This window comes from Burkholderia sp. 9120, assembly GCF_000745015.1.
GTDB lineage: Bacteria > Pseudomonadota > Gammaproteobacteria > Burkholderiales > Burkholderiaceae > Paraburkholderia.
Map to the genome: position 1 here is coordinate 2,987,036 of NZ_JQNA01000002.1, position 55,063 is coordinate 3,042,098.

Annotated in this window: 60 protein-coding genes, 1 tRNA gene and 1 pseudogene (2 of these 62 cut by a window edge); 38 read left to right on the forward strand and 24 right to left on the reverse strand. The window is 62.6% G+C overall.

Annotated features, from left to right (window positions below):
- The 10 genes from FA94_RS21540 to hisA all read left to right on the forward strand — a co-directional run.
- Positions 1-80 carry the final stretch of an ABC transporter permease gene (locus tag FA94_RS21540; protein ID WP_035554858.1) on the forward strand. 676 nt of this gene lie to the left of the window's left edge, so 80 of the gene's 756 nt are visible here — the last part of the coding sequence; the start codon falls outside the window, past its left edge; the stop codon is at positions 78-80.
- 14 nt (positions 81-94) lie between these two features.
- Positions 95-334, forward strand: coding sequence for a BolA family protein (locus FA94_RS21545; RefSeq protein WP_035554861.1), 240 nt, complete (start codon positions 95-97; stop codon positions 332-334).
- A 111-nt stretch (positions 335-445) separates the two neighbouring features.
- Positions 446-1,708, forward strand: a complete 1,263-nt coding sequence (murA, locus tag FA94_RS21550; protein ID WP_035554863.1) for a UDP-N-acetylglucosamine 1-carboxyvinyltransferase — start codon at positions 446-448, stop codon at positions 1,706-1,708.
- A complete protein-coding gene (gene hisG / locus FA94_RS21555) occupies positions 1,705-2,391 on the forward strand; it encodes an ATP phosphoribosyltransferase (RefSeq protein WP_035554867.1) in 687 nt (228 codons plus the stop codon). Before murA ends, hisG begins: the two co-directional genes overlap by 4 nt.
- A 73-nt stretch (positions 2,392-2,464) precedes the next feature.
- Positions 2,465-3,796, forward strand: coding sequence for a histidinol dehydrogenase (gene hisD, locus FA94_RS21560; RefSeq protein WP_035554870.1), 1,332 nt, complete (start codon positions 2,465-2,467; stop codon positions 3,794-3,796).
- A 208-nt stretch (positions 3,797-4,004) separates the two neighbouring features.
- Positions 4,005-5,075, forward strand: coding sequence for a histidinol-phosphate transaminase (gene hisC / locus FA94_RS21565; protein WP_035554874.1), 1,071 nt, complete (start codon positions 4,005-4,007; stop codon positions 5,073-5,075).
- A 70-nt stretch (positions 5,076-5,145) separates the two neighbouring features.
- Entirely contained in the window at positions 5,146-5,733 is a 588-nt protein-coding gene (hisB, locus tag FA94_RS21570; RefSeq protein WP_035554877.1) for an imidazoleglycerol-phosphate dehydratase HisB, read from the forward strand.
- A gap of 57 nt (positions 5,734-5,790) precedes the next feature.
- Positions 5,791-6,411, forward strand: a complete 621-nt coding sequence (locus tag FA94_RS21575) for a MarC family protein (RefSeq protein ID WP_035554879.1) — start codon at positions 5,791-5,793, stop codon at positions 6,409-6,411.
- Entirely contained in the window at positions 6,408-7,049 is a 642-nt protein-coding gene (hisH, locus tag FA94_RS21580; protein ID WP_035554882.1) for an imidazole glycerol phosphate synthase subunit HisH, read from the forward strand. Before FA94_RS21575 ends, hisH begins: the two co-directional genes overlap by 4 nt.
- A 214-nt stretch (positions 7,050-7,263) precedes the next feature.
- The gene (gene hisA, locus FA94_RS21585) at positions 7,264-8,016 is read left to right on the forward strand and encodes a 1-(5-phosphoribosyl)-5-[(5-phosphoribosylamino)methylideneamino]imidazole-4-carboxamide isomerase (RefSeq protein WP_035554885.1); all 753 of its coding nucleotides are present in this window, start codon (positions 7,264-7,266) and stop codon (positions 8,014-8,016) included.
- Positions 8,017-8,059: 43 nt separating this feature from the next.
- On the opposite strand, the gene FA94_RS21590 is transcribed toward hisA, so the two are convergent.
- Positions 8,060-8,260 (reverse strand): hypothetical protein, encoded by a 201-nt coding sequence (locus FA94_RS21590; RefSeq protein WP_035554887.1) that lies wholly within the window; start codon positions 8,258-8,260, stop codon positions 8,060-8,062.
- Positions 8,261-8,287: 27 nt separating this feature from the next.
- Here FA94_RS21590 and hisF point away from each other — a divergent pair, with 27 nt between their 5' ends.
- From hisF to tatC, 8 genes and pseudogenes are all read left to right on the forward strand, one after another.
- Positions 8,288-9,061 (forward strand): imidazole glycerol phosphate synthase subunit HisF, encoded by a 774-nt coding sequence (hisF, locus tag FA94_RS21595; protein ID WP_035554890.1) that lies wholly within the window; start codon positions 8,288-8,290, stop codon positions 9,059-9,061.
- A gap of 1 nt (position 9,062) precedes the next feature.
- Positions 9,063-9,473 carry a phosphoribosyl-AMP cyclohydrolase gene (gene hisI, locus FA94_RS21600; RefSeq protein WP_197070231.1) on the forward strand — a complete coding sequence of 137 codons (411 nt, stop codon included), beginning with the start codon at positions 9,063-9,065 and terminating at the stop codon, positions 9,471-9,473.
- Positions 9,470-9,861, forward strand: a pseudogene (locus tag FA94_RS21605) (phosphoribosyl-ATP diphosphatase). The gene hisI and the pseudogene FA94_RS21605 overlap by 4 nt, the downstream one beginning before the upstream one ends.
- A gap of 91 nt (positions 9,862-9,952) precedes the next feature.
- Positions 9,953-10,348: a DUF4870 family protein gene (locus tag FA94_RS21610; protein WP_035554891.1), complete on the forward strand. Its 396-nt coding sequence runs from the start codon at positions 9,953-9,955 to the stop codon at positions 10,346-10,348.
- Positions 10,349-10,433: 85 nt separating this feature from the next.
- Positions 10,434-10,799 (forward strand): histidine triad nucleotide-binding protein, encoded by a 366-nt coding sequence (locus FA94_RS21615; RefSeq protein ID WP_035554894.1) that lies wholly within the window; start codon positions 10,434-10,436, stop codon positions 10,797-10,799.
- 218 nt (positions 10,800-11,017) lie between these two features.
- Positions 11,018-11,257, forward strand: a complete 240-nt coding sequence (gene tatA, locus FA94_RS21620; RefSeq protein ID WP_035554898.1) for a Sec-independent protein translocase subunit TatA — start codon at positions 11,018-11,020, stop codon at positions 11,255-11,257.
- Between the two features lie 39 nt (positions 11,258-11,296).
- Complete coding sequence (gene tatB / locus FA94_RS21625; protein ID WP_035554901.1) at positions 11,297-11,815, forward strand: Sec-independent protein translocase protein TatB; 519 nt, start codon at positions 11,297-11,299, stop codon at positions 11,813-11,815.
- 34 nt (positions 11,816-11,849) lie between these two features.
- Complete coding sequence (tatC, locus tag FA94_RS21630; RefSeq protein ID WP_035554903.1) at positions 11,850-12,629, forward strand: twin-arginine translocase subunit TatC; 780 nt, start codon at positions 11,850-11,852, stop codon at positions 12,627-12,629.
- 144 nt (positions 12,630-12,773) lie between these two features.
- On the opposite strand, the gene FA94_RS21635 is transcribed toward tatC, so the two are convergent.
- Complete coding sequence (locus FA94_RS21635; protein WP_035554907.1) at positions 12,774-14,003, reverse strand: Do family serine endopeptidase; 1,230 nt, start codon at positions 14,001-14,003, stop codon at positions 12,774-12,776.
- A 19-nt stretch (positions 14,004-14,022) separates the two neighbouring features.
- On the opposite strand from FA94_RS21635, the gene FA94_RS21640 reads away from it, so the two are divergent.
- From FA94_RS21640 to FA94_RS21680, 9 genes are all read left to right on the forward strand, one after another.
- Positions 14,023-14,769 carry a Nif3-like dinuclear metal center hexameric protein gene (locus FA94_RS21640; protein ID WP_035554910.1) on the forward strand — a complete coding sequence of 249 codons (747 nt, stop codon included), beginning with the start codon at positions 14,023-14,025 and terminating at the stop codon, positions 14,767-14,769.
- Positions 14,770-15,038: 269 nt separating this feature from the next.
- Positions 15,039-15,659, forward strand: coding sequence for a ubiquinol-cytochrome c reductase iron-sulfur subunit (gene petA / locus FA94_RS21645; RefSeq protein ID WP_035554914.1), 621 nt, complete (start codon positions 15,039-15,041; stop codon positions 15,657-15,659).
- The gene (locus FA94_RS21650; protein ID WP_035554917.1) at positions 15,659-17,038 is read left to right on the forward strand and encodes a cytochrome b; all 1,380 of its coding nucleotides are present in this window, start codon (positions 15,659-15,661) and stop codon (positions 17,036-17,038) included. Before petA ends, FA94_RS21650 begins: the two co-directional genes overlap by 1 nt.
- A gap of 22 nt (positions 17,039-17,060) precedes the next feature.
- Positions 17,061-17,816, forward strand: a complete 756-nt coding sequence (locus tag FA94_RS21655; RefSeq protein ID WP_035554920.1) for a cytochrome c1 — start codon at positions 17,061-17,063, stop codon at positions 17,814-17,816.
- 95 nt (positions 17,817-17,911) lie between these two features.
- The gene (locus FA94_RS21660) at positions 17,912-18,523 is read left to right on the forward strand and encodes a glutathione S-transferase N-terminal domain-containing protein (RefSeq protein WP_035554923.1); all 612 of its coding nucleotides are present in this window, start codon (positions 17,912-17,914) and stop codon (positions 18,521-18,523) included.
- A gap of 70 nt (positions 18,524-18,593) precedes the next feature.
- Positions 18,594-19,100 (forward strand): ClpXP protease specificity-enhancing factor, encoded by a 507-nt coding sequence (locus FA94_RS21665; RefSeq protein ID WP_035554926.1) that lies wholly within the window; start codon positions 18,594-18,596, stop codon positions 19,098-19,100.
- A gap of 19 nt (positions 19,101-19,119) precedes the next feature.
- Positions 19,120-19,195: transfer RNA gene (locus tag FA94_RS21670), tRNA-Thr, on the forward strand.
- A gap of 379 nt (positions 19,196-19,574) precedes the next feature.
- A complete protein-coding gene (locus FA94_RS21675; protein ID WP_035554929.1) occupies positions 19,575-20,144 on the forward strand; it encodes a TetR/AcrR family transcriptional regulator in 570 nt (189 codons plus the stop codon).
- A gap of 289 nt (positions 20,145-20,433) precedes the next feature.
- Complete coding sequence (locus FA94_RS21680) at positions 20,434-21,558, forward strand: methyltransferase (protein WP_035554932.1); 1,125 nt, start codon at positions 20,434-20,436, stop codon at positions 21,556-21,558.
- A 71-nt stretch (positions 21,559-21,629) separates the two neighbouring features.
- On the opposite strand, the gene FA94_RS21685 is transcribed toward FA94_RS21680, so the two are convergent.
- Together FA94_RS21685 and FA94_RS21690 are read right to left on the reverse strand one after the other, a co-directional pair.
- Positions 21,630-22,961 carry a TIGR03862 family flavoprotein gene (locus FA94_RS21685; protein WP_035554936.1) on the reverse strand — a complete coding sequence of 444 codons (1,332 nt, stop codon included), beginning with the start codon at positions 22,959-22,961 and terminating at the stop codon, positions 21,630-21,632.
- A gap of 309 nt (positions 22,962-23,270) precedes the next feature.
- Positions 23,271-23,591 carry a hypothetical protein gene (locus tag FA94_RS21690; protein ID WP_035554939.1) on the reverse strand — a complete coding sequence of 107 codons (321 nt, stop codon included), beginning with the start codon at positions 23,589-23,591 and terminating at the stop codon, positions 23,271-23,273.
- Positions 23,592-23,991: 400 nt separating this feature from the next.
- Here FA94_RS21690 and FA94_RS21695 point away from each other — a divergent pair, with 400 nt between their 5' ends.
- Positions 23,992-24,834 carry a class I SAM-dependent methyltransferase gene (locus FA94_RS21695; protein ID WP_035554942.1) on the forward strand — a complete coding sequence of 281 codons (843 nt, stop codon included), beginning with the start codon at positions 23,992-23,994 and terminating at the stop codon, positions 24,832-24,834.
- 35 nt (positions 24,835-24,869) lie between these two features.
- Here the strand turns inward: FA94_RS21695 and FA94_RS21700 are convergent, their stop codons facing one another.
- Both FA94_RS21700 and FA94_RS21705 read right to left on the reverse strand, forming a co-directional pair.
- On the reverse strand, positions 24,870-25,424 hold the full coding sequence (locus FA94_RS21700) for a DUF1415 domain-containing protein (protein ID WP_035554945.1): 555 nt from the start codon (positions 25,422-25,424) through the stop codon (positions 24,870-24,872).
- Positions 25,425-25,489: 65 nt separating this feature from the next.
- Positions 25,490-26,131 carry a TetR/AcrR family transcriptional regulator gene (locus FA94_RS21705; protein WP_035554948.1) on the reverse strand — a complete coding sequence of 214 codons (642 nt, stop codon included), beginning with the start codon at positions 26,129-26,131 and terminating at the stop codon, positions 25,490-25,492.
- Positions 26,132-26,285: 154 nt separating this feature from the next.
- Between FA94_RS21705 and FA94_RS21710 the strand changes: the two genes are divergently transcribed.
- Together FA94_RS21710 and FA94_RS21715 are read left to right on the forward strand one after the other, a co-directional pair.
- Entirely contained in the window at positions 26,286-27,569 is a 1,284-nt protein-coding gene (locus FA94_RS21710) for an MFS transporter (protein WP_035554951.1), read from the forward strand.
- 162 nt (positions 27,570-27,731) lie between these two features.
- The gene (locus FA94_RS21715) at positions 27,732-28,325 is read left to right on the forward strand and encodes a nitroreductase family protein (protein ID WP_176061152.1); all 594 of its coding nucleotides are present in this window, start codon (positions 27,732-27,734) and stop codon (positions 28,323-28,325) included.
- Between the two features lie 110 nt (positions 28,326-28,435).
- Here FA94_RS21715 and FA94_RS21720 read toward each other — a convergent pair whose 3' ends face one another.
- Positions 28,436-29,905: an MFS transporter gene (locus tag FA94_RS21720; protein WP_035554957.1), complete on the reverse strand. Its 1,470-nt coding sequence runs from the start codon at positions 29,903-29,905 to the stop codon at positions 28,436-28,438.
- A 189-nt stretch (positions 29,906-30,094) separates the two neighbouring features.
- On the opposite strand from FA94_RS21720, the gene FA94_RS21725 reads away from it, so the two are divergent.
- A complete protein-coding gene (locus FA94_RS21725; protein WP_035554960.1) occupies positions 30,095-31,345 on the forward strand; it encodes an Hsp70 family protein in 1,251 nt (416 codons plus the stop codon).
- 110 nt (positions 31,346-31,455) lie between these two features.
- On the opposite strand, the gene FA94_RS21730 is transcribed toward FA94_RS21725, so the two are convergent.
- Entirely contained in the window at positions 31,456-31,659 is a 204-nt protein-coding gene (locus FA94_RS21730) for a cold-shock protein (RefSeq protein WP_035554962.1), read from the reverse strand.
- Positions 31,660-32,141: 482 nt separating this feature from the next.
- Between FA94_RS21730 and FA94_RS21735 the strand changes: the two genes are divergently transcribed.
- Positions 32,142-33,737 carry an APC family permease gene (locus FA94_RS21735; RefSeq protein ID WP_035554964.1) on the forward strand — a complete coding sequence of 532 codons (1,596 nt, stop codon included), beginning with the start codon at positions 32,142-32,144 and terminating at the stop codon, positions 33,735-33,737.
- A 145-nt stretch (positions 33,738-33,882) separates the two neighbouring features.
- On the opposite strand, the gene FA94_RS21740 is transcribed toward FA94_RS21735, so the two are convergent.
- The 7 genes from FA94_RS21740 to FA94_RS21770 form a co-directional block, all read right to left on the reverse strand.
- Positions 33,883-34,668, reverse strand: coding sequence for a DODA-type extradiol aromatic ring-opening family dioxygenase (locus FA94_RS21740; RefSeq protein ID WP_035554965.1), 786 nt, complete (start codon positions 34,666-34,668; stop codon positions 33,883-33,885).
- A 133-nt stretch (positions 34,669-34,801) separates the two neighbouring features.
- Positions 34,802-35,401 (reverse strand): UbiX family flavin prenyltransferase, encoded by a 600-nt coding sequence (locus FA94_RS21745; protein ID WP_035554967.1) that lies wholly within the window; start codon positions 35,399-35,401, stop codon positions 34,802-34,804.
- A 61-nt stretch (positions 35,402-35,462) separates the two neighbouring features.
- Positions 35,463-35,774 (reverse strand): Grx4 family monothiol glutaredoxin, encoded by a 312-nt coding sequence (gene grxD / locus FA94_RS21750; protein ID WP_035554969.1) that lies wholly within the window; start codon positions 35,772-35,774, stop codon positions 35,463-35,465.
- A gap of 138 nt (positions 35,775-35,912) precedes the next feature.
- Positions 35,913-36,761 (reverse strand): peptide chain release factor N(5)-glutamine methyltransferase, encoded by an 849-nt coding sequence (prmC, locus tag FA94_RS21755; protein WP_035554971.1) that lies wholly within the window; start codon positions 36,759-36,761, stop codon positions 35,913-35,915.
- 10 nt (positions 36,762-36,771) lie between these two features.
- Positions 36,772-37,854: a peptide chain release factor 1 gene (gene prfA, locus FA94_RS21760; protein WP_035554974.1), complete on the reverse strand. Its 1,083-nt coding sequence runs from the start codon at positions 37,852-37,854 to the stop codon at positions 36,772-36,774.
- A 122-nt stretch (positions 37,855-37,976) separates the two neighbouring features.
- Complete coding sequence (hemA, locus tag FA94_RS21765; protein ID WP_035554976.1) at positions 37,977-39,263, reverse strand: glutamyl-tRNA reductase; 1,287 nt, start codon at positions 39,261-39,263, stop codon at positions 37,977-37,979.
- Between the two features lie 63 nt (positions 39,264-39,326).
- Positions 39,327-40,049: a response regulator transcription factor gene (locus tag FA94_RS21770; RefSeq protein ID WP_035554979.1), complete on the reverse strand. Its 723-nt coding sequence runs from the start codon at positions 40,047-40,049 to the stop codon at positions 39,327-39,329.
- Positions 40,050-40,253: 204 nt separating this feature from the next.
- On the opposite strand from FA94_RS21770, the gene FA94_RS21775 reads away from it, so the two are divergent.
- The 3 genes from FA94_RS21775 to FA94_RS21785 are packed head-to-tail and all read left to right on the forward strand — an operon-like array spanning position 40,254 to position 43,008.
- A complete protein-coding gene (locus FA94_RS21775; RefSeq protein ID WP_035554981.1) occupies positions 40,254-40,508 on the forward strand; it encodes a hypothetical protein in 255 nt (84 codons plus the stop codon).
- A gap of 19 nt (positions 40,509-40,527) precedes the next feature.
- Positions 40,528-42,345, forward strand: coding sequence for an aminopeptidase P family protein (locus FA94_RS21780; RefSeq protein WP_035554984.1), 1,818 nt, complete (start codon positions 40,528-40,530; stop codon positions 42,343-42,345).
- A gap of 39 nt (positions 42,346-42,384) precedes the next feature.
- On the forward strand, positions 42,385-43,008 hold the full coding sequence (locus FA94_RS21785) for an HAD family hydrolase (RefSeq protein ID WP_035554987.1): 624 nt from the start codon (positions 42,385-42,387) through the stop codon (positions 43,006-43,008).
- A gap of 109 nt (positions 43,009-43,117) precedes the next feature.
- Here FA94_RS21785 and FA94_RS21790 read toward each other — a convergent pair whose 3' ends face one another.
- From FA94_RS21790 to ugpB, 7 genes are all read right to left on the reverse strand, one after another.
- Positions 43,118-44,242 carry a DUF748 domain-containing protein gene (locus FA94_RS21790; protein ID WP_035554990.1) on the reverse strand — a complete coding sequence of 375 codons (1,125 nt, stop codon included), beginning with the start codon at positions 44,240-44,242 and terminating at the stop codon, positions 43,118-43,120.
- Positions 44,243-44,419: 177 nt separating this feature from the next.
- Positions 44,420-46,084, reverse strand: coding sequence for an energy-dependent translational throttle protein EttA (gene ettA / locus FA94_RS21795; protein WP_035554993.1), 1,665 nt, complete (start codon positions 46,082-46,084; stop codon positions 44,420-44,422).
- A gap of 232 nt (positions 46,085-46,316) precedes the next feature.
- The gene (locus tag FA94_RS21800; RefSeq protein ID WP_035554997.1) at positions 46,317-46,619 is read right to left on the reverse strand and encodes a DUF3761 domain-containing protein; all 303 of its coding nucleotides are present in this window, start codon (positions 46,617-46,619) and stop codon (positions 46,317-46,319) included.
- Between the two features lie 71 nt (positions 46,620-46,690).
- Positions 46,691-47,779 carry a sn-glycerol-3-phosphate import ATP-binding protein UgpC gene (locus tag FA94_RS21805; RefSeq protein ID WP_035554999.1) on the reverse strand — a complete coding sequence of 363 codons (1,089 nt, stop codon included), beginning with the start codon at positions 47,777-47,779 and terminating at the stop codon, positions 46,691-46,693.
- A 105-nt stretch (positions 47,780-47,884) separates the two neighbouring features.
- Positions 47,885-48,730: a sn-glycerol-3-phosphate ABC transporter permease UgpE gene (gene ugpE / locus FA94_RS21810; RefSeq protein ID WP_035555002.1), complete on the reverse strand. Its 846-nt coding sequence runs from the start codon at positions 48,728-48,730 to the stop codon at positions 47,885-47,887.
- Positions 48,727-49,611, reverse strand: coding sequence for a sn-glycerol-3-phosphate ABC transporter permease UgpA (gene ugpA / locus FA94_RS21815; RefSeq protein WP_035555005.1), 885 nt, complete (start codon positions 49,609-49,611; stop codon positions 48,727-48,729). Before ugpA ends, ugpE begins: the two co-directional genes overlap by 4 nt.
- A gap of 100 nt (positions 49,612-49,711) precedes the next feature.
- A complete protein-coding gene (ugpB, locus tag FA94_RS21820) occupies positions 49,712-51,037 on the reverse strand; it encodes a sn-glycerol-3-phosphate ABC transporter substrate-binding protein UgpB (RefSeq protein WP_035555007.1) in 1,326 nt (441 codons plus the stop codon).
- A 364-nt stretch (positions 51,038-51,401) separates the two neighbouring features.
- On the opposite strand from ugpB, the gene FA94_RS21830 reads away from it, so the two are divergent.
- Positions 51,402-52,376, forward strand: coding sequence for a glycerophosphodiester phosphodiesterase family protein (locus FA94_RS21830; protein WP_035555014.1), 975 nt, complete (start codon positions 51,402-51,404; stop codon positions 52,374-52,376).
- Between the two features lie 17 nt (positions 52,377-52,393).
- On the opposite strand, the gene FA94_RS21835 is transcribed toward FA94_RS21830, so the two are convergent.
- Both FA94_RS21835 and ychF read right to left on the reverse strand, forming a co-directional pair.
- Positions 52,394-52,744: a nucleotide pyrophosphohydrolase gene (locus FA94_RS21835; RefSeq protein WP_035555017.1), complete on the reverse strand. Its 351-nt coding sequence runs from the start codon at positions 52,742-52,744 to the stop codon at positions 52,394-52,396.
- A gap of 116 nt (positions 52,745-52,860) precedes the next feature.
- Positions 52,861-53,955, reverse strand: a complete 1,095-nt coding sequence (gene ychF / locus FA94_RS21840; protein ID WP_035555020.1) for a redox-regulated ATPase YchF — start codon at positions 53,953-53,955, stop codon at positions 52,861-52,863.
- Positions 53,956-54,295: 340 nt separating this feature from the next.
- Here ychF and FA94_RS21845 point away from each other — a divergent pair, with 340 nt between their 5' ends.
- Positions 54,296-54,658, forward strand: coding sequence for a hypothetical protein (locus FA94_RS21845; RefSeq protein ID WP_231584996.1), 363 nt, complete (start codon positions 54,296-54,298; stop codon positions 54,656-54,658).
- An 87-nt stretch (positions 54,659-54,745) separates the two neighbouring features.
- Positions 54,746-55,063 carry the beginning of a UbiH/UbiF family hydroxylase gene (locus tag FA94_RS21850; RefSeq protein WP_035555023.1) on the forward strand. It continues 855 nt past the right edge of the window, so only the first 318 of its 1,173 coding nucleotides appear in the window; it begins with the start codon at positions 54,746-54,748; the stop codon falls past the right edge of the window.

Consider the following 55,063-nt stretch of genomic DNA (forward strand, 5'->3'; position numbering starts at 1 on the left):
CGATCGTTGCCGGTTTCTTTGTGGTGCTGGCCGTGATTGCGATGCGCATGCTCGCTTCCGGCTACAAACTGCGCCACTGACAGGAGCTTCTCTCATGTTGCCGACTCCCGAACAGGTCAAGCAATACATCGCGGCTGGGCTCACTTGCCAGCATCTCGAAGTCGAAGGCGACGGCCAGCATTTTTTTGCGACCATCGTTTCGCCGAGCTTCGAAGGCAAGCGTCTGATCCAGCGCCATCAACTCGTGTATGCGGCGCTCGGCGACCGCATGCGCGAAGAAATCCACGCGCTCAGCATGAAGACGCTGACGCCCGCCGAATGGCAGACCGCGTAATCTGGAAATTTAGTGCGAATTACTCAAGAAGGGCGCGACGCCGGCAGCGGCGCGTCGAACACAGTCAAAGCAGCCCCGGCCAAAGTCCAGGGCAATCAGGAAGTGACAGGCATGGATAAACTCGTCATTGAAGGCGGCTACCCGCTGTCGGGTGAAGTCGTCGTCTCGGGTGCGAAGAATGCGGCGTTGCCGATTCTGTGCGCGGCGTTGCTGACCGCTGAGCCGGTGCATCTGGAGAACGTGCCCGACCTGCAGGACGTGAGCACCATGCTCAAGCTGCTCGGCCAGATGGGCGTGCGCATCGAGAGCAGTGACGGGCGTGTAACGCTGGACGCTTCGCAGGTCGACAACCTCGTCGCGCCGTACGAAATGGTCAAGACCATGCGTGCATCGATTCTCGTGCTCGGTCCGCTGGTGGCGCGCTTCGGCCACGCCCGCGTGTCGCTGCCGGGCGGCTGCGCCATTGGCGCGCGTCCGGTGGATCAGCACATCAAGGGTCTGCAGGCCATGGGCGCCGAGATCGCGATCGAGCATGGCTTCATCGAAGCACGCGCAACGCGCCTGAAGGGTGCGCGGATCGTCACCGACATGATCACCGTGACCGGTACTGAGAATCTGCTGATGGCAGCGGTGCTGGCCGACGGCGAAACGGTGATCGAGAACGCGGCGCGCGAGCCGGAAGTGGTCGACCTCACGAACCTGCTGGTCGCGATGGGCGCGAAGATCGACGGCGTCGGCACCGATCGCCTCGTGATTCAGGGCGTCGAGAAGCTTCACGGCGCGAATCACACGGTGATTCCGGACCGGATCGAAGCCGGCACGTTCCTGTGCGCAGTGGCCGCCGCCGGTGGCGACGTCACGTTGCGCAAGGTCCGTCCGCTGATTCTGGAAGCTGTGACCGAAAAACTGCGCGAAGCAGGCGTCACGATCGACGAAGGCGACGACTGGATGCGCGTGCGCATGGACAAGCGTCCGAGCGCGGTCACGTTCCGCACTTCCGAATACCCGGCGTTCCCGACCGACATGCAAGCGCAGTTCATGGCGCTGAACACGATCGCGGACGGCACCTCGCAGGTCGTCGAAACGATCTTCGAGAACCGCTTCATGCACGTGCAGGAACTGAACCGCCTCGGCGCCAGCATCACGATCGACGGTAATACCGCGCTCGTGACCGGCGTCGACAAGCTGTCCGGCGCGAAGGTCATGGCCACCGATCTGCGCGCGTCCGCGAGTCTTGTGATCGCCGCGCTGCGCGCCGAAGGTGAGACGCTGATCGACCGCATCTATCACCTCGACCGCGGTTACGACCGGATGGAAACCAAACTCACCGCCATCGGCGCGAAGGTGCGCCGTATTTCCGGGAGCCAGGCATGAGCTCGATGCCGCAAACGTCGTCGTCGTCGGCGGTGAGCGCACCGCTCACGCTGGCTTTGTCGAAAGGGCGTATCTTCGAAGAGACGCTGCCGCTGCTCGCGGCGGCCGGCATTGAAGTGACCGAAGACCCGGAAACCTCGCGCAAGCTGATTCTGCCGACGACCGACGCGAACCTGCGCGTGATCGTAGTGCGCGCCACCGACGTGCCGACCTACGTTGAATACGGCGCGGCCGACTTCGGCGTAGCGGGCAAAGACGTGTTGCTCGAACACGGCGGCAGCGGCCTGTATCAGCCGGTCGACCTGGATATTGCGCGTTGCCGCATGTCGGTCGCGGTTGCGGCGGGTTTCGATTATGCGAACGCGGTGCGTCAGGGCGCACGCTTGCGCGTGGCGACCAAGTACGTGGAAACCGCCCGTGAACACTTTGCCGCCAAGGGCGTACACGTCGACCTGATCAAGCTGTACGGTTCGATGGAGCTGGCGCCGCTGGTTGGCCTGGCCGATGCGATTGTCGACCTGGTGAGCTCGGGCAACACCTTGCGCGCCAACAATCTTGTCGAGGTGGAGGAGATCATGCAGATTTCGTCGCGCCTCGTGGTGAACCAGGCCGCGCTGAAGTTGAAGCGCGCCGCGTTGCGGCCGATTCTCGACGCGTTCGAACGCGCGACGAAAGCCGGCTGAGCACCGCCGCTCGTGCCCGATAGTGCCCGTGTGACCACGCCCTGAAGCGCGCCTTACCGAAACGGATACCCGTATGTCTATCAAGATTCGCAAACTCGATTCCACCGCACCCGACTTCCAGAAGTCGTTGCACGCGGTGCTCGCGTTCGAGGCGAGCGAAGACGAAGCAATCGAGCGCTCGGTCGCGCAGATTCTGAACGACGTGAAGGCGCGCGGCGACGCGGCGGTGCTCGAGTACACGCAGCGCTTCGACCGGCTCGAAGCGAAGAGCGTTGGCGCGCTCGAATTGCCGATGTCCGAGCTGGAAGCCGCGCTCGAAAGTCTCGAGCCGAAGCGCCGCGCGGCGCTCGAAGCGGCGGCGGCGCGCGTGCGCGGCTACCACGAGAAGCAGAAGATCGAATGCGGCAGCCATAGCTGGCAGTACACGGAAGCCGACGGCACGGTGCTCGGCCAGAAGGTCACACCGCTCGATCGCGCGGGGATTTACGTGCCGGGCGGCAAGGCGGCGTATCCGTCGTCGGTGTTGATGAACGCGATTCCGGCGCGGGTGGCCGGCGTGCGCGAAATCGTCATGGTCGTGCCCACGCCGGACGGCGTGAAGAATCCGCTGGTGCTGGCGGCCGCGTTGCTGGGCGGCGTGGACCGCGTGTTCACGATCGGCGGCGCGCAGGCCGTAGGCGCGTTGGCCTACGGCACGGAAACGGTGCCCGCGGTCGACAAGATCTGCGGTCCGGGCAACGCGTATGTCGCGTCGGCCAAACGTCGCGTGTTTGGCACGGTCGGCATCGACATGATCGCCGGGCCGTCGGAAATTCTCGTGCTGTGCGACGGCACCACCGACCCGCGCTGGGTCGCCATGGACCTGTTTTCGCAAGCCGAGCACGACGAACTCGCGCAATCCATTTTGCTGTGTCCGGACGACGCGTTCATCAACCGCGTGCACGACGCGATCAACGAACTCCTGCCGACCATGCCGCGCCGCGACGTGATTCTGGCGTCGCTCGAAGGACGCGGCGCGCTGATCAAGGTGCGCGACATGGCCGAAGCCTGCGCGATCGCCAACGACATCGCGCCGGAGCACCTCGAAATCTCCGCGCTGGAGCCGCATCAGTGGGGCCAACTGATCCGCCATGCCGGCGCGATCTTCCTCGGCCGCTACACGAGCGAAAGTCTCGGCGACTACTGCGCGGGCCCGAATCACGTGCTGCCTACGTCGCGCACCGCACGGTTCTCGTCGCCGCTGGGCGTCTATGATTTCTTCAAGCGTTCGAGCGTGATCGAAGTCAGCGCGGAAGGTGCGCAGACGCTCGGCGAGATCGCCGCCGAACTCGCCTACGGCGAAGGCCTGCAGGCCCATGCCCGCAGCGCCGAATACCGGATGCGGCAAAACAACGACCGCGGCTGAGTCAGGCAGAGCAGGGCAGCGCGCGGCGAAACGGCTGAGCGCAACGAGGAAGCGGGCATTGCATCGAGGGGATGCCCGCGAACTTCGGCGACAGATTTCAACTGTTTTCCCGTTCAATCAAGACAACCCAGACCGGCCTGAGGCAGCCCGCGTGCCGCCGACACCAGGCCGGAGACCTTCCCGCGACCGGTCCACTGTCCACAGATCTATGACGACACCTCAAGACATCATCCGCCGCGACGTGCTCGCCATGACGAGCTATCCAGTTTCGGACGCCACGGGCTTCATCAAGCTCGACGCGATGGAAAACCCGTTCCTGCTGCCGCCTGCTCTGGCCGCGAAGCTGGGCGAACATCTGGCGGCGGTGGCGTTGAACCGTTATCCGGCACCGCGTCCGGAAGCGCTGATCGACAAGATCAAGCGCGTGATGGGCGTGCCGGCCGGTTGCGACGTGTTGCTCGGCAATGGTTCGGACGAGATCATCGCGATGGTGTCGATCGCGTGCGCGCAGCCGGGCGCCAAGGTGCTCGCGCCGATGCCGGGTTTCGTGATGTATCAGATGTCGGCGAAGCTGGCGAATCTGGAGTTCGTCGGCGTGCCGCTGAACGCGGATTTCACGCTCGACGTTGAAGCCATGCTCGCGGCGATCGCCGAGCATCAGCCGGCGATCGTCTATCTGGCGTACCCGAACAACCCGACCGGCACGATGTTCGGCGACGCCGACATGGAGCGGATCATCGCCGCGGCGAGCAAGAGCCTCGTGGTGATCGACGAGGCGTATCAGCCGTTCGCGCAGCAAAGCTGGCTGCCGCGCGCGGGTTCGTACGACAACGTCGTCGTGATGCGCACGGTGTCCAAGCTCGGTCTGGCCGGCATCCGCCTCGGCTATCTGGTCGGCAAGGCTGCATGGCTGACCGAATTCGACAAGGTGCGGCCGCCGTACAACACCAACGTGCTCACGCAGGCCGCCGCCGATTTCCTGCTCGACCATATCGAAGTGCTCGACGCGCAAGCCGCGCTGCTGCGCGAAGAGCGCACAAACCTCGCGCAGGCCGTAGCGGCACTGCCGGGCGCCGAAGTGTTCCCGAGCGCCGGCAACTTCCTGCTGGTGCGCGTGCCCGACGCGTCGGTTCTGTTCGAAACGCTGCTGACAGCGCGGGTTTTGATCAAAAACGTGAGTAAAATGCATCCATTGCTGGCGAATTGCGTGCGTTTGACCGTCGGTTCCGCGGAAGAAAATGCGCAATTGATCGCCGCACTGAAACTCGTGCTGCACTGAACCGCGCGCCGAATGGCCGCTTCCCCCTCCCACCTACCCATCGCTTTCTAGCTCGATTCGAGGAATTACCATGCGCCTTGCGGAAGTCGTTCGCAACACCAGCGAAACGCAGATCCGTGTGAAGATCAATCTGGACGGCACCGGTCAGCAAAAGCTGGCCACCGGTGTGCCGTTTCTGGACCACATGCTCGACCAGATCGCACGGCATGGATTGTTCGACCTCGACATTGAAGCGCATGGCGACCTGCAGATCGACGACCACCACACGGTGGAAGACGTCGGCATCACGCTCGGCCAGGCCGTCGCCAAGGCGATCGGCGATCGCAAGGGCATCGTTCGCTACGGTCATTCTTACGTGCCGCTCGACGAAGCGCTGTCGCGCGTCGTGATCGATTTTTCCGGCCGTCCTGGCCTCGAATTCCACGTGCCGTTCACGCGCGCACGGATCGGTACGTTCGACGTCGATCTGTCGATCGAGTTTTTCCGCGGCTTCGTGAATCATGCTGGCGTCACGCTGCATATCGACAATCTGCGCGGCTTGAACGCCCATCATCAGATGGAAACGGTGTTCAAGGCGTTCGGACGTGCGTTGCGCATGGCCACCGAAATGGATGCACGCGCGGCGGGGCAGATTCCGTCGACCAAGGGCAGCCTTTAAGCGACTCAACTACCAGGACCGGAAGCAGCGCCGCATGGCGCTTGCGCCCCGTGTGCAATGGACATTCTGAAGTCGTTTATCTCGCTGCTGGCGCTGATCAATCCGGTCGGCGCCATCCCGTTCTTTCTGAGTTTGACGACGCATCAGAGCGACGTCGAGCGGCGTAGAACCATCCGCATTGCGGCGATTTCGGTGTTCTGCGTGATTGCGGTGACCACGCTGCTCGGGCAACAGATCATCGGCTTCTTTGGCATTTCGGTCGGCTCGCTCGAAGTGGGCGGCGGGATCATCATGCTGCTGATGGCGATCAACATGCTGAACGCGCAGATCGGCAACAGCCGGTCGACGCCGGAAGAGCGTCACGAAGCCGAGCAGAAGGACAACATCGCGGTCGTGCCGTTGGCGATCCCGCTGTTGACCGGGCCGGGTGCGATCAGCACCACGATCATTTACGCGGCCGGTTCGGCGCACTGGTACGACCGGCTTAGCCTCATTGCGATCGGCGCGGTATTGGCGACGATCTGCTTTTTTTCGCTGCGTTTGGCCGAACCGATTGCCCGCTGGGTCGGTCGCACGGGTATCAATATCGGCACGCGGCTCATGGGTTTGATGTTATCGGCGCTGGCGGTGGAATTCATCGTCGATGGATTGAAGGCATTGCTGCCTAACTTGAAATGAAAACTTCGATAGCGATTGTGGATTACGGCATGGGCAACCTGCGTTCGGTGGCCCAGGCATTGCGCAAAGCGGCGCCGGAAGCGGACGTGGCGATTGTCGACCAGCCGGACGCGATTCGCGCGGCCGATCGTGTCGTGCTGCCCGGCCAGGGCGCGATGCCCGACTGTATGCGCAGCCTCGGCGAGTCCGGCTTGCAGGAAGCGGTGCTTGAAGCGTCGCGCAGCAAGCCGCTGATGGGCGTGTGTATCGGCGAGCAGATGCTGTTCGACTGGAGCGCCGAGGGCGATACGCGCGGCCTCGGCCTGTTGCCGGGCAAGGTGCTGCGTTTCGACCTGGCCGGCCAGATGCAGGACGACGGCTCGCGCTTCAAGGTCCCGCAAATGGGCTGGAACCGCGTGCGTCAGGCGCAACCGCATCCGCTGTGGGACGGCGTGGCCGACAACGCCTTTTTCTATTTCGTGCATAGCTACTATGTTGTGCCCGACAATGCCGCCCATACAACCGGCGAAACGGTGTACGGTGTGCCCTTTACCTCGGCGGTGGCGCGGGATAACATCTTCGCGACCCAATTCCACCCGGAAAAGAGCGCCGAAGCGGGGCTGCGTGTGTATCGCAACTTCGTGCACTGGAACCCGTGAGCGCCTTTCTTCATCCTGTTGCCGTGTGCCGTTCCGCCACAAGTGGGGCGTGCGCCACGCGCCACGACCGTAACACCCAGACCCTGCTGCCGAACGGCGCTCGGCTGGAGCGTCGAAAGAGTTGTACTAAACTAGCGAAACGGCGTTCGGGCGGGCTGGCTCTCCAGCCGCTGCCGCCGACCATCAACCCCTTCCCAGACAACACCCGATTGCTATGCTGCTGATTCCCGCCATCGACCTGAAAGATGGTCACTGTGTACGCCTCAAGCAGGGCGATATGGACCAGGCGACAATTTTCTCCGAGGAACCGGCGGCGATGGCCCGACATTGGGTCGACCGCGGCGCCCGGCGTCTGCACCTCGTCGACCTGAACGGCGCGTTCGCCGGCAAGCCGAAGAATGAAGACGCGATCCGCGCGATCATCGAGGAAGTGGGCGGCGCGATTCCCGTGCAACTGGGCGGCGGCATCCGCGACCTGAACACGATCGAACGCTATCTCGACGACGGCTTGTCGTACGTGATCATCGGCACGGCGGCGGTGAAGAATCCGGGCTTTCTGCAGGACGCCTGCACGGCGTTCGGCGGCCATATCATCGTCGGCCTGGACGCGAAAGACGGCAAGGTCGCAACCGACGGCTGGAGCAAGCTGACCGGCCACGAAGTCGCCGATCTCGCGCGCAAGTTCGAGGATTACGGCTGCGAATCGATCATCTACACCGACATCGGCCGCGACGGCATGCTGCAAGGCATCAACATCGAAGCGACGGTGCGCCTTGCGCGCGCGGTGAAGATTCCGGTGATCGCGAGCGGCGGGCTGTCGAACCTCGCGGACATCGAGTCGCTGTGCGAAGTCGAGGACGAAGGCATTGAAGGCGTGATCTGCGGCCGGGCGATCTACTCGGGCGATCTCGACTTCACGGCCGCACAGACGCTCGCGGACCGGCTGCGCGAATCGGACGACGCTTAAGTAAGCTTAAGACGGCTTCGGGACTTCGGGCACGCGCCCTGGTTCACGCTTCTTCGGGCGCGAATTTCGGATGAGTGCCTCGGTCAGGCGTTGCCGGCAGCGGATCGTCGGCGTCTGACGCTGTCGTGGTGGCGCCGTTCACAGCGTGCGCCGTCATGCCGTCCGCATACGACACACCGGCGGCGCGGCTCGCCGCAACCGGCCGCGCCGGCCCTGCGCCGCTCGCCCACGCGAGCGGCCTCATCAGCGGTATTGGCAGAATTGCACGATCATGGCTCTAGCTAAACGCATCATCCCCTGTCTCGACGTCACGGCTGGCCGCGTGGTCAAGGGCGTCAACTTCCTCGAACTGCGCGATGCCGGCGATCCGGTCGAAATCGCCCGCCGCTACGACGATCAGGGCGCCGACGAACTCACCTTCCTCGACATCACCGCGACCTCCGATCAGCGCGATCTGATCCTGCCGATCATCGAAGCGGTCGCCTCGCAAGTGTTCATTCCGCTGACGGTCGGCGGCGGCGTGCGTGCCGTCGAAGACGTGCGGCGTCTGCTGAACGCGGGCGCGGACAAGATCAGCATGAACTCGTCGGCGGTGGCGAATCCGCAACTCGTGAAAGACGCGACGGATAAATACGGCTCGCAATGCATCGTCGTCGCGATCGACGCGAAGCGCGTTTCCGCGGACGGCGAAACGCCGCGCTGGGAAGTCTTCACGCACGGCGGGCGCAAGGCCACGGGCCTCGAAGCGGTCGAATGGGCACGCAAGATCGCCGAACTCGGCGCCGGCGAAATCCTGCTGACCAGCATGGACCGCGACGGCACCAAGAGCGGCTTCGACCTCGCGCTCACGCGCGCAGTGTCGGACGCGGTGCCGATTCCCGTGATCGCGTCGGGCGGCGTGGGCAACCTGCAGCATCTGGCCGACGGCATTAAAGACGGTCACGCGGATGCGGTGCTGGCCGCCAGCATCTTCCACTATGGCGAGCACACGGTCGGCGAGGCCAAGCGCTTCATGGCCGAACAAGGCATTTCGGTGAGGTTGTAACGTGGTGAATCCAACGGCCGTGACCTGGCTCGACAAGGTCAAGTGGGACGCGAACGGCCTCGTGCCGGTGATCGCGCAGGAAGCGTCGACGAACGACGTGCTGATGTTCGCGTGGATGAACCGCGACGCGCTGGCGAAAACCATCGAAACGAATCGCGCGGTGTATTTCTCGCGCTCGCGTCAGCGGCTGTGGTTCAAGGGCGAAGAGTCCGGCCACGTGCAGCACGTGCATGAAGTGCGGCTCGATTGCGACGAAGACGTCGTGCTGCTGAAAGTCGAGCAGGTGTCGGGCATTGCCTGCCACACCGGCCGTCACTCGTGCTTTTTCCAGAAATTCGAAGGCTCGGTGGACGACGGCGACTGGGTTGCCGTCGATCCCGTGCTGAAAGACCCCGAACACATCTACAAATGACGCAATCCACGCCCACCTCTGAATCCGCCTCGTCCACCACCGACACGCTGATGCGCCTCGCGGCGATCATCGACAGCCGCAAGGGCGGCGATCCGGACGTCTCGTACGTGTCGCGCCTGTTCCACAAGGGCGACGACGCGATCCTCAAGAAGATCGGCGAAGAAGCCACCGAAGTCGTGCTGGCGGCCAAAGACACGCGCCACGGCGGCGCGCCGAAGGAACTGGTCGGCGAAGTCGCGGATCTGTGGTTTCACTGCCTCGTGATGCTGTCGCACTTCGAGTTGAGCCGGCGGACGTGCTCGCCGAACTCGAGCGCCGCGAAGGCCTGTCGGGCATCGAGGAAAAGGCGCTGCGCAAAAGCCGCGAGCGCGAGCAGAACGGCGACTGAGTGCCGCGAGCGTCGCCTCGCCTTGAATTGGCGAGCGACGGCGCTCATATGGCATTGAGTACATCGATCGCATCCACGGGAGGACGCCAGCATGGAACAGTCGCACGAAAGCTACCCGCCGCCGGTCTATCGCAACGCCATCGAGCCGGAACGCGAACGCAGCCTGCGCACGCTCACGCACATTCTGTACGCGCTGTACGCGGTGCATTGGCTCACGGGCGGCGTGTCGATCCTGGTCGCGATCATCATCAATTACATCAAGCGGGCCGACGTGGCGGGCACGCCGTACGAAGCCCACTTCGAATGGCAGATCCGTTCGTTCTGGGCGGCGTTGGTGGGTTATGCGATTGGCGGCGTGCTGCTGTTCGTGCTGGTCGGCATTCCGATCCTCTGGGCCGTCAGCATCTGGATGTTGTACCGTATTATCAAGGGCTGGCTGTATCTGTACGATAACAAGCCGTTCGCGAATCCGCGTAGCTGGGTCTGAGCGTCGTCCGATCATGGGTCGGACCTGAGTTCAGCCTCCCGCCGCGTGGCGTTTCGCGCTCCAGCCCTACTGCGTCAGGAATACGATGAGTCACGACCCGAACTGCCTTTTCTGCAAGATCGCCGCCGGCGAAATTCCGTCGACCAAAGTCCACGAAGACGAAGAGTTCCTGGCCTTCCGCGACATCCGTCCGGCGGCCGAAACGCATGTGCTGGTGATTCCGCGCAAACACATCCCGACCCTGTCGAATTGCACCGAAAACGATGCACCGCTGCTTGGTAGAATGCTTGTCTTGGTGGCGCGTCTGGCCGACCAGTTGGGCGTGGCGTACAGCGGCGGCGAGACGGGTTTTCGCACGGTGATCAACACTGGGCCGGGCGGCGGGCAAGAGGTGTATCACCTGCACGCGCACATTCTTGCGGGGCCGCGTCCGTGGCAACGCATGGGCTGATAGCGTGGCCGCGGTCTTTTACGGCATTGTAATAACGCCGACGCGGTCGGCCGGTCACAATGCCGTTCGCTGGTTGTGGCGGTGCAGCAGTGGTGCCGCCAGTTGAATCGGAACGGCTTGCGGTAACGTATAGATGAAGCGGCAGCGCTTCGAGTCACGCCGTAAGGCGCAAGAGTTTTGCCGCTCACTGGGCGGCGTCGGGGTTAAGGAGAGTAGTCATGGGTTCGTTTAGCATTTGGCATTGGCTCATCGTGTTGCTGATTGTGGCGCTCGTGTTCGGCACGAAGAAGCTGCGCAATATCGGCGGCGATCTGGGTGGCGCGGTGAAGGGCTTCAAGGAAGGCATGAAAGAAGCCGAAACGCCCGCAGGCGAAGCGCAGCAGCGCGAGCTGCCGCGCAACGGCGCCGTGGATGTGGAAGCGAAGGAAAAAGCGCCGCGTTCCGGCGATTACCGCTAAGCCGCGGCTTACCCGCGTTACTGACGGACATTCCACTTCATGCTGGACCTCGGTCTAACCAAGATGGCGCTGATCGGCGTCGTCGCGCTGGTCGTACTCGGGCCTGAGCGCCTGCCACGCGTCGCCCGCACGGCCGGCGCGCTGTTCGGCCGCGCGCAGCGGTATATCAACGACGTCAAGGCTGAAGTCACCCGCGAAATCGAACTCGACGAACTGCGTCGCATGAAAACCGAGTTCGAAGCGGCGGCGAGCAATGTCGAAACGTCCGTTCAGGACAATCTGCGCAAGCACGAAACCGAACTGAACGACGCGTGGAACAGCGGCTCGTCGGTGTCGCCGAGCATTGCCGGCGGCGCGCTCGAAGACGTCGGCACGACGTCGTGGCCCAGCAGTACGCCGCCCGCCGGTCCGAAGCGTAAGAACTGGCGCGTCAAGCAGGGGGCCATGCCCGCCTGGTACAAGCGCGCCACCGTGCGCCGTACGCGCGTGCAGTCGGGCGCGGCGCGCGTCGCGCGTCATACGCCGGCCACCATGCGTCGTCCGACGCGGTTCTTCTGATGATCAGAACGACAATCTCTAACCGAGGGCCGGCGTGAGCGACCCCCAGCAAACCCAGGACGAAGGCACTGAAGAGACCTTCATTTCCCACCTCGTTGAATTGCGCGATCGCATCATCCGCGCTGGCCTTGCCGTCATCGTGGTGTTCGTCGGGCTCGTGTATTGGGCGCCGGATATTTTCCGGCTGCTGGCGCGCCCGCTGATGCAGAACTTGCCGAAGGACGGCAAGATGATTGTCACCGACGTGACCGGCTCGTTCTTTGTGCCGATGAAGGTGACCATGCTGGTCGCTTTTGTGATCGCGCTGCCTATCGTGCTGTACCAGATCTGGGCATTCGTCGCACCGGGTCTTTACCAGCACGAGAAGAAACTGGTCGGGCCGCTGGTGGGCAGCAGCTACACGCTGTTCCTGTGCGGCATGGCGTTCGCGTACTTCGTGGTGTTCCCGACCATCTTCCGCGTGATGGCGCACTACAACGCGCCGCTCGGCGCGGAGATGACCACCGACATCGACAATTACCTGAGCTTCGTGCTGACCATGTTCCTCGCGTTCGGCGTGACGTTCGAAGTGCCGATCATCGTGGTGCTGCTGGTCCGCATGAATGTGCTGACCATCAAGAAGCTCCGGGAGATTCGCCCGTATGTGATCGTCGGCGCGTTCATCATTTCCGCCGTGGTAACGCCGCCGGACGTGTTCTCGCAACTGATTCTGGCGATTCCGCTGATCGTGCTGTACGAGGCGGGGATCATCGCGGCGCGGCTGATTGTCGGCAAGCAGACGGCTGTGACCGACGAGGCAAGTGCACCAGATTGATGTTGATATCGTTTCGCTGGCGAGAGGTTCTGGTTAAAGCGAGACGGTGGGTCAAAAAGGCCGAGGCCGAGGCAAACAAAAAGGGCAGTCCGTTGCGGACTGCCCTTTTTGCTTTTGGTGCGGTGTTCGTCCAGCCGCCGTCGTTCAACCGCCGTCGTCGTCCTGCTGATCGCCGCCGCCGTTGTCGTTATCTTCAGCCGGCTGCTTGGGCGGCGCGGGGCGCTTGCCGATCGTCACATCCAGATCCATTTCGCGGCTCTTGCGCACGAGGTGCACCTTCGCGGCCGTACCCGGCTTGATCTGTGCGATCACGTTCAACAGACGCGTGGTGTCGGTAATCTCCTGACCGTTCACGCTCACCAGGATGTCGCCCGGCTTGATGCCCGCGCGGTCGGCAGGACCGTTCTTCAACACGCCGGCGACGATCGCCCCCGACTTCTGCTCGAGCCCGAACGACTCGGCGATCTCCGGCGTCACGTCCTGCGGCTCGACGCCAATCCAGCCGCGCGTGACCGACCCGGTCGTGATGATGCTCTCCAGCACGCTGCGCGCCGTCGACACCGGAATCGCGAAGCCGATGCCCAACGAGCCGCCCGAACGCGAATAAATCGCCGTGTTGATGCCGAGCAGATTGCCGTTCACGTCGACCAGTGCGCCGCCCGAGTTACCCGGATTGATTGCCGCGTCGGTCTGAATGAAGTTCTCGAACGTATTGATGCCGAGGTGGCTGCGCCCGAGCGCGCTGACAATGCCCATGGTCACCGTCTGGCCGACGCCGAACGGATTGCCGATCGCCAGCACCACATCGCCCACGCGCGTCTGGTCCATACGGCCAAGCGTGATGGTGGGCAGGTTGGTCATGTTGACCTTCAGCACGGCCAGGTCCGTTTCCGGATCGACGCCGATCACCTTCGCAGTCGTGGTGCGACCATCGGCCAGCGCGATTTCGATCTGATCGGCGCCGTCCACGACGTGCTGGTTCGTTAGAATGTAACCTTCCGAACTCACTATCACACCCGAGCCCAGGTTGGATGCGGGCTCCTGCTGTTGCTTACGGTTGTTCTTGTCGCCGAAAAAGTAGCGGAACAGCGGATCTTTCGCGCGCGGGTCGGGTGGCAGTGAGCCATCCTTGCTGGAGAACACGTTGACGACCGCGGGCATCGCTTTCTGGGCGGCGTCTGCATAAGACGCCTGAGCGGGGCCGCCGCCGATGCCAGGCGCTACTTCCCGGAGGGCGACGATCGGTTCGGCGAGTTGCTTGCCGAATTGCCCTTGACGCTGGAGCCACTGCGGTTTGAGCGTCGCAATGATGAACATCAGCGCCAACAGCACAGTCACCGCTTGGGCAAAGAACAGCCAAAAGCGTCTAAGCATCTGAAGACTAGAGGTTTATATGGATCGGATCGAACTTGAATTGTACTTGAACAATCTCCTTGAAACCGCGCGCTTCAAGGACTATTGCCCCAATGGATTGCAGGTCGAAGGGCGACGTCGCATAAATAAGCTCGCGACCGGTGTGACCGCGTCGGTGGCCTTTCTGGAGGCCGCGCTCGATTGGGGCGCGGACGCTGTGCTGGTCCATCACGGCTACTTCTGGCGCAACGAAGCGCCGCAGATCACGGGCCGCAAACACGCGCGCCTGAAGCTGCTGATCGCCAACGACCTGAGCCTGTTCGCCTACCACCTGCCGCTCGACGACCATCCGCTGTTCGGCAACAACGCGCAGATCGGCGAGAAGATGGGCTGGATTAGCGACGCGCGTTTCGGCGACAACGACCTCGGCTGGCTCGCCACATTTCCGATGCCGATCACGCTCTCGCACCTCACCGCCGAAATCGAGCAGACGCTCGGCCGCACGCCGCTCGTGTTCGGCGACCCGGATCGCGAGTTGCGTCGCGTGGGCTGGTGCACGGGCGCCGCGCAAGGCATGTTCGACGCCGCCATCAACGCGGGCGCCGACGTCTATCTGACCGGCGAAGTCTCGGAGTCGGTCATGCACACGTCGGCGGAGAGCGGCGTGGCGTTTCTCGCGGCCGGCCATCACGCGACCGAGCGTTTCGGCGTGCAGGCCGTGGGCAAACATCTGTCCGAGCAATTCGATATCGAGCACGTGTTTATCGATATCCCTAATCCGGTTTGAATTGCCCGGTAGGAAAACCCAGGTAAAGGCGAGACAAAAGCGGCGAAATGCCGCACCAGGCGTATTAGCGAAGAAAAAGGTACGAATAACGCATAAGACGCTTAAAAGAAGATGCGAAAAAGTTTGCGATTTGTACGGAGAAACCCTGATCTATCAAGGACTTCGCACGGTTTTTGGCAATCGGCCCTTGTAAATGGCGACTCCATTCGCGCAAACTAGCGGCGGTAGAAGACGTGAAGGAAAAATCCAACTCAGAAGTGGGGCGTGTGATGCGAGACAAGGAAGATGAACGCGTCGACGGCGGCCGCCGTACCTGGCTGATTGCGACGACCGTAGCAGGTGGCATAGGAGGCGTTGCCACTGTCGTACCCTTTGTTAGTTCGTTTGCACCATCTGAAAAGGCCAAGGCAGCAGGTGCCCCGGTCGAAGTCGATATCAGTAATCTCAAGCCCGGCGACATGATGACTGTTGCCTGGCGCGGTAAGCCGGTGTGGATCATCAACCGCACCGACAGAATGCTCGCCGATGTCCAGAAAGCCGATAACGAAGTAGCGGATCCCCACACCAAGAATCCTTTTTCGATGCCGTTGCCGGAGTACTGCAACAACGAATTCCGTTCACGCACCGATCACAAGAACCTTTTTGTCGCCGTCGCCGTGTGCACCCATCTGGGCTGCACGCCGACACCGCGCTTCCAGGAGGGCGCGCAGCCCAATCTGCCGGACGACTGGCCGGGCGGCTTTTTGTGCCCTTGCCACGGCTCGACCTACGACATGGCCGGCCGCGTCTTCAAGAACAAACCTGCGCCGCAGAACCTCGACATCCCGCCCTACATGTTCACTACGGCCACCAGCCTCGTGATCGGCAAGGACGAGAAAGGAGAAGCGTAATGGCGATCGAACACGAAGTAGAGACGACCGGGCTGGTCGGCTGGATCGACCGGCGCTTTCCGCTGACCTCCACCTGGAAAAAGCACGTTTCCGAGTACTACGCGCCGAAGAATTTCAACTTCTGGTACTTCTTCGGGTCGCTCGCGCTGCTGGTGCTGGTCAATCAGATCGTCACCGGCATCTTCCTCACCATGAACTACAAGCCCGACGCGACGCTCGCGTTCTCGTCGGTCGAGTACATCATGCGCGAGGTGCCGTGGGGCTGGCTGATCCGCTATATGCACTCGACGGGCGCGTCGATGTTCTTCGTCGTCGTGTATCTGCATATGTTCCGCGGGCTGATGTACGGCTCGTACCGCAAGCCGCGCGAACTGGTGTGGGTGTTCGGCTGCGCGATCTTTCTGTGCCTGATGGCCGAGGCGTTCTTCGGCTACCTGCTGCCGTGGGGACAGATGTCGTTCTGGGGCGCGCAGGTGATCGTGAACCTGTTCTCGGCGATTCCGTTCATCGGCCCCGATCTGTCGCTGTGGATTCGCGGTGACTATGTGGTCTCGGACGTCACGCTGAACCGCTTCTTCGCGTTTCACGTGATCGCGATTCCGCTAGTGCTGATCGGGCTGGTGGTCGCGCATCTGGTGGCGCTGCACGAAGTGGGGTCGAACAACCCGGACGGCATCGAGATCAAGGCGAAGAAGGGTCCGGACGGCATTCCGCTCGACGGCATTCCGTTCCACCCGTACTACTCGGTGCACGATTTCATGGGCGTGTCGGTGTTCCTGTTTATTTTCGCCGCGATCATCTTCTTCGCGCCGGAAATGGGCGGGTATTTCCTGGAAGCGAATAACTTCATTCCGGCTAATCCGCTGCAAACGCCGCAGGAAATTGCGCCAGTGTGGTACTTCACCGCGTTCTATGCGATGTTGCGCGCCACCACGGATCAGTTCAAGTATGTGCTGATGGTCGCGATCGCGGCGCTTGGCCTGCTTGCGCTGGTGCGCGCGCACGGCAAGTGGAAGCTCGGCTTGCCGGTGCTCGCGGTGCTGGTGGTGCTGGCCATGGCCTTCACCGAATCGAAGTTCTGGGGCGTGGTGGTGATGGGCGGCGCGGTGATCTCGCTGTTTTTCCTGCCGTGGCTCGACCGCTCGCCGGTCAAGTCGATCCGCTACCGGCCGTTTTTTCACAAGGTGTTCTACGGGATCTTCGTAGTCGTTTTCCTGACGCTGGGCTTCCTCGGTACGAAACCACCGTCGCCGGTTTCCACGCTGATTGCCCAGATCTGCGCGCTGATCTATTTCGCGTTTTTCCTCGGTATGCCGTTCTGGACGCGGCTTGGCACGTTCAAGCAGCCACCCGAACGGGTGCGGTTCAAGCCTCACTAATCGCGAGCCAGGAGAACACGAAATGAAAAAACTGCTTACGAAGTGCGCGCTGATCGGCGCGACACTGCTCGCGGTGCTGGGTACGCCGGTGCACGCGGACGAGAATTTCCCACTCGACCGCGCGCCCGATAACGCGGAGAATTTCGCTTCTTTGCAGCACGGCGCGCAATTGTTTGTAAACTACTGCCTGAATTGCCACAGCGCGAACCTGATGCGCTACAACCGGCTGACCGACCTCGGCATCACGCCGGCGGAAATTCAGTCGAACCTGTTGTTCACTACCGACAAGGTCGGCAACACCATGACCGTGGCAATGCGCCCGGACGACGCGAAAGTGTGGTTCGGCGCGGCGCCGCCAGATTTGTCGGTAGAAGCGCGGGCGCGCGGCAAGGACTGGCTGTACACGTATCTGCGCAGTTTTTATCGCGACGATACGCGGCCGACCGGCTGGAACAATCTGGTGTATGAAAACGTGAGCATGCCGCATGTGCTGTGGCAGCTTCAGGGGCAACGTACCGCGAAGTTCGGTGACGAAACCGACGAAAGAACTGGCGAGACGGTACACAAATTTGTCGGCTACCAGCAGGTCACTCCGGGGACGATGTCGCCGGTAGATTATGATTCTGCTGTGGCCGACCTCGTGTCGTACCTGTCATGGATGTCCGAACCGACGCAGAAAACCCGCAAACAGCTTGGCGTGTGGGTACTGATGTTCCTCGGCGTCCTGAGCTTTTTCGCCTGGCGACTGAACGCCGCGTACTGGAAACATATCAAATAATCACGCCGTCACGCGGCGTGGGGCCGGCGCCAGGAAAAACCTGCTGAACGGTTTTTCCGTGCGCTGGCCTTTCAGCTTTTTGAGGAAACGTAAACATGATGGTTCTGTATTCCGGCACAACTAGCCCGTTCTGCCAGCGCTGCCGGCTGGTGTTGTTCGAAAAGGGCATGGACTTCGAAATCCGCGACGTCGACCTGTTTAACAAGCCGGAAGACATCGCCGTGATGAATCCGTATGGTCAAGTGCCGATTCTCGTCGAACGGGACCTGATTCTGTACGAATCGAACATCATCAACGAGTACATCGACGAGCGCTTCCCGCACCCGCAACTGATGCCGGCCGATCCGGTTCAGCGCGCGCGCGCCCGTCTGTTCCTGCTGAACTTCGAAAAGGAACTGTTCGTTCACGTCGGCACGCTCGAAAACGAAAAGGGCAAGGCCGCCGAGAAGAATCACGAAAAGGCTCGCCTCGCGATCCGCGATCGCCTGACGCAGCTCGCACCGATCTTCCTGAAGAACAAGTACATGCTCGGCGAAGAGTTCTCGATGCTCGACGTCGCGATCGCGCCGCTGCTGTGGCGTCTGGACCACTACGGCATCGAACTGTCGAAGAACGCCGCACCGCTGATGAAGTACGCCGAGCGCATTTTCAGCCGCCCGGCTTATATCGAAGCGCTGACGCCGTCGGAAAAGGTGATGCGTCGTTGAGTTTGGCTTTAGGGTGCGGGCGCCGCGCGGTAGTCGTGGCGCGGCCCCGCATCCGGTAAGAGGACTGTTGATGCAAGAGATTTCCACCAAGCCCTATCTGCTGCGCGCGTTGTACGAGTGGTGCACGGATAACGGCTATACGCCGCACATCGCGGTCCGGGTCGACAATCAGACGCGCGTGCCGCGTCAGTTTGTGCGTGACAACGAGATTGTATTGAACATCAGCTTCGAGGCGACCAGCCAGCTGCAGATGGGCAACGAATGGATCGAGTTCAGCGCACGCTTCTCCGGCAAGTCGCACAAGATCGAGGTGCCGATCGCCAATATTCTCGCGATCTACGCGCGCGAAAACGGTCAGGGCATGGCGTTTCCGGTCGAGTCGGCAGGCGGTGAAGCGCAGGATTCGGGTGCGGACGCGGAACTGGCGGACGAAACCGAAGCGCCGGCCGCGCCGCGCGCAGTCGAGACTTCGGCTGCCGACGCAGCCGCCAAAGCCGAGGCCGCAACGGACGGCCCACAGCCGGACGACGATGGTTCAAAAGGTGGCGGAAGGGCTCGCCTCAAGATCGTAAAATGAAGTAGAATCACGGCCTCATGCCGGCTTAGCTCATCAGGTAGAGCGCTTGACTTGTAATCATGAGGTGGCGGGTTCGAGTCCTGCAGCCGGCACCAGAAGTACAAAACGGGGTTTCTGTTTATTCAGAAACCCCGTTTTTTTATTGGCGTTTTCGCAAAGCTTTTGCAAACAGCGTCTGGCGCGGACGCGTAAACGAAACGAGTGGCGGACACGCAATGCATGTCCGCCACTCGAGGGCAATTCAAAAGGCTTGATTTTTTAATTGGCGCTTTGAGGCGGTGGTGCGGCGCCTCAGTGCGCGATCTCTCAGGTCCTAGTGGGTACGGCCTTTCCCACAGGTTGAGAATGACTATAGCTGGGCGATACGGATCTGTCTATTGTTTGGCGGGAAAGCCCTGGTTACCCAAAACGCCTGAGTTAGACAAGTTACTGCACTTGTATAATCAATACGCATAATTTATTACCAAGGTCGCCGTGTCAGATAAGCGTCAACAAATTCTCGATACCGCAACGCTGCTGTTCAGCAAGCATGGCTACCACGCAGTGGGCGTGGACTGGATCATCGCCGAATCCGGGGTGGCGAAAATGACCATGTACCGACATTTCCCGTCCAAAACCGACCTGGTGATCGCCGTGTTGCGGCAACGCCAGGAGCAATGCGCGGTGTCGCTCAAAGCGTTTGTCGAAGAGGCCGATGCACCGCTCGTTCGCCTCGAACGGGTGTTCGACTGGCATGAGGACTGGTTTAGCAGCGAGACCTTCACGGGCTGCATGTTCACGCACGCTGCCGCCGAGTTTGCCGACAAAGGCAGCAGCATCCACGAAATTAGCGTCGAACAGAAAGCGGGTCTCACGCAATTCATCGAGCAATTGCTGGGGGACCTCACGTCGTCCGCGCAGGCCAAAATCCTCGCGCCGGTCATGGTAATGCTGCTCGACGGTGCCACTTTAGCGGTGCAGATTTCCAGTCGAAAAGGCGCGGCAGCCGAGGCCTGGAACGCCGCGCGCGCCTTGCTGGCTGTGCATTCCAAGGCAATGGCCTGATTCCACGACGGGTGAATGAGACCGGGCCGTCCAGCCCGGCGGTGAGGCGCGAAGCGGTCGAAAATCACCATATCTCTTTCACCTTGTCGATTGTGGACTTTTTCGTCCATATCCGGCTCTCCAGCAACGGCGACAAGGCTGTCCACGACGAATAGCGCACCGCTAACCCGGATGACAGAGGTACTATTCGGGCGTCAGTCGGCATCACTATCCAGTACTCCGGCGGGCAAGGCCCCCGACGACGCGAGTTTTCACCGCGTCCCTCCCGCAACACCGATCCCACCTCACCATGACCAGCCCCGCATTCATCACCTGGCCCGAAGCCGATGGCCCCCGCACTGCGCGTTGGCGCTCCGAAGCGGCCGTGCCGCCGCCCAAACGCGTGGTTGTCGCCGACGACCGCACGACCGCCGACTCGGCTTACCGCCTGGCGTGCGAAGGCACGGCGCTGCTGTGGAACGGCGACTTCCAGAACGCCCGTCAATTGCTGCAGGCCGTCACGCGACGTCTGGAGCGCAAACCGCGCAAACAAGGCGAAACGCCGATCGACGTATTCAACCTGCATCGGCAGGCGCAGTCGCAACGCGCGCGCACGCTCGGCATGATCCTGATTCCGCTCGACGCCGCGTACGCCATTCCGCTGCGCCGCGCGCCCGAGGTGCAGCAGGCCTGCGTGGAAACCTACGGACCGGCGACCGATGAGGCCTCGGTCGTCTCGTTGCGCGAATTGCTCGGTCTGATCGGCGCGCACGAGTGGCGCAAGAAGGGCGTCGAGATTCCCGCGCTCAGCGAGCGGATTCATCCGCATTACGGTGTGTTCTCGCCGGTGCGTGGCGAGTACGTGGATCTCGTCGCACGCACGCCGCTGCCGTCGTTGAACAAGGCGTTCGATATCGGCACCGGCACCGGCGTGTTGGCTGCGTTGCTCGCCAAGCGTGGCGTGAAGAAAATCGTCGCGACCGACCAGGATCCGCGCGCGCTCGACTGCGCGCGAGAGAATCTCACGCGGCTCGGTTATGACCAGCAGGTCGACGTGGTGAAGGCCGATCTGTTTCCGGAGGGGCGCGCTCCGCTGGTGGTCTGCAATCCGCCGTGGGTGCCGGCGCGGCCGGCATCGCCGCTCGAATATGCCGTCTACGATCCGGACAGCCGTATGTTGCTTGGTTTCCTGAACGGCCTGGCTGCGCATCTGTCGCCGGGCGGCGAGGGCTGGCTGATCCTGTCGGATTTTGCCGAGCATCTCGGGCTGCGTTCGCGCGAATGGTTGCTCGACGCGATCGACAAGGCAGGGCTGACGGTGGTGGGACGCGAGGATATTCGTCCGCGGCATCCGAAATCGACCGATGAGACCGACGCGCTTCACACGGCGCGTGTGGCTGAGTTGACTTCGTTGTGGCGGTTGAAGGCGCGTTAAGCTAAGCGCCAGGTGATGTGCTGAAGCGCCGTGCGTTGGTTAGTCTGACGCGCGGCGTTTTCGTTTGAGTGCTACGCAGCCGGCGTTTGCGGGGCGTCCGATGAGTCTGACCCATTCAGCCCAGCGCGCGCCGCAAGATAAGCAAGCGCGCCGCGCCCCGCCACCAGTCCACTGGCAAAGCACGCCGTCAACAGATAACCGCCGGTCGGCGCTTCCCAGTCAAGCATCTCTCCCGCGCAAAACGCGCCGGGCAGCTGCTCGACCATCAGATGCGCGTCGAGCGTTTCGAAAGGAATACCACCCGCCGTACTGATCGCTTCGGCGATCGGCCGCGCGCGGGTGAGCCGCACGGGCAGCGCCTTGATCGCGTGCGCCAACTGGTTCGAATCCGCGAATGTCTCCTTCGACAGAATCTCGTGCAGCAGCGCGAGTTTGACCCCGCCAATCCCGATTCGCCCTTGCAGATGGCTCGACATGGAACGCGAGCTGCGCGGTCGTGTGACTTCCGCGATCACTCGCTCCAAAGGCAAGCCCGGCGCCAGATCCAGCGCGATCGTCACGTCGCCGTCAGCGAGAATCCGCTCGCGAATCGCCGACGACAACGCGTAAATCAGGCTCCCTTCAAGGCCCGTTTCGGTCAGAAGTATTTCACCTTGTCGATTGTGGACAGTTTTGTCTATATCAGTGAGCGAAATGGCGACCGACTTGACCGGTTGTCCCGCGAAACGCTCGCGCAGATAGGCGCTCCAGTCGGCGTCGAAGCCGCAGTTCGCGGCGCGCAGCGGCGCCACCGGCACGTTGCGGGCGCTCATCAGCGGCACCCAGGCAGCGTCCGATCCGAGGCGCGGCCAGCTTGCGCCGCCGAGCGCGAAGACGACCGCATCGCAGGTTACGAGCTGTTCGCCGTCGGGCGTCGAGAACCGCAGCGTCTGTGTGCCGGATTGGCTCGCGGCGTCAGTTGCAACACCGCCTTCGGTATCCCAACCCACCCACTTATGGCGCATGTGGAAACGCACCCCCGTCTCTCTCAGCCGATGCAGCCAGGCGCGCAGCATCGGCGCGGCTTTCATGTCGGTGGGAAAAACGCGTCCTGAACTGCCGACGAACGTCTCGACGCCCAGCGCCTTTAGCCAGGCCCGCAGCGCCTCGGGACCGAGCGCGTCCAGCAGCGGCGCGATCTGCTGACGGCGCGCGCCATAGCGGCCGAGAAACGGCTCGAGCGCCTCGGAATGCGTGATGTTCATGCCGCCTTTGCCCGCCATCAGGAATTTGCGACCGACCGACGGCATCGCGTCGTAGACGTCGACTTGCACGCCATGGCGGGCGAGCGCCTCGGCGGCCATCAAGCCGGCGGGACCGCCGCCGATCACGACGACGCGGGCGGAATCAAGGGAAAAGGGCATGCAGTCCTGCGGATGAGCGGAGAGGCGGCGCGTAGCCCGGCAGCGAAAGACGAGGCCAACCCGGCGGCGCGAAGGCCGCTATTTTCACACCGCGGGCAGTGTTGGGCAAACGCACGGGCGGCGTTGAGATCGCTGGATGAACGTCGGGATCAACGCGCCGCGGCGCCGATCGCTCGTGCCGCGTGCTGGTGAATGGCCAGCCTTCGGGGCGAACCGCCCGGACTTGCGCGTTGCGCAACACAAGATGGCCGCGATCCGCGCAGGCGGTGCATTGCCGCCCGCTCGCTCGGATCGCCGTATTTTTATTCTCTAGCCGGGATACGCCTCGTCCACCTTCAACCCCGCCAGCTTGAAAATGACCCGCAGCGTCTGCGGTTTGATATCGCGGCGCGACGCGAGCGTCGTCATCACGAAGTCGAGCACTTTCGCGTACTTGAGCATGATCAGGCAGGTTTCCATGTCGACGCTGCCGTCGCGCATGACTTCAGCCAGGCGCAGCATTTCCGTGGAGATATCGCGGGCCATCTCCAGTTCGAGCTGCTGTTTTTCGGACCAGGCTGGGGTGGCGATCAGCTTCGCCAGCATTTCCTGAAACTTCTGTTCGACGTTTCCGTTGGGTATCGTATCCATTGCTGCCTCTTCTATTATCCGAGCACGCGTCCAGTCGAGATCACGGCGCGCTGCTGGTTACGTAACGTTCGGCCCGTGTTCCGGGACCGTCCTCCCCACATGCATTCGGTTCGCGTGATCGAAGCCACGTCCGGCAGCTTGTTGTTATCGGCGATACGGCCTTGCCTGCTTGGTCGAGACGCCATGACAGCCGGTTTTTGCGTCACGCTGGAAACGCCCTGTGCGGTGTAAATCGAGCAGGAAACGTTCCAGCTTTTTGCCTTTTCTTGCATGATTTGCGCCACCCTTCGGTGAGTAGGCGGCACTTTGGGTAAACTGGCAGCAACTTTTCCCTTTTTCCGTCATCTGTCGCACGTTCGCCGTGCAATCGATGGCGGTTCCCCGTAAGCGGGCCCCCAAGATGTCCAGCAAAACCCACGAAATCCGTCCGAATCAGTCCATCGAGCTGTTGAAGGAGCTCCACATCCTCACGCGCGACGGCAAGATGAATCAGGACAGCCGCCGCAAGCTCAAGCAGGTCTACCACCTGTTCCAGTTCATCGAGCCGTTGCTTAAGGAGCGCAAGGACGATCAAGGGGCGGTGACGCTGGTCGACCACGGCGCCGGCAAGTCATACCTAGGTTTTATTCTGTACGACCTTTTCTTCAAGGAGTTTCAGGATGCCGCGGGTGGGGCTTCGCACATATACGGCATTGAAACGCGCGAGGATCTGGTCACGAAATCCGAGGAACTGGCCGCCCGGCTAGGCTTCACGGGCATGTCGTTCCTGAATCTGTCGGTGGCGGAGTCGATCACGTCGGATCGCTTGCCCGAGCGGATCGACATCGTGACGGCGCTGCATGCGTGCAACACCGCCACCGACGACGCGATCCGCTTCGCGCTGCAGAAGCAGGCGAAGAACATCGTGGTGGTGCCGTGCTGTCAGGCCGAAGTGGCCGGGGTCTTGAAGCAGAACAAGGGTAAGTCGCTGGGGAACGCGCTAACGGAAATCTGGCGGCATCCGCTGCATACGCGGGAGTTCGGCAGCCAGATCACGAACGTGCTGCGCTGTTTGCAGCTCGAAGCGCATGGCTATCAGGTCAGCGTGACCGAGCTGGTCGGCTGGGAGCATTCGATGAAAAACGAACTCATCGTCGCTCAGTTCAAGGATCTGCCGAGACGCCGTCCGGCCGAGCGGCTCAATGAGGTGATGGAAACGCTGGGGATCGAGGAACTGAAAGAGCGGTTTTTCGTTTCCGCCTGATTCCGCCGCGGTTTGCTGGTGAACCGCTGCGTCGATTAACGCTTCAGGAGCGCGTTCCAGCCGGCCAGGCCGATTCGTCGGAGCGTTTCCTGGTTGCGTTCGTAGATCGCTTCCGCGTCGGGAAAAGCCTGAACCGCCCGCTCGATGCTGTCTTCGCGCAGTAGGTGAAAGATCGGATACGGCGCCCGGTTCGTATAGTTCTCGATCTCGTCGGGCTCGCTGCCTTCGAACTGATAAAACGGATGAAAGCTGGCGATCTGGATCACACCTTCTAGGCGGAGTTGCTTGATCATCCGTTCGGCGAAAAACAGGCAGTCGTTGTAGTCGAGAAAGTCGCCGAGCGCGCTGGGAACGATCAGTAGCGTGGTATCCACGGCGTTCGGATCGGCGTCGACCAGGCTTTGAAGCTCGGTTTCCAGATCGGCTAAAACCGCTTCCATGTCCGTAGCGTCGCTAACGGCGTAGCGAATCTGGCCTTTCACATGCACCGCCTTTGCAAACGGACAGAGATTCAGCCCGATCACCGCCTCGGTCAACCAATGGCGGGTTGCGGCGATGATGGCGTCGTGGGATTCGGCGGGCAACGGCATGGCAAATAAAAGCGACACGAAAGCGCCATTCTAACGGGACCGATCGGCACGGATGCCGATCCACCTCAACCCGCGGACGCCGCGCCGCAAGCCGCCGCAATCAACTGCGCCGCCGCCTTCGGGGCGGCCAGAATCGGCCCGCATCCCGGCCCATAAGTCTGGCTGGCCGCGTACACGCCTTCGATCATCAGCCCGAGCACATTGGCCAGCGCCACCGGATCATCCGCGCCGGCTTCGGTCGCGAGGCCGGTGAGCCGCGCCATCAGCCGCGCCTTGTTGTCATACACGAACTGCCGCGCCGGGTGCGCGACGTCCGGAAACTCCACCGACACGTTGACGAACGGACAGCCGCGATAGTCGTCGACGGATGCGCGCACCGCGAGGTCGTCGAAATATTGCTGCAACTGTCTGGCCGGCTCGCCAGGATGTTTGGCGAAACTTCTCTCCACGTAGCCGAAGAACTGCTCGTCCTTGCGCTCCAGATAAGCCATCACCAGATCGTCCTTCGACGAAAACTGGCGATACAAACTCATCTTGTTGACGCCCGCCCGCTCGACCACCGCGTCCACGCCGACCGTGCGCACGCCTTCGCGATAGAACAGTTCGTCCGCGGCGCGCAGCAGATGCTGCTGCGCCTGCGGCCCCGCCGTCTGCGCACTGCGTGCGCGCCGTGTGCCGGCCGCTTTGGGTGTTTCGCTATCGGACATGGATGAACACCTCGATGTATTGACGTCTTGACATGTTACCGAGCAGTAACTAGTATCGCAACACTCATTGTGACAGATCAGTCACAAGTCCTTTACCGAAGTCGTAACAATGCGAGCGATGCGGCCCGTCGGGCCGGCATCGATGGGAGAACCGATGAATTGGGCAGCGAGACTGATTGGCGGGCGTTTCCACTACGGTTGGTTGACGGTCGCGGTGGTGTTCCTGGTGTTGCTGGCGGCGGCCGGCACGCGCGCCACGCCGAGCGTGATGATGCTGCCGCTCGAGCATCAATTCGGCTGGAGCCGCGCGACGATCTCGCTCGCGATCTCGGTGAATATTGCGTTGTACGGGCTGATGGGCCCGTTCGCGGCGGCCGCGATGCAGCGTTTCGGCGTGCGTCCCACGCTGCTGGTCGCGCTCGGCACGATGGCGGCGGGCGTGGCGCTGTCGTCGCTGATGACGCATCCGTGGCAGATGGTGTTGATCTGGGGCGTGATGGTCGGCGGCTCGACGGGCGTCGCGGCGTTGTCGTTGTCGGCGACGGTGGTGACGCGCTGGTTCACCACCCGCCGCGGCCTGGTGATGGGCATTCTCACGGCCAGTTCGGCCACCGGCCAACTGGTGTTCCTGCCGATGCTTGCGGCCATCGCCGAGCATCACGGCTGGCGTAACGTCGTGTGGGTCGTGGCGATCGCGGCGGCGATCGTGATTCCACTGGTCGCGTTTCTGCTGCCCGAACGTCCGGCCGACATGAAGCTTCGCCCGTACGGCGAAGCGCACGACGCGCCGGTCGACGTCGTCGGCAGCAAGCAGAATCCGCTCGCCATCGCGTTCGGCACGCTCGCCATGGCGAGCAAGCGGCGCGATTTCTGGCTGCTGTTTTTCAGCTTCTTTATTTGCGGCGCGAGCACCAACGGCTATGTCGGCACGCACCTGATCGCCATGTGCGGCGACTACGGCATGACGGAAGTGCAGGGCGCGTCGCTGCTCGCCGCGATGGGTATCTTCGATCTGTTCGGCACGACCTTGTCGGGCTGGCTGTCGGACCGCTTCAATAGCCGGGTGCTGCTGTTCTGGTATTACGGTCTGCGCGGTTTGTCGCTGATCTATCTGCCGCACGCATTCGGTATCGACTTCTTCGGCCTGCCACTGTTCGCCCTGTTCTACGGGCTCGACTGGATCGCGACCGTGCCGCCGACCGTACGTCTCGCCACGGACGTCTTCGGCAAGGAATCGGCGCCGGTGGTGTTCGGCTGGATCGTGGCCGGCCATCAACTCGGCGCGGCCTTCGCGGCGCTGGGCGCGGGCATGCTGCGCGCGAGCCTCGGGACTTACACGGTGGCGTCGATGATCTCGGGCGGGCTGTGTCTCGTGGCCGCGCTGATCGTGCTGCGCATCAACCGGCCGGCCAAGGTGCCGGAACCGCAAGTGGCGTGAGTGCCTGGCGCTCATCGCAGCGGCCCCACGGGGCCGTTTTTGCATTGCAGCCCGCGTGAAAACTAACTGCGTACAGGTTGGAGCACGCGTGCCGAAGCCCGGTTATGCTATGTGGCCCCGGGCAGTTGCCCGTCGATCATGAATTTCGACCGAGAGAAGCGCATGGCCAACAAACCCGCCCCTACCGAAGTTGCCATCCACGAGCTGATTGCAGGCCGCTGGAGCCCGCGCGCGTATTCGAGCGAGCCGGTGAGCCGCGACCATCTGCACGCCGTGCTGGAGGCGGCTCGCTGGGCCCCTTCGTCGTATAACGCGCAACCGTGGCGTTTTGTCGTCTTCGATCGCAGCGTCGACGAAGTCTCGTTCAAGAAGGCCTTTGCCACGCTGGTGCCGTTCAACCAGGGCTGGAATGCGCCGGCGCCGGTGCTGATCGCGGTGACCACGCACACGCTCACCAACAAGGGCGAAGTGAATCGCTGCGCGCCTTACGACGCGGGTGCGGCCGCCATGGCGCTGGTGTTGCAGGCGCATGCGCTCGGCCTCGCCGCGCATCAGATGAGCGGCTTCGATCCGGCCGCGTTCCGTACGGCATTCGAATTGCCGAGCGACGTCGACGTGATCTCGATCATTTCGCTCGGTCATTACGGCGAAGTCGACAAGCTCGACCCTGTGCTGCGCGAACGCGAGAAGTCGGTGCGTCAGCGCTTGCCTTTGGCGGACATCGCCTATGGCGGCGCGTGGAAGAAGGCGTTCTGAGCGTTAGTACGCTTGGGTGTCACATCTTCCGTAGAACGTAGAAGACAGAAAGCAGTTAAAAACGCGCGGCGCCGACCGCGCGTTTTTCATTCCGCGCCGTTCCGATCGTCCTATTCGTCAACCACGCTCGAAAGCGGCGCGGCAACGCTCTCGAGCGACTTGCGCTCGGCGTCCACGCCCCAGATCGCGGCAATCACCGCAGCCGCAAGCATCAACCCCGAGCCGACCAGGTAGCCCGAGAACACTTCGCTACGCTGATGCGTATCGATCAGGCGGCCGAAGAACGCCGGCCCCGCGATACCGCCGAGTGCCGTGCCGAAGGCGTAAAACACGGCGATGGCCAGCGCCCGGATTTCCAGCGGAAACGATTCGCTGACCGTCAGATAAGCCGAGCTCGCCGCCGCCGACGCGAAGAAGAAAATCACCATCCACGCGATCGTCTGCGTGACGACCGTGAGCAGGTGCTGCTCGAACAGATAGCCGCTGATCGTCAGCAGGATCGCGGACAGGCCGTAAGTGGCGGCAATCATCTTGCGCCGTCCGAGCACGTCGAACAGCCGGCCCAGCAGCAGCGGCCCGAGGAAATTGCCGAGCGCGAAGGGCAGCAGATACCAGCCGATGTGGTCGCCCGGCACCTGATAGAAATCCGTGAGCACCAGCGCGTAGGTGAAGAAGATCGCGTTGTAGAAGAATGCCTGCGCGGTCATCAAGGAGAGGCCCACCAGCGCGCGCCGGCGGTGGACGTTGAAGAGGGTATGGAACACCTCGCGCAGCGGCGTGTGGTCCCGCGCTCGCAGCTTCAGGCGCGTCAGATCGTGATCGGCGAGCTCATGCCCCTCGTGGCGAAAGCGCGCCTCGATTCCTTCGACGATCGAGCGCGCGTCGGGCTCGTCCCCGTGTGTCAGCAGCCAGCGCGGACTTTCGGGCACCCAGATGCGCATCGGCAAAATGGCCAGCGCCAGCACTGCGCCGATAAAGAAGCACGCGCGCCAGCCCCAGTCCGCCGGCAGCAGATGCGGATCGAGCAGCACCAGCGAGCCGGCCGCGCCGAGCCCCGCGCCCACCCAGAACGTGCCGTTGATGCCGAGATCGGTCCAGCCGCGCACGCGGGCCGGCGTGAATTCCTGGATCGTCGAGTTGATCGCCGTATACTCGCCGCCAATCCCGGCGCCGGTGAGAAAGCGAAACAGCAGAAAACTGGCCAGATTCCACGACAGCGCGGTCGCGGCCGTGGCCGCCAGATAGAGCGCCAACGTGATGAAAAACAACTTGCGACGGCCGAGCCGGTCGGTCAGCCAGCCGAAGCCAAGCGCGCCGAGCACCGCGCCGGCGATATAGGCGCTACCGGCCAATCCCACATCGGCGTTGGAAAAGCGCAACGATGGACTCGACTTCAACGCGCTCGCCACCGCGCCCGCCAGCGTGACCTCCAATCCGTCGAGTAGCCACGTCACGCCTAGCGCGACGACGATCAGCGAATGGAAACGTCCCCACGGCAAGCGGTCGAGCCGCGACGGCAAATCCGTCTCGACGACGGCGGCGGTTTTTTCGTGGACAGCGGCGGTAGGCGGCGCGCTCATTGCTCGAGGTCTCCTGAAATCCGAAAATTGGCGGCGTATCCTGTCGAATTCAGCAAGTTTCGTTCCGTCGGGCGGGCTTTACGCGTGAATGCGAGCAGTCCACAAGCGTCAGTTGATGCTGGTCGGGCTTTCGTGTTACAAAGCCGCTCCCCTTTCTGTCCGCGCCAGCCGTGAGCGGCGATTCCTGCCATGAACTATTGCGCGATTGACTTCGGTACTTCCAACTCGGCCGTGGCCGTTCCTGACGGCGGCGTGCTCAGGCTCGCGCCGGTCGAGGGCGCCTATACGACGCTGCCCACCTCGGTGTTTTTCAACACCGATGAAAACACCCGCGAGTTCGGGCGGGCGGCGCTGGCCGCCTACATTGACGGTTTCGACGGCCGGCTGATGCGTTCGATGAAAAGCATTCTCGGCTCGCCGCTCGCCGAGAATTCGACCGATCTCGGCGACGGCTCCGCGATCAAGTACACGGACGTCATCGCGATTTTCGTCGATCATCTGAAGCGTTCGGCCGAAAAGACCACTGGCGCGCCGATCAGTCGCGCCGTGCTGGGCCGTCCAGTGTTTTTCGTCGACGACGATCCGCGCGCCGATCAGATGGCGCAGCAGCAGCTCGAAGCGGCCGCACGTTCGGTCGGTTTGCGGGAGATCCACTTCCAGTATGAGCCGATTGCGGCCGCGTTCGACTACGAGTCGCATCTGACGGAAGAAGGGCTCGTGCTGGTGGCCGACATTGGCGGCGGTACGTCGGACTTTTCGCTGGTGCGCGTGGGTCCGCAGCGCATGACCCGCGTGGAGCGCAAGGACGACGTGCTGGCGCACCACGGCGTGCACGTCGCGGGTACGGATTTCGACCGCCGCGTCGAACTGGTGACGATTCTGCGCGAGCTCGGCTATCAGGCGCTCGATCCGGAAGGCCGCGAGATCCCGAGCCGGGTCTATTTCGATCTGGCGACCTGGCATCTGATCAACACCGTCTATGCACCGAAGCGCGTCAGCGAACTCTCGCTGATGCGGCACCTGTTCACCGAAGTCAAGCATCACGACCGTCTGATGCGCGTGGTGGAACAACGCTTCGGCCACGCGCTGGCGGCGCACGCGGAAGAAGCGAAGATCGGCGTGGCGGCGGGCGGTGAGACTGTGATCGATCTGGACGAAGTGGAAGACGACCTGCGCCTCGCCTTCGACGAAGCGCAACTGATCAAAGCCGGCCAGGACGAAACGCAGCGCATCGTGCAGGCGGCGCGCGACACGGTGCAGGCCGCCGGCGTCGCAACGCGCGACGTCGACGCGATTTACTTCACCGGCGGTTCGACGGGTTTGGCGTTTCTATCGGGCGCATTGGCGGCGGCATTTCCCGACGCTAAACCGGTATTCGGCGATCGTCTCGCCAGTGTCGCGACAGGTCTCGGTATTCACGCGCGACGTCTCTTCGGATAACCCAACTAATCAATCGCATACCGCGAAGATAATCATCGTGAGTAGTTGCAACAGATATAAAAAAACCCCGCCGAGGCGGGGTTTTTTGCGTCCAGAAGGAAGCGTGAAGCTTACGCCGGCTTGATGTCGGCAGCTTGCTTGCCCTTCGGGCCCGTCTTCACTTCAAACGTAACCTTTTGGTTTTCTTGCAGCGTCTTGAAGCCTTCCGTGCGGATTTCCGAGAAATGCGCGAACAGATCTTCGCCACCGCCGTCCGGCGTGATGAAGCCAAAGCCCTTTGCGTCATTGAACCACTTGACGGTACCGGTTTCCATATTACTTGTTCCTAAAGATGGTGAATAAGGCCGAAGCCCAGAAAGTGCATGAAAATCAAGGAAGGGGGTAATGGGACCAACCGGAGTACCGTTGATGGGCGAACTACGAAAGACCAATTCACTCGCCGCTTGAATTCCTGCCCGAACGTTATACGGCCATTTCGAGAGAAGGTCAACACTCGCCGGGCAACTTTCCACAAATTCGGGCAACGGGCGTAAAAATTGCTTACAAAGCTTGCGCTTCGTCTGATTTTTTTGCCAGGGAGAACCCTTAGTTAGGCTGCGGCGCGTGGGTGCAACCGTTAAACTACGCGCCGCGCGTCGGTTGCACCTGATTAGAATGGACCGTCGCCGCATCGACATGCGTATCACCCCGTCCCGCTCGAAGCGACGTCACGTGGTGCCGGTATGGTTCGGATGCAAATTTGCATAGGTCCGAAGTCAGTGCTAAAGCACTCACTCCGGCCGACACAGGAGAAGACGTGAAAAGTTCTATACAACGGAACATCGGCCCTGTCGCGCTGCTGCTGACCGGCTTGGGTTCGATCATCGGGTCGGGCTGGCTGTTCGGCGCGTGGAAGGCTGCAAAAATTGCTGGCCCGGCTGCCATTTGTGCATGGGTGATCGGCGCGGTCGTGATTCTCGCGATCGCGTTGACTTACGCCGAACTCGGCGCGATGTTCCCCGAGTCCGGCGGCATGGTGCGTTACGCGCGCTACTCGCATGGTGCGCTGGTCGGTTTCATCAGCGCGTGGGCCAACTGGATCGCCATTGTCTCGGTGATTCCCATCGAGGCGGAAGCCTCCATTCAATATATGAGTACCTGGCCGTATCCATGGGCGCATGCGCTATTCGTGGATGGGTCATTAACTCACAACGGGCTATTCCTGTCCGCCGCGCTCGTGATCATTTACTTCATGCTGAACTATTGGGGCGTGAAACTCTTTGCGCGCGCCAATTCGGCGATCACGGTCTTCAAGTTCCTGATTCCCGGCGCGACGATTCTCGGTTTGATGTTCACGGGCTTCCATCGTGAAAACTTCGGTGAAGCGAGCAGCTTTGCGCCGTACGGCTGGTCGGCGGTGCTGACCGCAGTGTCGACGAGCGGTATCGTGTTCGCGTTCAACGGTTTCCAGAGCCCGATCAACCTCGCGGGTGAAGCGCGCAATCCTGCCAAGAGCGTGCCGTTCGCGGTTATCGGTTCGATCCTGCTGGCGCTGGTGATCTACGTGCTGCTGCAGATCGCGTACATCGGCGCGGTGAACCCGGCCGATGTGATGAAGGGCTGGAGCCACTTCAACTTCGCGTCGCCGTTCGCGGAACTGGCGATCGCGCTGAACCTGAACTGGCTGGCAATCCTGCTGTACGTCGACGCGTTCGTCAGCCCGAGCGGCACCGGCACGACCTACATGGCGACCACCAGCCGCATGATCTACGCAATGGAACGCAATAACACGATGCCGAAGATGTTCGGCAACGTGCATCCGTTCTACGGCGTGCCGCGTCAGGCAATGTGGTTCAACCTGCTGGTCTCGTTCATCTTCATGTTCTTCTTCCGTGGCTGGAGCTCGTTGGCGGCGGTGATTTCGGTCGCGACCGTGATCTCGTATCTGACCGGCCCGATCAGCCTGATGGCGTTGCGCCGTGCGGCGACGGATCTGGAGCGTCCGCTTCATATCCCGGGCATGAAGGTGATCGCGCCGTTCGCGTTCGTTTGCGCGTCGCTGATCCTGTACTGGGCAAAGTGGCCGCTGACCGGCGAAATCATTCTGCTGATGGTCGTCGCGCTGCCGGTGTACTTCTACTTCCAGGCGAAATCGGGCTTCGGCGGTTGGGGCCGTGACCTGAAGGCGGCATGGTGGCTGGTGGCCTACCTGCCGGTGATGGCGATCCTGTCGCTGATCGGCAGCAAGGAGTTCGGCGGTCGCGGCGTCTTGCCTTACGGCTGGGACATGCTGGTCGTCATCGCGTTCTCGCTGGTGTTCTACTACTGGGGCGTGCACAGCGGCTACCGTTCGGAATATCTGGACGAGCGCGACGAGCATGACGAAGTGCTCGAAGGCATTGGCGCGCATTAAGTTGCGGCGTTTAGCCTGAAGGATGTTTGCCGGACGGTTGTTGGCTAGGTCCGGTCCGGTACGCAAAAAAAGCCCGCCTGAGGTCACTCAGGCGGGCTTTTTGTTTGGACGCGCGCTTTGGTGTTTCGCTGCTGCGGCTACGCGATCAGGCGTTGCCGAACACGTAATTCGTCATCGCAAGCGAACGCTGGTAGGTCCCGAGCGATTGAATCGCCAGCGAATAATCGTCGTCGGCCGCGCCCAGTGCCGCGAAGACGGGCAGCAGATGCTCGTCGGTGGGATGCATCAGCACCGCGTGCGGCGCCTGGCGGCGATAGTCGAGCAGCGCGTCGATGTCGTGCGCGGCCAGTCGGTCCTCGAACCAGTCGGTGAATTCGGCGACGCGCGGGTCGGCATCTTCCCGACGCGCGGAGAAATCCGCCGCGCGCAGGTTGTGCGTGATCTGGCCGGAGCCAATCACCATCACGCCATCGTCCTTCAGCGAGCGCAGCGCGCGGCCGACGCGGAAGTGATGCGCCGCGTCCTGATGCGGCTGAATCGACAACTGCGCGACGGGCACGTCGGCGTCAGGGAACATCAGCAGCATCGGCACCCAGGCGCCGTGATCGAGCCCGTGCGGCTGGGCGTCGGCAAGCACGCCATGTTCGCCGAGCAGCACGGCGGCGCGCCGCGCCACCTCGGGTGCGCCCGGCGCCGGGTACTGGATTTCGTATAACTGACGCGGAAAGCCGTAGAAATCGTGGATGGTTTCCGGCGCGGTGGACGTGCTCGCCACCGGCTGTGCCGTGCCCCAGTGGGCCGACAGCATCAGCACGGCTTGCGGACGCGGCAACTGCGCGCTCAGCACGCCGAATTCGGCGGACGGCAGGGAAGGGTCGATCGGCAGCGTGGGCGCGCCGTGGGAAAGGAAAAGCGAAGGCAAGCGGTTCATGTCAGCAGCGCAGCCGGGAGGGCGGGGCGTAAAGGTTGTGTTGCTATCAATATAGGTTCGCACCACGGTTTGATAAACGGGTGAAAACGGAATTGATTGTGTCGCTGGTGTTGTTAATGAGGGGCGCTTGACGTTAGTCTTTCGCGTCCCGCAAACCCTGCCACACAGGCGACATAGCCGGCCCCAGCGCGAACAGATCCAGCACGCGCGCCACGGTGTGATCGACCATTTCGTCGATCGACGGCGGCTGGTTGTAGAACGCCGGCAGCGGCGGGAAGATCACGCCGCCCATTTCAGTGACCGCCGTCATATTGCGCAGATGCGCGAGATTGAACGGCGTTTCGCGCACCAGCAGCACGAGCCGGCGGCGTTCCTTCAGGGTGACGTCGGCGGCGCGGGTGATCAGGTTGTCGGAAAAGCCGTGCGCGACGCTCGCGAGCGTCTTCATCGAACAAGGCGCGACGACCATGCCGTCGGTCGCGAACGAGCCGGACGCGATACTCGCGCCCACGTCGCGCACCGAATGAACGACATCCGCGAGCGGATGTACGTCTTCTTTGCTCAACTGGAGTTCGTGCTGGATATTGAGCCAGCCCGCGCTCGAAATCAGCAGATGGCTCTCGACGCCGCCCAGCCGGCGCAACGTCTCGAGCAACCGGATGCCGTAGATGGCGCCGGTTGCGCCGGTGATCGCGACGATCAGCCGGCGGGGCGCCGCAGCGCGTGTTTCCATGGCTCGCGGCGCCTTAGTTGAACTCGTGAAGTTCGTGAGTGAACGGTCGAACCGGGGCCGCTCAGGCCGCGGCGAACAGTTGTTGCAGTTCGCCCGATTCGTACATTTCCATCATGATGTCCGAGCCGCCGACGAATTCGCCCTTCACGTAGAGCTGCGGAATGGTCGGCCAGTTTGAGAACTGCTTGATGCCCTGGCGGACTTCGTCGTCTTCGAGCACGTTGACGGTTTTGATTTCCGCGACGCCACACGCCTTCAGGATCTGGATGGCGCGGCCGGAAAAACCGCACATCGGGAACTGGGCCGTGCCCTTCATGAAGAGGACGACGCCGTTTTCGTCGACGATTTGCTTGATGCGTTGTTGCGTATCCATGACTGACCTTGCGGTTCCGTGATGTGTAGGGAATAGGCTGAAATGATAGCGGATTTCGGTATAGCCGGCCGAGCACCGCTTCGACCTTTGGATGACTTCAGTGTGAATCGTGATCCGAGGGCGGGTTTGACGTCGGCTTCAGCCGGGTAACTGCCCGCCGCTAATTCGTTCGATGCCCGCCAGATCCCGCTCCGAGCGCACCTGCGCGAACCCTTGCGCCGTCAGCAGCGTGCGGACGGCTTCTGCCTGATCGTAGCCGTGTTCGATCCACAAGACGCCGTGGGCGGCGAGGCGCGCGGGCGCGCCGGCGACGATCACGCGGATCGCGCTGAGGCCGTCGGCTTCGTCGGTGAGCGCGCCGCGCGGCTCGAAACGCAGATCGCCTTCTGCCAGATGCGGATCGCCGCTCGCGATATACGGCGGATTACTGACGATCACGTCGAAACGCTGTGCTGCGTCGAGCGCCGTGTACCAGTTGCTTTGGCTTAAAACCATGGCGCCGCCGGGGCGTTTTGCGTCCAGTAGACGGGTGGCGTTGCGCGTTGCCACCGCGAGCGCTTCGGCGGAACGATCGAGCGCGTGAACTTGCGCGTCCGGCCGCGTCGACGCAATCGCGACCGCAATTGCGCCGGTGCCGGTGCCGAGATCGAGCACGCGCGGCCGCGACAGACCTTCCATTGCCGCCAGGGCGGTCTCGACCAGCAATTCGGTTTCAGGCCGCGGAATCAGCACGTGCGGCGTGACTTCGAAATCGAGGCCGAAAAATTCCCGTACGCCGACCAGTTGCGCGACCGGCTCACCGGCCATCCGCCGCGCTTCCAATCCGCGATAACGCTCCACTGCGGCACTCTCGAGCGTTTCATCGCTGCGCGTAATCAACTGCGTATGACGCCAGCCGAGCACGTGCGTGAGCAGAATCCGCGCTTCGAGCGGTGGCAGCGGCGACGCGCGCAACAAAGCGGCGGGCGTGACAGGCGTGGCGTTCATCGTCGGCGCTTTAGTCCGAATCGCCCAGCGAAGCCAGCAACTCGGCCTGATGTTCGCTGACGAGCGCCGCGATCAACTCGTCGAGATCGCCATCCATCAGCGCGTCAAGGCGATACAGCGTCAGGTTGATCCGGTGATCGGTCATGCGCCCTTGCGGGAAGTTATACGTGCGAATCCGCTCCGAGCGGTCGCCCGAGCCGATCAGGCTCTTGCGTGTGGCGGCTTCTTTCGCGTGCTGTTCTTGCGACTGCTTGTCCTTGATACGCGCGGCCAGCACCTTCAGCGCGCGATCCTTGTTCTTGTGCTGCGAACGGTCGTCCTGACATTCGACGACGATGCCGGTCGGCAAATGCGTAACGCGCACGGCCGAATCGGTCTTGTTGATGTGCTGCCCGCCCGCGCCCGACGCACGGAACGTATCGATCCGCAGATCGGCCGGATTGATTTCGACTTCGCCGATTTCATCCGCTTCCGGCATGACCGCGACCGTACACGCCGACGTGTGGATGCGCCCTTGCGTTTCGGTGGCCGGCACGCGCTGCACGCGGTGACCGCCCGACTCGAACTTGAGCTTCGAATACGCGGCTTCGCCGGCGATCCGCACGATCACTTCCTTGTAGCCGCCCAGATCCGATTCGCTGGCCGACATCATCTCGACCTGCCAGCGGTTGCGCTCGGCATAGCGCAGATACATACGGAGCAGATCGCCCGCGAACAGCGCGGATTCATCGCCACCGGTGCCCGCGCGGATTTCGACGTAGATATTGCGGTCGTCGTTCGGATCTTTCGGCAGCAGCATTTTTTGCAGCTCCGCGCCGAGTTTTTCCATCCGCTCGCGCGCCGCGCGGATTTCTTCTTCGGCGAAGTCGCGCATCGACGCGTCCGTCAGCAGTTCCTGCGCGGTCTCGGCGTCGTTCATGGCCTGACGCCACAGCGCGAAATGCTCGACCAGCGGCCCCAGCTCCGCGTGCTCGCGTGTGAGCTTGCGATATTGATCGAGATTCGAGGTGATGTCCTCGCGGCTCAACAGGTCGTTCAGTTCGGCCAGCCGGGTAGTGAGCTGGTCGAGCTTGCGTTGCATGCTCGTTTTCATCGGACGGGGTTCGGAGCGGGCTCCGGAAAAGACGGCGACTAGGGAAATGGGCTGATGCCCTGGTCAGAAGCACGTCGCGGGCCACCGTGGGTGGCGCGGACCGCGCGGCGGAGGCTGCGCCGCTAACGCTCCGTGGAACCGGAGTGTTTGTAGAAACCGCTCATCAGCTCGATGAGCGTGTCACGGTTTTCGCTGCTCGCGCGATTGAGCGCGTGCGTGGGCCCGTGGATCAGCTTGTTGGTGAGCGCCTGCGACAGCGCTTCGAGCACGGCGGCCGGATCGTCGCCGCGCGCGAGCATTTTTTGCGCACGCTCGACTTCGGCACGGCGCAGCACGTCGGCCTGCGTGTGCATATGGCGGATCACCGGCACGATGCTGCGCGCGTCGAGCCACTGCATGAAGTTCTGCACACGCGTTTCGATGATGGCTTCGGCTTGCGCGACCGCGGCCTGACGCGACGCATTGCCTTCGCGGACGATCGCGCCGAGGTCGTCGACGGTGTACAGGAACACGTCTTCAAGCTTGCCGACTTCGGGTTCGATGTCGCGCGGGACCGCCAGATCGACCATGAAAATCGGCCGGTGACGACGCGCTTTCACCGCCCGCTCAACCGCGCCCAGACCGATGATCGGCAAAGTGGACGCCGTGCAGGACACGATGATGTCGAACTCGTGCATGCGGGTGGGCAGTTCCGACAGCGGAATAGCGCGGCCGTTAAAGCGTTCGGCGAGCCGCGTGCCGCGTTCGGCCGTACGGTTCGCGACCACCAGTTCACGCGGCTGCTGCGCGGCGAAGTGCGTGGCGCACAGCTCGATCATTTCGCCCGCGCCGATAAACAGCACGCGCTGGTTCGAGACCTTGTCGAAAATGCGTTGCGCGAGTCGCACAGCGGCCGCGGCCATTGAAACCGACTGCGCGCCGATCTCGGTGGTGCTGCGCACTTCCTTCGCGACGGCGAAGGTGCGCTGGAATAACTGGTTCAGATACGTGCCGAGCGCGCCGGCTTCGGACGCGGTGCGCACTGCGTCCTTCATTTGTCCGACGATTTGCGTCTCGCCCAGCACCATCGAATCGAGACCCGACGCGACGCGGAACGCGTGGCGCACGGCCTCCGACTGCGGCAACGCATAGACGTGCGGCGCGAGTTCGTCGATGGGCAGGTTGTGGTATTTCGACAGCCATTGGATCGCGGCTTCGCGCGCGGCCTGGTCGTCGGTAACGCAATAAAGCTCGGTGCGATTACAGGTGGACAGAATCGCTGCTTCCGGCGCCGTGCGGGCCGTACGGCCGAGCCAGGCGCTCTTGAAGGTGTCCAGTGCAGGCTTGATCTGATCGAGCGGAAACGCCACGCGTTCGCGCAAGGCGACAGGCGCAGTGTGGTGATTGATTCCGATCGTTAGAAGCTGCATTTGGGGGAGCTATGGTTTAGCCCAATATTATAGCGTTTCCAAAATTCTTACATTGGACGCGTGTCAACCCACTTCTAAAGCGGCCTCTATGGCAGTCTCCAGCGGGATCGCGTCGAGTTGGTAGCCATACCCGTAAAGCGGCGTCAGACAATAGCCGAGCTCCGGGCGCAACTGCAATTTACTGCGTACGCGCGATGCGTGTGTGTCGACCGTCCGTGACTTCAGGTCGCGGCGGCGCGACCAGACGGTTTCGAGAATATGTGCCCGCGACACCGGGCGAGACAGATTGTTGAACAGCAGCAGCGCAAAGCGGAATTCTTTCGGCGTCAGCGTGACTGTTAGATTACGAAATGTGACGGCTAGCGCGGCTGTGTCGAACGCGTAACCGCCGATCACGTCGCGCCGCCTGTTGAGCGGTCGCCGCAGTCCGGCGCGACGCAGTACGGCGTCGACCCGCGCAAGCATTTCGGGGCCGCGAACCGGTTTGCTGAGGCAGTCGTCGGCGCCGGCGTGCAGCGCCGCGACGATCTGGCTTTCGCGCGGCGCGGACATCAGCACGATCACCGGCAGGCCAGGCAGGACAGCGCGGGCGCGCGGAATCACGTCTTCGGCGGAGTGGTCGCCGGCCCAGCTTTCGGTGATGAGGAGATCGAAAAAGTCGTCCGCGGCGCGCTGCAGGAACGGGGCGCTCGCGGTGAAGTGATAGCAGACGTGGCCGCCGGCAAAAATTAGCCGGCCAACCAGTTTGGCGTGCGGCAGATCCGGCTCGATTAGGGCGATTCGCATGGCGCGCTTTCAGCGTGGCAATGACCGAGAACCAGGCATATCCGTAAGGCTTACAGCTTGCCTAACATCACACCGACCCCTAAACTCAACCGCTATGCGGAAAGCGCCGTGCTGAACTTCTATAGTTAATGAGACAAAAATGTTAGCTGTCCTGGTCCCTTGCGCCCATGAGACAAATCTGAAATCGCGCGGGGTCGGCTGCTAATGGGGTGGCCCGGTGTCGTCGTCCTGGGATTGGCGATCGGCCTGGCGGGCTGGTGGCTGCATCCGTTGCGCCGCTCAAGCCGCGCTCGTTGGTGGATGGCGCTGCTGGCCGGGGTGGTAGGCGCCGCAGTCGCGCTCATGGCCGGCAATGTGACCGGTCTCTTTCATGATGGCGACACGCTCGAATGGCCGGTTTGCACCGCCGTTGCGTTGATCGCCGTTGCCGTGACGGTCGGCTCGCTTTCCCGTCGATGAATATTTGCAGGTGACTCTGATGAACGCCCGACTTCCCGAAACATCCTCTATTCCCGAACGGCTCGCCACGTTGCGTGACGCAATGGCGCGCGAAGGCGTTGCCGCTTATCTCGTGCCGTCCGCAGATCCGCATCTCTCCGAATATCTACCGGGGCGCTGGCAGGGCCGGCAATGGCTATCGGGTTTCACCGGTTCGGCGGGCACCCTGATCGTCACGGCGGATTTTGCCGGTGTCTGGACCGATAGTCGCTATTGGGAGCAGGCCAATGCACAACTGGCCGGCACGACCGTTCAGTTGATGAAGATGACCGGCGGCCAGCAGACCGCGCCGCATTTCGAATGGCTCGCGCAGAACGTCGCGAGCGGCGGCACGGTCGGCGTGGATGGCGCGGTGCTCGGCGTGGCCGCGGCGCGCTCGCTGACTCTGGCGCTCGGCGCGCGTGGCGTGAAGCTGCGCACCGACGTCGACCTGTTCGACACGATCTGGCCGCAGCGTCCGTCGCTGCCGGCCGCCGCCGTGTTCGAACATGCCGCGCCGCATGCCGGTGTCGCTCGCGCTGACAAGCTCACGCAGATTCGCCGCGCGATGGCGGAGAAGGGCGCGCAGTGGCACTTTATTTCCACGCTCGACGACCTCGCATGGCTGCTGAATCTGCGCGGCGCCGACGTCAGCTACAACCCGGTGTTCGTCGCGCATGCGCTGATCGGCGTGGACCGCGCGTCGCTGTTCGTGTCGGACGGCAAGGTGCCGCAAGCGCTGGCCGACGCGTTGGCGCGCGACGGCATCAGCGTCGAGCCCTATGCGAAGGCGGCCGAGGCACTGGCAGCGCTGCCAGCCGCCAGCGTGCTGTTGATCGACCCGCGCCGGATTACCTACGGTTCGCTGCAGTCGGTGCCGTCCTCGGTCAAGGTGGTCGAGGCGGTCAACCCGTCCACGTTCTTCAAGTCACGCAAAACAGAAGCTGAAGCCGAGCACGTGCGCGAGACGATGGAGCAGGACGGCGCGGCACTCGCGGAATTCTTCGCGTGGTTGGAAAGCGCGCTGGACAGCGGTGAGTCCCTCACCGAAATGACCATCGACGAACGTCTGACGGCAGCGCGCGCGCGTCGTCCGGGGTTCGTGTCGCTGAGCTTTGCGACGATCGCGGGCTTCAACGGCAACGGCGCGATGCCGCACTATCGCGCGACCGAGGCGTCGCATGCGGTGATCGAAGGCAACGGGCTGTTGCTGATCGATTCGGGCGCGCAGTATCTGAGCGGTACGACAGACATCACCCGTGTCGTGCCGATCGGCACGCTCAGCGAGGCGCAACGGCGCGATTTCACGATCGTGCTGAAAGGCACGATGGCGTTGTCGCGCGCGCAATTCCCGCGCGGTATTCGTTCGCCGATGCTCGACGCGATCGCCCGTGCGCCGATCTGGGAAGCCGGCGCCGATTACGGCCACGGCACCGGCCATGGCGTGGGCTACTTCCTGAACGTGCACGAAGGCCCGCAAGTGATTTCGCACTACGCGCCGGCCGAACCGTGGACCGCGATGGAAGAGGGCATGATCACCTCGGTCGAGCCGGGCATTTACCGGCCGGGCAAGTGGGGCGTGCGGATCGAAAACCTCGTGCTGAACGTGCCGGCGGAAAAAACCGAGTTCGGCGATTTCCTCAAGTTCGAAACCTTGACGCTGTGCCCGATCGACACGCGCTGCCTCGACCTGTCGCTGCTGCGCGACGACGAACGCGCGTGGCTCAACGCTTATCACGAGACGGTGCGCACGCGTCTGTCGCCGCATGTTTCCGGCGACGCCCTGGCGTGGCTCGACCTGCGCACGCAACCCATCTAAGCGCCGCAGCGAATCGGCGTTCGTACGGAGAAAAAGTGCATGGCGATCAAGGCAGTGGTGTTCGATTTCGGCGGCGTGTTGATCGACTGGAGTCCCGAGTATCTGTATCGCAACCTGATTCCGGACGAAACCGAGCGCCGCTGGTTTCTGACGCATGTCTGTTCGATGGAATGGGTGATTCGACAGGACGGCGGCCAGCCGATCGCTGAGGCCACGGACGAACTGATCGCGAAGTTTCCCGATCATGAGGCGCTGATCCGCGCGTTTTACGAGCGCTGGCATGAGATGGTGGCCGGCGTGCTGGAACAGGGCGTGGCGCTGATGGAAAAGCTCGAAGCCGCCGAGGTGCCGTTGTTCGGGCTGACCAACTGGTCGGCGGAGACCTTCCCGTACGCGTGGGAGCATTACCCCGTGCTGCGGCGGTTTCGCGACGTCGTCGTGTCGGGGCGGGTGGGACTCGCGAAACCCGATCCAGCGATCTTCGCAGCCATGCTCGAGCGGATTCATGCGCAGATGCCGGGCATCGAGCCCGGCGAGCTGGTTTTCATCGACGACAATCAGAAGAACGCCGACGCCGCGACGGCGCTCGGCTGGCATGGCGTGCATCACACCAGCGCTGAAGAGACAGAAGCGAAATTGCGCGAACTGGGTTTGCCGGTTTGAGCGTGGTTTCTTTTTAAAGCGGAGTGGGCGTGTTGGTTTCGAGGTAAGCCCAAGTCCGCCCAGCTAAGCCCAAGTAAGCCGTCTCGCCTCCGCTCTACGCCGCTCGCTGCTACTGCCCCAGCAGACTCTTCAGCGCATTCCCCAAGCCTTTCACCGTTTCCCCGGCACCTTTCGCCACGCCCTCGACGCTCACCCCCAGCGTCTTCGCAAAGTCCGCGCCGATCCGCTTGACGATGCCTTCCCGCACCGAGAACTTCGGATCGCGCAAATTTCCGTCCAATACGAAATGCAGGGTGATGTCGCCGTTGTGCGATTTGAGCGCGGCAATGGCGGCCTTGGTCGGAATCGACATGAAGGTGTCGAGCGGATCGCCGCTGTCGGCGAGTTGCAGGTTGTGGACCGTCACTGTGCCCGGCGCATGCAACTGATAGTTGCGCACGGTCGAGTCGACTGTCAGATCGACCGTGCCGCCCGTGACCTGTGCTTTCGCGCCGGCCTTTTTCAGCAGGTACGGATCGAGCATGGTGACATCGACGCCGCGTAGCATGCTGGTGGTTTGCGAATCCTTGCTGGCGATCTTGATCCAGCCGTTGAACGACACCGTGCCGGTATGCGCCGGCCCTTTAATCGAACCGGTGAGGTTCAAGTTGGTCGGCTCGGTGAGCGCGGGTAGATGCAAATGATCGACGGTTGCGTTGGCGTTGCTGACCGTCACTTTGAAGGCCGGCGGGCCGACCGTCATGTCGTAGAAGTGGAAGTTGCCCTGTTCGAAACTGATGTGATCGACCAACTTCTCGCGCGGGGTCGCAGGCGCTGCCGCACCGCTGGCCTGATTGTCCGCCTGGTTCACCGATTGCCGCAAATTCGGCAGCAGATCGATCGTGCCGTCTTTCGCGCGCAGCACAGCGATGTCGAAACCGCGCACGACCACGCTGCGCAAATGCATGCGCCGCGCGATCAGATCGCGAATGTCCGGTGTGAGCGTGATTTCGTCCGCTCGGAGCGGGTCGCCAGCGGGCCACCCGGGCGGTGCCTTGAGGACGACGTTGGTGAGATGAACCGAGGTGAGGCCGACGTCGATACTGTCGGCGCTACCTGAGGGGCCGAGCGCTGCAATCACTCGCGCCTTCACTTCGCGCTGCGCGAATTGCAACGCGCCGATCGCGGCGACGATCAGCACCAGCAGCACACCGCCCACGGCAACAATCCAGCGCTTGCCCTTCGACATCGCCATGCTAATTGCCTCCTCGTCACCGCGCGGCGCGGTGTGGCTATGGCCGGCTTTTGAGCGCGTTGGCCTCGCGCTGATCGTGGCACGCAATGCGTGTGCCTTGCGGCCTCGTATTCGACAAAACAACAAGATCAACCGGGCGGCCCATCTGCTCGACGAACCGCCCGCCAACCCAACGCCTTAGCGTGCGATCGGCTTGTAACGCAGACGCCTCGGTCGAGCGGCTTCTTCGCCAAGACGCGCGCGCTTGTCCGCTTCGTATTCCTGGTAGTTACCGTCGAAGAACGTGATTTGCGAATCGCCTTCGAACGCGAGGATGTGCGTCGCGATCCGGTCGAGGAACCAGCGATCGTGCGAGATCACCATCACCGAGCCCGCGAACTCGAGCAACGCGTCTTCCAGCGCGCGCAGCGTTTCGACGTCCAGATCGTTCGACGGCTCGTCCAGCAGCAGCACGTTGCCGCCCGCGATCAGCGTCTTGGCCAGATGCAGACGACCGCGCTCACCGCCCGACAGGTTGCCGACCAGCTTCTGCTGGTCGCCGCCCTTGAAGTTGAAGCGGCCGATATACGCACGCGACGGCGTTTCGTACTTGCCCACCGTCAGCACGTCCGCACCGCCGGCGATTTCGTCGAACACGGTCTTCGAGCCGTCCAGCGCGTCGCGGCTCTGGTCCACGTACGCCAGCTTGACGGTCGGGCCTTGCACGATCTCGCCCGAATCCGGCTGTTCGCGGCCGGTCAGCATGCGGAACAGCGTCGACTTACCGGCGCCGTTCGGGCCGATGATGCCGACAATCGCGCCCGCCGGAATCTTGAAGCTGACGTTGTCGAGCAGCAGACGGTCGCCGTACGACTTGCTGACGCCCTTGAACTCGATCACTTCATTGCCGAGGCGATCGCCGACCGGGATGAAGATTTCCGAGGTTTCATTGCGCTTCTGGTAGTCCTGGCTGTTCAGTTCCTCGAAGCGGGCGATACGCGCCTTCGACTTGGCCTGACGGCCCTTCGGGTTCTGACGGACCCACTCCAGTTCCTTCTTGATCGCCTTCTGACGCGCCGATTCCGACGACTCTTCCTGCTTCAGGCGCTCTTCCTTCTGGTCGAGCCAACTGCTGTAGTTGCCCTTCCACGGAATGCCGTGGCCGCGGTCGAGTTCGAGAATCCACTCGGCGGCGTTATCCAGGAAGTAGCGGTCGTGGGTGACGGCGACGACGGTGCCCGGGAAGCGGGTCAGGAACTGTTCGAGCCAGTCGACCGATTCCGCATCCAGGTGGTTGGTCGGTTCGTCGAGCAGCAGCATGTCCGGCTTTTCGAGCAGCAGCTTGCACAGCGCGACGCGGCGCTTTTCACCGCCCGACAGATGCTCGATTTTGGCGTCCCACGCCGGCAGGCGCAGCGCGTCGGCGGCGATTTCGATCTGCTGTTCGGCGTTGCCGTCCGAGGTAGCGAGGATCGCTTCGTACTTGGCCTGTTCGGCGGCGAGCGCGTCGAAGTCGGCGTCTTCTTCCGCGTAGGCCGCGTAGATTTCGTCGAGCTTCTTCTGCGCGTTGAACACGTCGCCGAGGCCTTCCTCGACGGCTTCACGCACCGTCTTGTTCGGGTCCAGTTGCGGTTCCTGCGGCAGATAGCCGATGTTCAGGTTCGGCATGGGCGTGGCTTCGCCCTCGATGTCCTTATCCACACCCGCCATGATGCGGATCAGCGTCGACTTGCCCGAGCCGTTCAGGCCGAGCAGGCCGATCTTCGCGCCGGGGAAAAACGACAGCGAGATGTCCTTCAGGATTTGACGCTTGGGCGGCACGATCTTGCCGACCCGGTTCATGGTAAAGACGTATTGGGCCATTTGTTCGCAATTGACGTTGACGACGCCGGCCGCGGTGGGGCGGGCGGTCGTGGGGTGGATGGGTAATCGGTGTTGTGGCCGGGCAGAGCGCCCGGCACCGGCCGGCGCGGCATCGAGCGCGATGTCAACGCGCGACGCCCCGCGCACGGGCGGGTTCTTCAGGTGGCATTGTACTTCGGCGGATGGGCGGGACGGCAGGGGCTGTCCGTTAGGCCAGGGGCGCTTCGGACGCTCAGAGCCAGTCGGCCACGCCGCCGTGCCGCGAACAGGTACCGCTGCGATGCCGGCTGAAACTGTAGGTGCCGTCGCGGCAACGTGCGCTCGCGCCTTCGGGCGCCTTGCCGGACAGTGAGCGAGCCGGCGCGTGGACGGTGTTGCCGTCGCGATTCGTGTAGGTGTTGTGGTTGCTGAGGTTCGCTTCGTCCGGCGTTGTGCCGGGCGGCACATACGCGAACGCGGACGACATACTGAGCAGCAGCACCGTGGCGACGGCCGCGCCACGGCGAAGGATCTGATTGAAGGCGGTGCCTTGCATGGTCTCTCAAGTCGTTGTTATGCCGGCCACGCCTGAGTGCGCGACTGTGCTTGCGGCAAACCGAAGCTCGCTCAGTTCGCGCGCCGTCCCGTCGCCGGATCGAAGAAGTGCAGGTGCTGCGCGGGTAGCGCCACTTGCAGCGCTTCGCCCGCCCCGGGCCGATGCGTATGCGGCAAGCGCACCGTCACGTCGTGCTTGCCCCAACGGCCGTGCGCGAGATTGTCCGCGCCGAGCAGTTCGCAGGAGTCGACCGTGAGCGTGGCGTGCGCGGCATTCGCGGCGCCCGGCGTCATGTGCTCCGGCCGGATGCCCAGCGTCCATTCACGTCCCGCCGCGACTTCGCGGCCGATCGACGGCACGTCCGTCAGCGGCAGCTTCGGGCCGTTGCCGGCCACTTCGAAACTCGAACCGTCGTCCGAGATCCGGCCGTCCAGCAGATTCATCCCCGGCGAACCGATAAAGCTCGCGACGAACACCGTGGCCGGCCGCTCGTAGACTTCGGTCGGCGCGCCGATCTGCTCGGCGTGGCCCTTGTTCATCACGATCACGCGTTGCGCCAGCGTCATCGCTTCGATCTGATCGTGCGTCACGTACAGGCTGGTGGTGGCGAGGCGCGCATGCAGACGCTGGATTTCGAGCCGCATCTGCACGCGCAAACGGGCGTCGAGATTCGACAACGGTTCGTCGAACAGAAACACGGCAGGTTCGCGCACGATCGCGCGGCCCATCGCCACCCGTTGACGCTGGCCGCCCGACAGTTCGCGCGGCTTGCGTTGCAGCAAGGGTTCAAGTTCGAGAATCTGCGCGGCGGCCTGCACGCGCTTCGCGATCTGCGCCCGCTCGACGCCCGCGATCTTCAGCGCGTAGCCCATGTTTTCGGCCACGCTCATATGCGGGTACAGCGCGTAGTTCTGGAACACCATCGCGATGTTGCGGTCTTTCGGCTCCAACTTGTTGACGACCTTGCCGGCGATCGAAATGCTGCCCTCGGAGATGCCTTCCAGTCCCGCGACCATCCGCAGCAAGGTGGATTTGCCGCAGCCGGACGGGCCGACCATCACGACGAATTCGCCGTCGGCGACGTCGACGTCGATGCCGTGCAGCACGAACTGTTTGCCGTCGTAGGTCTTTTTAACGCCTTGCAGAGTCAGTGCAGCCATGCCGTTTTAGCCTTTCGTTGCTTGCCGCGTAGCGCGCGGCGTTGTCTCGGTGTTGCGCTGGTGTTGTGCTGGTGTTGCCGATCGCCATGCCAGGAGCCGTGCGGCTCACTTCTCCGTATCCACGAGCCCACGCACGAACCAGCGCTGCATCGTCAGCACGACCGCGAGCGGCGGCAGGATCGCGAGCAGCGTCGCGGTCATCACGAGATGCCATTCGGTCGCGGTGTCGCCGGACGCGATCATGCTCTTGATGCCGACCACCGCCGTCGTCAGCGATTGCTGGCTGGAGATCAGGATCGGCCACAGATACTGATTCCAGCCGTAAATGAAGGTGATCACGAAGAGCGCCGCCATGTTCGTCTTCGACAGCGGCAATACCACGTCCCAGAAGAAACGCATGGCGCCCGCACCGTCGATGCGCGCCGCTTCCATCAACTCGTCCGGCAGCGTCATGAAGAACTGGCGGAACAGGAACGTCGCGGTGGCCGACGCGATCAGCGGCAGCGTCAAGCCGCTATACGTGTTGCCCAGATGCATGGACGTGACGACCTGCACGGTCGGGAAGATCCGCACTTCGACCGGCAGCATCAGCGTGATGAAGATCAGCCAGAACGCGAGATTGCGGAACGGAAAGCGGAAGAACACGATCGCGTACGCGGAGATCATTGACACGGAGATCTTGCCGATCGCAATTGCCAGCGCCATCACGAGGCTGTTCAGCAGCATGCGGCCGAACGGCGCGGCGGCGTTGCCGCTGCCCTGCGACCAGACGGTCGCGATGTTCTCGAACAGATGGGTGCTCGGCACCAGCGAGAGCGGCACGCTGAACACTTCGTGTTCGCTCATGGTCGCTGCGCAAAACGCGACGTACACCGGAAACACCACCAGCACGACGCCCACAAGCAGCACCGCATGGCAGAAGAGGTCGAAACCGCGGCGGTTCTCGATCATGAGTATTGAACCTTGCGTTCGATAAAGCGGAATTGCACGACCGTCAGCGCGACGACGATCACCATCAGGATCACCGATTGCGCGCCGGAACTGCCGATGTCGAGTCCCTGGAAGCCTTCGGCGAAGATCTTGTAGATCAGCGTGCGGGTGGCTTGCGCGGGGCCGCCGCCGGTGGCCGCGTCGATCACCGGGAAGGTGTCGAAGAACGCATAGGTGATGTTGATCACCAGCAGGAAGAAGCTGGTCGGCGACAGCAGCGGCAACGCAATGCCGAAGAAGCGTCGCACCGGACCGGCGCCGTCGATCGCCGCCGCTTCGATCAGCGAACGCGGAATCGCCTGCAAGCCGGCGTAGAAGAACAGGAAGTTATAGCTGACCTGCTGCCAGACGGAGGCCAGCACGACCAGGAACATCGCCTGGCCCGCGTTCAACGCGTGATTCCAGACAATGCCGTATTTAGCGAGCGCGTAAGTGACGAGGCCGATGCTCGGATTGAACAGGAACGACCACAGCACGGCGGCGATCGCGGGCGCGACCGCATACGGCCAGATCAGCAGTGTTCGGTAGACCTTCGCGCCGCGCACCACGCGATCCGCGCAGACCGCCAGCAGCAGCGAGATCACCAGCCCCGACACGGTGACGAGTGCGCAAAAAATCAGCGTCGTATAGAACGACGACAGATAGAGCGGATCGGCGAATAGTTGCTTGAAGTTCGCGAGCCCGACGAATTCGCTCGACGTGCCGAACGCGTCCTGACTCTGCGTGGACTGCCACAGCGCCTCGCCGGCCGGCCACAAAAAGAACAGCAGCGTGATCGCGAGTTGCGGTGCGACGAGCAGATAGGGCAGCAGGCTGGTGCCGAAGCTGGAGCGCTTTTCCATCGAATCTTCCCAAGGTTCCGCAGTGACTGCGAGTTCCGGCGCGGTCGTACCGGAACCCGGCTCGCGCGCGCTACGTAGCGCGCGCGAGCCCGTTGCTCACTTAGTTGCCGGCTTTCTCGAAGCGGCGCAGCAGGTCATCGCCACGCGAGACGGACGAGTCGAGCGCCTGTTGCGGCGTCTTCTTGTCCGCCCAGACCTGTTCGAGTTCTTCGTCGATCACGGTGCGGATCTGCGGCATGTTGCCCAGACGCAGGCCCTTCGTGTACGGCAGCGGCGGCTTGTTGAGCATCTGCTTGATCGCGGTGTCGCTGCCCGGGTTCTTCTCGTAGAAGCCTTGTTGCTGCGTCAACTGATACGCGGCGGTGGTCACCGGCAGGTAGCCGGTATCCTGGTGCCACTTCGCGGCAACCGGCGCCGACGACAGGTACGCGAGGAACTTCGCCACGCCCTTGTACGTTGCCGGATCCTTGCCCGACAACACCCACAGGCTCGCTCCGCCGATGATCGCATTCTGCGGCGCGCCCTTCACGCTCGCGTCGTACGGCATCATGCCGGTGCCGAAATTGAACTTCGCGTACTTCTTGATGGTGGCGAGCGACCCCGACGAATTCGTGATGATCCCGCAGTCGCCGCTATAGAACTTCGACACCGGTTCGTCCTTGCGGCCGACATAGGTGAAGGTGCCTTCCTTCTGCATGTTCTGCAGGAACTGGATGTGCGCGACCTGCAGCGGCTTGTTGAATTCGAGCTGCGCATCCGCGCCGTCGAAGCCGTTGTTCTTCGACGCGAACGGCACGCCGTGCCACGCGCTGTAGTTCTCGAGCTGAATCCAGCTCTGCCAGCCCGACGAGTAACCGCACGCCATGCCCGACGCTTTCAGCTTCTGCGCGTCGGTTTGCAGTTCGGCCCAGGTTTTCGGCGGCTGGTTCGGATCGAGGCCCGCTTTCTTGAAGGCGTCCTTGTTGTAGTACAGCACTGGCGTCGAGCTGTTGAACGGCATCGAGATCAGCTCGCCGGTCTTCGCGTCGCTGTAATAGCTGGCGATGGTCGGCACGAAGGCCTTCACGTCGAGCGGCACGCCGGCCTGCTTGAACACGTCCGAGACCGGGATCACGGCCTTCTTGGCCTGCATCATCGTGGCGGTGCCGACTTCGTAGACCTGCAGGATCGCGGGCGCGTTGCCGGCGCGATACGCGGCGATACCGGCGGCGAGCGTCTGGTCGTAGGAGCCTTTGAACACCGGCACGATCTTGTAGTCGCTTTGCGACGCGTTGAAGGCGTTGGCGATATCGTTCAGACGTTCGCCCAACGCGGCTTCCATGCCGTGCCAGAACTGGATTTCAGTCGCGGCCTGGGCCGCCTGGCTGACGCCGACGCTCAACACGGCGGCTACGGAAAGCGTACGGAACAGCGGCTTGAAACTCATCGATGTGTCTCCTGTCGACCCGAGTTGGCGCTCTAGCGCTTACTCGGGTCCCATGCAAGATCCTTGCGGATCGGATCGGGCGCGATTGCGAATCGCGCGATTCTAGTTGTGTTCGATGACAGTCCGGCGTCGATGGCCGGGCGGCGTGGCGCGCTTTGGGCGGGCGCCGACTGCGGCAATTTAACATCGGCTGTCACGAAACGGAAACATGGGCGTCTGGATAACGTTTTGCGTGAGGTCAACGTGAAGGCACGCTCGCTGGACCTGGCGGCCGATGGGTTGGCATGATGGATGGAGAAACGGGAGCGTGCTTTACGCGATGGGCGGCACGCATGCGTCATGTGACTTTTAATCAGGATTCCAGATGCTTGATTGGGTGCGGCGGGTGGTGGGTGGTTCGATACTGGGTCTCGTATTGGCGGGTTGCTCGTTTGCGCCGGGAACTTCTGGGAGCGTCGCGAAGCCCTTTACGACGCTGCCAAAAATCATCGCGCACCGAGGCGGCACCGGCGACGCGCCGGAAAATACGCTGGAGGCGATCCGTCTGTCGGTCGAGCATCGCGCCGACGTGATGTGGCTGTCGGTGCAGTTGAGCAAAGAGGGGGTGCCGGTTCTGTATCGGCCGGCGGATCTGTCGGCGCTGACGGACGCGAAGGGCCCGGTGTCGGCTTACACCGTGGCTGAACTCGCGCGCGTGAACGCCGGTTGGAGCTTCCGTCAGGGCGACGCGTATCCGTATCGCGATCGTCCTGTCGGCATTCCGACGCTGCGTGAAGCGCTGCGCGCCGTGCCGCGAACCATGCCGGTGATCCTCGACATGAAGGCATTGCCTGCCGGCGCGCAGACGCAAGCGGTGGCACATGTGCTCGATGAGGAGCAGGCGTGGTCGCGAGTGTCGATCTACTCGACCGAAGCGGATTATCAACAGACTTTCGCGGCGTATCCGCGCGCAAAACTATTCGAATCGCGCGATGCCACGCGTGGACGCCTGGTGCGCGTACTGTTGAATCAAGGCTGCGTAGACGCGCCGGCCGAACATGCCATGAGCGCGTTCGAACTGCGTCGCGCATTGACGGTGGTGGAGAAGTTCGCGCTGGGAGAGGGGCGGTCGGACGTGCAGGCTACGTTGTGGACGCCGGCAACCGTCGCGTGTTTCCGGCAAAAGGCCGACGTGCAAATCGTCGCGATTGCGGTGAACAGCGCGGATGATTATCGGACGGCCGCGTGTCTCGGGATCGATGCAGTCCTGGCGGATTCGCCCTTGAAAATGGTGGGCGTGCGCGATGGCATGACGTTGCCGCTGCACTGTGAACGGGCTGGGGCGGTGGGCGGTCAGTAAGACTCCCGGGCTCGTAGTCAGAGCTCGGAATACTTCGTCGCCGTCCCTTTAGATTTCTCTACCGGATAACGCTCTTCATTCAACGCCACTTTCTCCATGGCGGCGTCGACCAGATCGAAGCCCGCCGTGTGAGCGACCAGCATCAGGTAAATGAACACGTCCGCGCATTCATGCTCCAGATGCTTTTTGCGCTTAGGATCGAGCAACAACGCATCCACTTCGGAATCGGTCTTCCACTGGATCGTTTCCAGCAACTCGCCGGCTTCGATGCTGGTCGACACGATCAGGTTGCGTAGCGTGTGAAACTGCTTCCAGTCGCGGGCCTCGCGGAACGCAAGCACCCGTTCGAGCAGATCGCTGTTGGTCATGGTTGGACTCTCCGTTGCTGAAAAAGAAAAAGCCCGTTATTAACGGGCTTTGATGGGCTTGCGCGGGCTTTAGCGGGGTGGTGAGATCGCGATGGATCTGCCTGCCGTGCCGAACCTTAAACGTTGAACAGGAAGTTCATCACGTCGCCATCATGCACGACGTATTCCTTGCCTTCAGCACGCATCTTGCCGGCTTCTTTCGCGCCTTGCTCACCCTTATAGCTGATGAAGTCATTGAACGCGATGGTCTGCGCACGAATGAAACCGCGCTCGAAGTCCGTATGGATCGCGCCCGCTGCCTGCGGTGCGGTGTCGCCGATATGAATCGTCCAGGCGCGCACTTCTTTCACGCCGGCCGTGAAATACGTTTGCAGACCCAGCAGCTTGAACGCCGCACGGGCCACGCGGTTCAGGCCCGGTTCTTCCATGCCCATGTCGGCGAGGAACACGGTCATGTCGGCTTCGTCGAGATCGGCGATTTCCGCTTCGATCGCGGCGCACACTGCCACGACCGGCGCGTTTTCCGCTGCCGCGAACTTCGTGACCGCGTCCAGATGCGGGTTGTTCTCGAAACCGTCGTCCTTCACGTTCGCCACGTACATGGTCGGCTTCGCGGTGATCAGGCAGAACGGCTTGATGGTGGCTTTTTCTTCGTCCGAGAGATCGAGCGCGCGGACCGGCTTGGCCTGGTCGAGTTGCGCGCGGACTTTTTCGAGCACCGCGGCGTTCTTGATCGCTTCCTTGTCATTACCCGACTTGGCGGCCTTCGAATAGCGCGACAGCGCTTTTTCGACGGTGGCGAGGTCGGCCAGCGCCAGTTCGGTGTTGATCACCTCGATGTCCGACAGCGGGTCGACCTTGTTCGCGACGTGAATCACGTTGTCGTCTTCGAAGCAGCGCACCACGTGCGTGATCGCGTCGGTTTCGCGGATGTTCGCGAGAAACTGGTTGCCGAGGCCTTCGCCCTTGCTTGCACCGGCCACCAGACCGGCGATGTCGACGAATTCCACCACCGCCGGCAGGATGCGCTCCGGCTTGACGATTTCAGCGAGCGCCTTCAAACGCGCGTCCGGCACTTCGACGATGCCGACGTTCGGTTCGATCGTGCAGAACGGGTAGTTTTCGGCGGCGATGCCCGCCTTGGTCAGTGCGTTGAACAGGGTGGACTTGCCGACGTTAGGCAGGCCGACGATGCCGCATTTGAGGCTCATGGAAATCCTTCAGTGATTCAGTAAGTTGCGTGATGCGCTCGACGCTGGGTGCAGGACTCGAAAAGCCTTCGCGTTTGGCGTGGCGGCGGACCGCAGCGGAGCGGGACAAGACACCGGGTCGGGCAGGGCCTCGACGGTCCCGGGCGAGTCTCGTCACGGAAAGCGCAATTGTAACCCGTTCGGATCGGCTTCCTAAGAGGGGCGGGGCAAACCAGGCGCGCCGGGAAACGCCGGGAACTGCACGGAAACAGCCGCCAACCCGTGGAAACCCCGCGAAGTCCATTCGTCGGAACATTGTAAGATGACCGTCCGGGGCCGCTAGAGCCCTTTCCGAGAGAGCATGATGAAAATAACAACAGGGCTGAGATGGGGCGCGGGCATTGCACTGGCGGCGGGTGTCGTCGTGTGGCTGTTGCCTAATTATGATGAGGCGCAGGCCGCAACCGACCGTCAAACGATCAACTGCATGACGAGCGCGCTCACCCTCGACGATAAGCGCCGTATCGCCGGGTTTGCCGACACCAACGACTTCGACTCGCTGTGGCGCGTCTATGACCGGGTGTTCCCGGACTGCATGGTGCGCGGCGACCAGCGTGACCATAAGCGCGAGCTGGTGTCGAACGCGTGGCGGGTGCTGTCGTCCGACCGCGACTTCATGCTGCTGCGCGAATCCCATGCGGCACACGCCGCGCAAGGGCATTAGCGCATTAATCGGCGGAGACCTTGTTCCGGGCCAATATGCCGCGCGCCTCGATCCGTCCCCCGCAACCCCCGCGGCTATAATGCGCGCATGAACGCACACCACCAGACCTTTGATGTCGCCGTGATCGGCGGCGGGCTCGTCGGCAAGACCGCGGCATTGGCGCTGACGCAAGGCGGACTGCGCGTGGCGCTGCTCGCGCAGCCCTGCGCGGCGCTGCCGGCCGGCGCCGTATTCGACTCGCGCGTCTACGCGTTGTCGTCGAGTTCGCAGGCGCTGCTCGAGCGTTTGCGGGTCTGGCAGGCGCTCGATCTGGCCCGCCTGGGGCCGGTCTACGACATGCGCGTTTATGGCGACGCGCACGCCGAACTGCATTTCTCCGCATTCCAGGCGTCGGTGCCGCAACTG

Bases quoted from the DNA above. Each gene is read 5' to 3' on its own strand.
- tatB (WP_035554901.1), top strand. From the start codon at position 11,297: ATGCTGGACCTCGGTCTAACCAAGATGGCGCTGATCGGCGTCGTCGCG.
- grxD (WP_035554969.1), bottom strand. From the start codon at position 35,774: ATGGATACGCAACAACGCATCAAGCAAATCGTCGACGAAAACGGCGTC.
- FA94_RS21635 (WP_035554907.1), bottom strand. From the start codon at position 14,003: ATGCTTAGACGCTTTTGGCTGTTCTTTGCCCAAGCGGTGACTGTGCTG.
- FA94_RS21790 (WP_035554990.1), bottom strand. From the start codon at position 44,242: ATGGCGATGTCGAAGGGCAAGCGCTGGATTGTTGCCGTGGGCGGTGTG.
- FA94_RS21615 (WP_035554894.1), top strand. From the start codon at position 10,434: ATGAGTCACGACCCGAACTGCCTTTTCTGCAAGATCGCCGCCGGCGAA.
- ettA (WP_035554993.1), bottom strand. From the start codon at position 46,084: ATGGCCCAATACGTCTTTACCATGAACCGGGTCGGCAAGATCGTGCCG.
- hisB (WP_035554877.1), top strand. From the start codon at position 5,146: ATGCGCCTTGCGGAAGTCGTTCGCAACACCAGCGAAACGCAGATCCGT.
- ugpB (WP_035555007.1), bottom strand. From the start codon at position 51,037: ATGAGTTTCAAGCCGCTGTTCCGTACGCTTTCCGTAGCCGCCGTGTTG.
- prfA (WP_035554974.1), bottom strand. From the start codon at position 37,854: ATGAAAACGAGCATGCAACGCAAGCTCGACCAGCTCACTACCCGGCTG.
- FA94_RS21745 (WP_035554967.1), bottom strand. From the start codon at position 35,401: ATGGAAACACGCGCTGCGGCGCCCCGCCGGCTGATCGTCGCGATCACC.
- FA94_RS21610 (WP_035554891.1), top strand. From the start codon at position 9,953: ATGGAACAGTCGCACGAAAGCTACCCGCCGCCGGTCTATCGCAACGCC.
- FA94_RS21545 (WP_035554861.1), top strand. From the start codon at position 95: ATGTTGCCGACTCCCGAACAGGTCAAGCAATACATCGCGGCTGGGCTC.
- FA94_RS21775 (WP_035554981.1), top strand. From the start codon at position 40,254: ATGGGGTGGCCCGGTGTCGTCGTCCTGGGATTGGCGATCGGCCTGGCG.
- hisD (WP_035554870.1), top strand. From the start codon at position 2,465: ATGTCTATCAAGATTCGCAAACTCGATTCCACCGCACCCGACTTCCAG.
- FA94_RS21715 (WP_176061152.1), top strand. From the start codon at position 27,732: ATGGCCAACAAACCCGCCCCTACCGAAGTTGCCATCCACGAGCTGATT.
- ychF (WP_035555020.1), bottom strand. From the start codon at position 53,955: ATGAGCCTCAAATGCGGCATCGTCGGCCTGCCTAACGTCGGCAAGTCC.
- tatA (WP_035554898.1), top strand. From the start codon at position 11,018: ATGGGTTCGTTTAGCATTTGGCATTGGCTCATCGTGTTGCTGATTGTG.
- FA94_RS21680 (WP_035554932.1), top strand. From the start codon at position 20,434: ATGACCAGCCCCGCATTCATCACCTGGCCCGAAGCCGATGGCCCCCGC.
- FA94_RS21665 (WP_035554926.1), top strand. From the start codon at position 18,594: ATGCAAGAGATTTCCACCAAGCCCTATCTGCTGCGCGCGTTGTACGAG.
- hemA (WP_035554976.1), bottom strand. From the start codon at position 39,263: ATGCAGCTTCTAACGATCGGAATCAATCACCACACTGCGCCTGTCGCC.
- FA94_RS21830 (WP_035555014.1), top strand. From the start codon at position 51,402: ATGCTTGATTGGGTGCGGCGGGTGGTGGGTGGTTCGATACTGGGTCTC.
- FA94_RS21800 (WP_035554997.1), bottom strand. From the start codon at position 46,619: ATGCAAGGCACCGCCTTCAATCAGATCCTTCGCCGTGGCGCGGCCGTC.
- FA94_RS21650 (WP_035554917.1), top strand. From the start codon at position 15,659: ATGGCGATCGAACACGAAGTAGAGACGACCGGGCTGGTCGGCTGGATC.
- FA94_RS21740 (WP_035554965.1), bottom strand. From the start codon at position 34,668: ATGAACCGCTTGCCTTCGCTTTTCCTTTCCCACGGCGCGCCCACGCTG.
- ugpA (WP_035555005.1), bottom strand. From the start codon at position 49,611: ATGGAAAAGCGCTCCAGCTTCGGCACCAGCCTGCTGCCCTATCTGCTC.
- FA94_RS21785 (WP_035554987.1), top strand. From the start codon at position 42,385: ATGGCGATCAAGGCAGTGGTGTTCGATTTCGGCGGCGTGTTGATCGAC.
- hisG (WP_035554867.1), top strand. From the start codon at position 1,705: ATGAGCTCGATGCCGCAAACGTCGTCGTCGTCGGCGGTGAGCGCACCG.
- hisF (WP_035554890.1), top strand. From the start codon at position 8,288: ATGGCTCTAGCTAAACGCATCATCCCCTGTCTCGACGTCACGGCTGGC.
- FA94_RS21660 (WP_035554923.1), top strand. From the start codon at position 17,912: ATGATGGTTCTGTATTCCGGCACAACTAGCCCGTTCTGCCAGCGCTGC.
- FA94_RS21705 (WP_035554948.1), bottom strand. From the start codon at position 26,131: ATGTCCGATAGCGAAACACCCAAAGCGGCCGGCACACGGCGCGCACGC.
- FA94_RS21835 (WP_035555017.1), bottom strand. From the start codon at position 52,744: ATGACCAACAGCGATCTGCTCGAACGGGTGCTTGCGTTCCGCGAGGCC.
- FA94_RS21845 (WP_231584996.1), top strand. From the start codon at position 54,296: ATGATGAAAATAACAACAGGGCTGAGATGGGGCGCGGGCATTGCACTG.
- FA94_RS21720 (WP_035554957.1), bottom strand. From the start codon at position 29,905: ATGAGCGCGCCGCCTACCGCCGCTGTCCACGAAAAAACCGCCGCCGTC.
- FA94_RS21640 (WP_035554910.1), top strand. From the start codon at position 14,023: ATGGATCGGATCGAACTTGAATTGTACTTGAACAATCTCCTTGAAACC.
- FA94_RS21685 (WP_035554936.1), bottom strand. From the start codon at position 22,961: ATGCCCTTTTCCCTTGATTCCGCCCGCGTCGTCGTGATCGGCGGCGGT.
- ugpE (WP_035555002.1), bottom strand. From the start codon at position 48,730: ATGATCGAGAACCGCCGCGGTTTCGACCTCTTCTGCCATGCGGTGCTG.
- FA94_RS21730 (WP_035554962.1), bottom strand. From the start codon at position 31,659: ATGGAAACCGGTACCGTCAAGTGGTTCAATGACGCAAAGGGCTTTGGC.
- FA94_RS21805 (WP_035554999.1), bottom strand. From the start codon at position 47,779: ATGGCTGCACTGACTCTGCAAGGCGTTAAAAAGACCTACGACGGCAAA.
- FA94_RS21590 (WP_035554887.1), bottom strand. From the start codon at position 8,260: ATGAGGCCGCTCGCGTGGGCGAGCGGCGCAGGGCCGGCGCGGCCGGTT.
- hisC (WP_035554874.1), top strand. From the start codon at position 4,005: ATGACGACACCTCAAGACATCATCCGCCGCGACGTGCTCGCCATGACG.
- prmC (WP_035554971.1), bottom strand. From the start codon at position 36,761: ATGAACGCCACGCCTGTCACGCCCGCCGCTTTGTTGCGCGCGTCGCCG.
- FA94_RS21780 (WP_035554984.1), top strand. From the start codon at position 40,528: ATGAACGCCCGACTTCCCGAAACATCCTCTATTCCCGAACGGCTCGCC.
- FA94_RS21695 (WP_035554942.1), top strand. From the start codon at position 23,992: ATGTCCAGCAAAACCCACGAAATCCGTCCGAATCAGTCCATCGAGCTG.
- murA (WP_035554863.1), top strand. From the start codon at position 446: ATGGATAAACTCGTCATTGAAGGCGGCTACCCGCTGTCGGGTGAAGTC.
- FA94_RS21710 (WP_035554951.1), top strand. From the start codon at position 26,286: ATGAATTGGGCAGCGAGACTGATTGGCGGGCGTTTCCACTACGGTTGG.
- FA94_RS21655 (WP_035554920.1), top strand. From the start codon at position 17,061: ATGAAAAAACTGCTTACGAAGTGCGCGCTGATCGGCGCGACACTGCTC.
- FA94_RS21690 (WP_035554939.1), bottom strand. From the start codon at position 23,591: ATGGATACGATACCCAACGGAAACGTCGAACAGAAGTTTCAGGAAATG.
- petA (WP_035554914.1), top strand. From the start codon at position 15,039: ATGCGAGACAAGGAAGATGAACGCGTCGACGGCGGCCGCCGTACCTGG.
- FA94_RS21700 (WP_035554945.1), bottom strand. From the start codon at position 25,424: ATGCCGTTGCCCGCCGAATCCCACGACGCCATCATCGCCGCAACCCGC.
- hisH (WP_035554882.1), top strand. From the start codon at position 6,408: ATGAAAACTTCGATAGCGATTGTGGATTACGGCATGGGCAACCTGCGT.
- FA94_RS21575 (WP_035554879.1), top strand. From the start codon at position 5,791: ATGGACATTCTGAAGTCGTTTATCTCGCTGCTGGCGCTGATCAATCCG.
- FA94_RS21770 (WP_035554979.1), bottom strand. From the start codon at position 40,049: ATGCGAATCGCCCTAATCGAGCCGGATCTGCCGCACGCCAAACTGGTT.
- hisA (WP_035554885.1), top strand. From the start codon at position 7,264: ATGCTGCTGATTCCCGCCATCGACCTGAAAGATGGTCACTGTGTACGC.
- FA94_RS21725 (WP_035554960.1), top strand. From the start codon at position 30,095: ATGAACTATTGCGCGATTGACTTCGGTACTTCCAACTCGGCCGTGGCC.